The organism is Saprospira grandis str. Lewin, from assembly GCF_000250635.1.
Taxonomy (GTDB): domain Bacteria; phylum Bacteroidota; class Bacteroidia; order Chitinophagales; family Saprospiraceae; genus Saprospira; species Saprospira grandis.
Genome location: NC_016940.1, coordinates 3,602,228 through 3,659,898 on the forward strand (window position 1 = coordinate 3,602,228; position 57,671 = coordinate 3,659,898).

A 57,671-nucleotide genomic window follows, 5' to 3' on the forward strand; every position below is an offset into this window, starting at 1 on the left:
AACTTGGGCGCTTAGGCTCAGGGTACAACCATTGGCATCGCTAGCCGTAAGGCTATAGTTTCCAGCGCTAAGGTTAGAGAGAACAGCCGTACTGCCACCATTGGACCAACTATAATTGTAGTCGCCATTGGCCAAGGGCGTACCCCCACTAATAATAGCCGTGAGCTGGCCCGATGCCCCATTTTGGCAAAGCGCATCTTGTACATTGATATAGCCCACTAAGCCGCTAGCTGGCTCATCAACAACCACCTGGCCCTGAATGCTACAGCCATTGGCATCGGTTACGGTAAGTTGGTAGTTTCCTGCCGCCAAGCCTGTTACTTGCTGCGTTTGAGCCCCATTGGACCAAAGGAAGCTGTAGGGAAGGGTTCCGCCTTGTACGCTAGCGGTTGCTTCTCCATCTGCTCCCTGCAAACAGCCCGCCGCTTGGCTACTTAAGCTGAGCTGTAGGGCGGCGGGAGCCAAAAGTTCGAAACTATCGACCAGTTGACAGCCGCCAGCATCGCTAACTGTCAGGCTATACCAGCCTGCCGCCAAGTTATTGGCATTGGCGGTACTGCTGCCATTGGACCAGTTATATTGATAGGGGGCTGTTCCGCCAACCACTACCGCTTCTAGTTCCCCATCGGCTGCATTATGGCAGCTAGGCGCCTGCAGTTGGTTAATGGCTAGGCCTAAGCCTGTGGGTTGGCTCAATTGAACGCTCGCATTTTGCTGACAACCCTTAGCATCCGTCACAATCAATTGATAGCTGCCTGCGGCAAGGTTAGTCGCCGTAGCTGTCGTTTGTCCATCGGACCAAAGGTAAGTGTAGGGGGCTGTTCCTCCAGTAGCGACCACTGTGGCCGTTCCAGAGTTTTGTCCCTGACAGTTGGGATTGCTACTCTGCAATTGAATTTGCAAGGGGCTAGGCTCTTCTACTGTAGTACTTGCGGTAAACTGGCAGCCTTGGGCATCGCTAATTGTCAGTTGGTAGTTCCCTGCGGTCAAGCCTCGGGCTTGTCGGCCCATTTGGCCATCGGACCAAAGGTAAGTATAGGGGGCTGTTCCTCCAGTTGCAATCGCTAAAATAGCCCCATCGCTACTGCCCGCACAACTGGTCGAATCTACTTGGAAGTTAATGGCTAGGGGAGAAGGGCTATGCAAGCTAGTTGTTTGGGCCAAAATACAGCCATTGGCATCCGTTAGGCTTAGGCTATAACTTCCTGCGGATAAGTTAGTGGCCGTAGCTGTTGTTTGTCCATCGGACCAAAGGTAAGTATAGGGGGCTGTTCCTCCTGTGGCCAAAGCCGTTAGGCTTCCATCGTTGCCATTAAAGCAACTAGGATCATTTTGGCTAAGCTGTAGCTGTAGGGGAGCAGGCGCCGTAATCTCTATGCTGTCTTGAATTTGGCAACCGTTGCCATCTCTCAACTGAACAACATACCAGCCTGCGCAGAGGTTGCTCCAGTTGTTGTTGGGACCAAAGAGCTGACCGTTTTGGCCGGGGCCCAAAAGGCGGTATTCATAGCCATTTTGGCCTAGGGTTCCCGTGCCAGCTACCGCTTGATAGACAATCTGTCCATCGCAGCTATTGGCACAGCTAGCGGCACTAACTGTTTGCTGGGCTGCAAGGGGCAAGGGGGCCGTAAGTTCTATACTATCAACAGCGGTACAGCCATTGGCATCGCTAAAGCTAACCGTATACCAGCCCGCAGAGAGGTTCTGAATTAGGGCCGTATTTTCCCCAGTAGACCAACTGATGAGGTAAGGGGCGGTTCCGCCCTGAGCTTGGGCCGTAAGGGCTCCATCACTAGCGCCTGCACAGCTAATGCTGGCCCCATGATAATTACTATATACACTAATACTGGGCTGTATAGCCGAGGGGGCTATCAGCTGTATGCTTGTTGTGGCCTGACAGCCCCGAGCATCGGTAGCGGTAAGGCTATAGCTCCCTGCTGCCAGTTGTTGGAGATCCTCTGTTGTATCTCCTGTAGACCAAAGGAAGCTGTAGTTGGGGGTTCCTCCTTGGGCATCAGCATCAATCCAACCATCTGTTCCTTGATTGCAGCTTGGGTTTTGGCTGCTCAATACATTGGCAATAACGGCATTGGCTGGCTCTTGTACAAGGGCCGAAGCAACAATACTACAGCCATAGGCATCGGTGACCGTAAGTTGGTAGGGGCCTGCTGCTAGGTTGTTGATATTGCTACTGCTCTGTCCATTGGACCAAAGGTAGCTATAAGGCGCAATGCCTCCACTTAGTAGGGCAGAGATACTTCCATCGGCTCCGCCATTACAGCGCACAGAATCGGCATCTAGTTGTAGGACCAAGGGCGTGGGCTCTGTAATTGTCCAACTGCCTAGCCAGTTACAGCCGTTGGCATCGGTGACTGTCAGTTGGTAGTTTCCTGCCGCCAAATTACTAATATTGCTGCTCGTTTGACCATTGGACCAAAGATAGCTATAGGGAGGCAAACCACCTTGCATAAAGATGCTCAACTCCCCATTCTGTTGACCTGCACAGATGATGTTTTGTTGTTGTACACTATCTAGTAGTAGAGTGTCGGGGGCAGTGAGTAAAACACAACTACTCGCCTGACAGCCATTGATATCCGTCACGCTAAAGCAATGATTGCCCGCAGCTAGGCTGTTTTGTAGGGCTTGGCTACTGCCGTTGCTCCATTGGCCCTGAAGGCTACCCCATCCGCCACTATAACTGGCTTCTAGTTGGCCGTCTGTAGCTGAGGCACAAGATACTGTATAGCCATTATAGAAGCTAAGGGTATCTATATTTAACTGAATAGAATCTGGTGTTTGCAGGCTAATGCTACTACTGTCTTGGCAGCCATTCTGGTCGCTAACCGTAAGGCTATAACTCCCTGCGGCCAATCCGTTCAGGCTATTGCTGCTTGCTCCTGTGCTCCAGTTGTAGTTATAGTTGGCCGTTCCCCCTGTTGCTGTTGCACTAAGGGCAGCATCAGCGGCTCCAAAGCAAGAAATGGGACTGCCATTATAATCTTGGTCGATACTAATGCCAGCGCTTAAGGGCGTTGGTTCTTGAATACTGACTGAAATCGTATCTGTACAGCCTACATCATCAATCACCTGGACCAAATAGTTGCCTGCGGCTAAGGCCGAGAACTGTCCCGTTTGATTGCTATCTCCAGCCATGATATAGGTATAGGGCGCTTGTCCCCCCGCAGCCGTTAAGCTAAAGCTGCCAGAGCTATCACCTGCACAACTAAGGTCCTGACTAGCCAGTAAACTGATTTGTATAGGACTAGGCGGTACGGGAATATTTAGCTGTAGGGTATCATAACAACCATTACGGTCGCTAATAGTCACGCTATAATTGCCTGCACAAAGATTAGTGACCAAGGAGGTACTATCTCCATGAGACCATTGGTAGTAGTAGTCGGTAGAAATGTTGCCGCCAGTAGCCGTGATGGCTGCAGAGCCATCGCAAAGGCCGGGGCATTGTGGCAGGCTTCCATTGACCAAGCTAGCTTGTACAGGGTTGGGGCTACCAATTTGGACCGTTATGCTATCCTGACAGCCATTGTTACTACTTACGGTAACGCTGTAGTTCCCTGCACAAAGGCCTGTGGCCGTGGCCGTCGTTTGACTGCCTGCGGCCGCATCCCATAAGTAGTTGTAGTTAATGGCCAAACCAGAAAGTGGCAAAACCGTGGCAGAGCCATCGCAGCTTCCCAAGCAGCTTTCATCCCTTTGCGAGGCAAGCTGAAGCCCTAAGGCATTAGTGCTATCTACAAAAACACTATCAATAGCAGAGCAACCTCCAGGTCCAGAAGAAGTGACTGTAACGGTATACCAGCCTGGGCTCAGGTTGGTAATGATAGAGTCTACAGCTCCATTAGACCATTGAAAACTGAAGGGAGGGGTTCCCCCCACCGTAGTTGCCGTGGCCGTACCATTATTGCTGCCACAACCCGAAGGGGTAGAGGTTGGCATGGGCACAGGGCTAGTGGTCGTCTGAATCATGAAGGTCCCATTATTACTTCCACCAAGGAAGTTAAAGCCCCCATCAATTTGGACAATATAAGGGGTATTGGGCTGTAGGTTATTATAAGTAAAGGACCAGTTGATGGGCTGGGTCATACAGCTATTAAAGCTCTGGCAATCTACCAGCACATCGGGGTTGTTATCACAAGGGCTGCTATCCTGAAAGAAAGAGATATTAAAGCCATCCCCAGGAACGGTGCCCCCGATACAGTTTCCACTAGAGGTGGCATTGATAATACTTAAGGTTACTGCACTTCCATTACAGTCGGATACAAAGTAGTAGTAGAGAGAGTGCTCTGGATCATCGCCTTCTCCACATTCAAAGTAGCCCGGAGCGCCGCCTGCAACCCCTTCTCCAGTGGCAGAAGCTGTATTGAAGCAGTAGGGAACATTCGGTTGAATAGGGTAGGCAATAGCATTGAGGCAGTTGTCGGCTCCACAGCCTTCTGATACACAAAGCTCAAAGTTTTCATTATCGTCATCTCCGCCATCATTAAAGACTTGGAGGAGGACCTGGCTACCTGGAGGGGCCGCAATCTCAAAGCCGACATCTCCTCCAAGGCCACCTGTACCGCAGGCCAGTTGTTGGAGGTTGCCGCAGCCGCCAGCATAGGCTACCACCACAAGGTCCGAGAAGTCGCCAATAGGAGAGGAGGAGCTAATGCCATCATCATTTCCTTCTACCAAAGCCACTCCACTACTGGGCATAGTAAAGCTGTACCAAGTTTCTCCACAGTTTTGGCCACAGTTAGTTGGCTGGCTAGCGGTAGGAACGCCATAGTTGTAGCTGTTCCAGCTGCCTGTGCCATTGGTGCAAGATTCTGATTGAACAGGAATACTAATCGCATTTTGGCAGTAGTTATTGACGGGCTCGGGGTCATTGGGTTGTCCTGTGCCAAAGAGGGGCTCCATATCCCTAATTCGAATAGTAAATTCTCCTTCTCGATTGAGGCCTTCTCCATCTACTTGGATGAAATAGATGTTGCCAGGGGTCAAGCAGGTCGCCTCGACATTTTCGGTGATAATCGCAGTGGGTAGGTTCGATCCATCGCTTAGACTGAGCTGGCCTGTACAACTATTCGTTGAAGAGCCAAAGATATAGACCTCGGGGTCAATGCCAAAGATAGGATCATTACTTTCTACCTCAACTTCTACCCGGCCCGAAGGCGGAGCTGTAAACTGGTACCAGACGGTATGCTCAGCATAGCCGCCCAAACCAGGCTCTCCCAATTCTACATTAGCACATTCATTGGTCTCATTGCCTAAAGTAGCAAAGCTGCCCGTGGGGAGACCAAAGTCATAGGCATCGCAGATATTATTATTATAGGGGAAGGTCGTGCTTCCTCCATCATCTTCAATTTCTATAGTAAAGTAGCCTTCTTCTACCCCAAAGTAATCCTCTTGTCCATCTACTTGTAGATAGTAGGTGGCCCCCGGAACCAAGCAGGTAATGCTCATCGATTCATCATTGAGCAGGGGATCGTAATCACTGCCCATTTCTAGCCAAGGTCCAGCACAGGTTCCGCCCGGACTATACCAGAGCGCAAGCTGTAAGTTGGGGTTATCGCCTAAGTTGGCGGGGTCTGACTCTAAGCTGATGCTGATGTTCCCAGAAGTTGGGGCCTCAAAGCTAAACCAAACGGTTTCATCGGCAGCAAAGGCCGAAGGGTTAGGCTCATTGGGCTCTACCGTAGCACAGTAGTTATTGTAACTGACATTATTGTTGATGCTGCCCCCATTGGGTACCGCCCCCAAAGGTGTGGCATTGCAGATGTTGTCGTTGGCAGGGAAGGCGCCAGCCCCATCATCTATAATTTCTATGGTAAAATAGCCTTCTACATCAATCAAAGAGCCATCTACTTGGACCCAATAGGTCTCTCCCGGGAGCAAACAAGTTAAATTAACTTCCGCATCAAAGCTAAGGGTGGGATTGTCTACCCCCTCTTCCAAAAGTTGTAGGTTGCCCGTACAGCTGCCATTAGAAGAACGGTAAACGGCTAGTTGTAAGTCGACCCCATTACCTTGGTTGTTGGGATCAGACTCTAGCCGAATACTGACCTCCGAAGAGGTACTGGCCCCCGCATGTGCAGGCGCCTGAAAGCTAAACCAAACTGTCTGCTCAATATTAAAGGGAGAGGGCTCTCCGGGCTCTGTTTCTGCACAGAAGTTAGCGTAGTTGATGTTGTTATTGATGCTGCCCCCAATAGGTACGGCCCCCAAGGCTTCTGCATTACAAATGAGGTCGTTGGTTGGAATGGGGACAGAGGGCGCCTGACTAATCGTCAAGTCAAAGTAACCCTGCACATCCAAAAAGGAACCATCTACCATGATGAAGTAGGTCTTGCCTGCGTCCAGACATTGTACGTCCATGTCTTCATCAAAGAAGCCGGGGTCATAGTCACTTTCTACCTCAGTGAGAATACCGGTACAGCTGTTATTAGAGGATTCAAAAACGGCTAGCTGAATATCAATGGCATCTTGAGAGCTAAAAGGAGTAGAGGTGGTGGCCGAAATGTCTACTGCATAAGGTCCTCCTGTGGCCGGAGTGGTAAAGCTGTACCATACGGTTTGGTCCGCATCAAAGTCATCTGGATTGGGGTCGCCAATGGCATCAGCACAAAGGTTGTGTTGGTTCGTGATGCTTTGTGGCCCGTTCGTAAAGGGATCTCCTAAGGGAATGGCATTACAGATGAGGTTGTTAGGCGCTACGGGAATAGGCGGTATTTCTGTAATGGTAATATCAAAATAGCCTTCTTCAGGGTCCAAGATGGCCAAATCTGCCCCATTGACTTGCACATAATAGATTTGCCCTGGGTTTAAGCAATAGACCTCTAGGTCCAAATCAAAGACAACCAAATCGTCGCCACTGTTCATTTCTCGCCAACTGCCCGTACAACTAGCCGCTTCCCAAACGGCGACTTGCAGATCAATAGGGTCTACGCCATTAAGAGGATCGTCTGAGCTGAGTTCTATTTCTACATTACCACTAGCGGGGGCCGTAAAGGTATACCAAACGGTCTGATTGGGGTTGAATGCCCCCGGATTGGGCTCTCCAGCTCCTGTTGCACAGAAGTTGTTTTGGCTGCCATGTTGTGGGCCTGGACTTGTTCCAATTTGTCCTCCTGTTGGATCGCCCAAATAGATGGCATTACAAGGATCGTCATTTGTTGCAGGAGGATCACGAGGATCGCCATAAACCTCTAGGTCAAAGATGCCTTCTTGAAGGTCGGGGTCAAAAAGGGCGCCCTCTCCATCTACCATCAAAAAGTAGGTTCTGCCTGGAGTAAGGCATTCTACTTCCATATCTTCATCCCAGAGCACTCCAATCCCTTCATGCTCACTCTGTATTTCGGTCAAGGGGTCGGTACAACTTTGGTTAGCGGCATCAAAGACAGCCAATTGTAGATCAATTTGGTCAGAGCCGAATAGACTTTGGTTCTCTGCCCGAATTTCTACCTTACCCGAAGGCGGGGCCACAAAGGTGTACCAAACCCCACGGTCATTTCCCCAGTTGTTGGGGATGGGCTCAAAGAGGTTGTCTGCACAGTAGTTGTTCTGATCGGTGAGTCCAACAGTGCCGCCAGGAGCAGGGGCCCCCAGGGCAATGGCATTACAAATTTCATCATTGGGCGCAGGCGGAATCCCGCCATCTCTTACTTCTAGGTCAAAGATACCATCTACATTTAGGGTAGAGCCATCTACCATGATATAGTAGATGCGACCAGCTTCTAGGCAGCGCACATCTAGTTCTTCTCCAAATCCCGTTGGATCATAATCGCTATCTATTTCGCTGAGGCTTCCTGTACAGTTGTTGGTCGAGCTGCTATAAAGGGCCAACTGAAGGTCTACCGCATCGGTCCCAAAAGGGGCGGGTTGGTCACTATTGGCCTCAATGATAACATGTCCAGAGGCGGGGGCTTCAAAGGAGAACCAAACACCCTGCTCATTGCTCCAGTTACCCGGAATGGGCTCGTTGGCATTGCTCGCACAGAGGTTTGATTGGCTGAGGGCGTTGGTTTGTACTTGCCCCCCAGTAGGAACGGGCCCCAGATGAGTGGCCGCACAAATGCTATCGGCTGATTGCTGTACGCCAAGGTCAAAGATTTCTAGGCCAAAGTAGCCTTGGCCGCCATCGGTAAAGGGGATGCCGCTATCTTCGCCATCTACCAAAAGGAAGTAGGTGGTATTGGGTTGTAGACATTCTACGCTCATTTCTTCATCATAGAGGGCACCTGCCCCCTGATAGTCTTCGGCCACTAGGCTAAGGGCGCCATTACAACTGCCATTAGAACTTTCATAAAGGGCCAATTGCAGGTCGATGCCATCCCCTAGGTTTTGGGGATCCGAGATGGCCTCAAAGCGGAGACTAGCACTGGGGTTGGGGCCGGTGGTAAACTGAAACCAAACGCCTTGTTCATTGGCATTGCCCCAGGGACTAGGTTCTAAGGTATTTGTTGCACAGAAGTTCCCGTAGTTGCTCAGTCCATTGTCTCCAATAGAGCTATTGCTATTGAGGGTCCCCAAATTGATGGCATTACAAATTTGGTCATAGGCTTGGCCCGCATTCACAAAGCTTCCCCTTGCCCGAATCGTAAAATCTACCTGCCCCCAACTGCTATTCCCACAACAGTTTGGAATGCTTAGGGTATAATTGAGGGAGCTACCCGGCGCTGGGGTAGCAAAGTTCTGACAAATCTGGGCCAAACAAGTTTGGTCCACCACACAGGCCGCCCCATCATCCTCAAAAGCTCTAAAACAGAGCTGAATATTGGCCGGATAGTCTGTTGCACAAATAAATTCTTCATCGTATTGGGTATTGGGGGCGTCGGTAAAGCAAGGGCCCGATTGGGGGTAGGTGGTCCACCCTTGGCTTTCTATATTGACGCGCCATTGGGGGTCTGGACTACCACCAAAAATCCCATCTGTACAACTGGTCCCAGCCGTTCCGGAGTTGATGATCACTTCTAGACGAACTTGGGCCTGCAAGCTACAGCTGTAGAGGAACAGAAGGCCAAATAGATAGATATGTCGCATATAGCTGTTTTTTGTCCAACAAAATTGAAGGCTAAAAATAAGAAATCCTTAGCAGTTCTTCACTAAACGTTTGTTTCCTGCCTGCTTGTTGCCAAGGACCCTGTTTTTTTGGGGCCTCCTGCCTGCGGCAGGCGCTACGTTTCGCAGCTCGCTGTTCGCTCGGCCCTGCGGCCTGACGGCCTTGGTCTGCGGCTTTGCCGCACTGCTGCACATCGCTAGGCCAAATGGAAGTCCTGCGCTTCGGCCATCCTTTGATAAAAATTTGAGGCTAGTCCAGGCATTTTTTAAAGGCATAGCTGTAGCTATGGCTGAGAAAAATAACGCAGAATAGCAGGAAATTAAAGCAAAGGATAGAAGTGGCAGGGCTTTCATTTGGCCTTTGCCGTTTGGCCTTCGGCCATGGCGGCTTCGCCGCTACCTGCAGCCTAAAGGCCGCAGCCATTCTTGTTGGGCCTTGGTCTTTCTTGCCGCAGCGGCTTAAAAGCCCCTGCTTTGTTTATGGAAAGGAGGTATTTTGTTTTCAGGTCCTGCGGCTTTTAAGCTGCAGCCAATGGCCGATGAATGGCAAAACTCCTTCTTAGTCGTCCTGAACTCTACGATATAGGTTGTCAAAGTCATTGAATACAGTCACTAAACTGTTCGTTATAGGTTCCTCTACTGCATAAGAGTCGTCCTGAACTCCATGCTATAGGTTGTAGAAGTGTATAATATACGTTAGCTAAGTGCATGATATACGTTAGGGAACTGTACAGTATAGGTTGTGGAACTACATAATATAGGTTGTAGGACCCCAAAATAGACGTCCTAGGACGTCTATTTTGGGGTATAGGAAGGTACCCAATGGGGTTAGGGGACGTACCTCATGGAGTTCGGAACGTCTCCTCTGGGGTTAGAGGACGTATCTCATGGAGTTCGGGACGTCCCTTATGGGGTTGGAGGACGTACCTCATGGAGTTCGGAACGTCTCTTATGGGGTTGGGGGACGTATCTCATGGAGTTCGGAACGTCCCTTATGGGGTTTTTGGACCTATACAATGCAGTTCCAGACGTCTATCAAGCAGTAGGAGCGCCCTAATTTGGGGTGCTAGACCGAGAGCTTAAGCTAAATAAGCAGCCTCTTCTGCTTTCTAAGCTAAAAAATGCGGTAGAGAACTGCTATTTTGGGGTTCTTGGACCTAATTTATACCTTAGAGAACCCCTATTTTGGGCTTGTGCAACCCCATCGCCCTAGTTTATTAGTCCCTCAACTTTTTCTTGGGGGTTTTGAAAAAGGAGAGGTAAAGAAAGGGTCTTTTAGTGGCTGGGTAGTTTTGCGCCCATGGGCTAAAGCCCATGGTTGTAGACTGAGCAAAGAGCGGGCTAAAGCCCTTCTTTGCTATAAATGATATGGGCCGATGGTTTCAACCTTCGGCCATGGCGGCTTTGCCGCTATCTGCAGCCTAAAGGCCGCAGCCATTCTTGTTGGGCCATCATCTTTCTTGCCGCAGCGGCTTAAAAGCCCCTGCTTTGTTTATGGAAAGAAGGTATTATGTTTTCAGGTCCTGCGGCTTTTAAGCTGCAGGCCAATTGTTGGTCAGGAGCGGGCTCTGCTGTACCTAAATTGGCTGCTGGTTTCAACCTGCAGCCACGGCTAGCAGGCGGCGAAGCCGCCGCAAAGGAGCGAAGCGACTTGGCCTAGGGGCCTGAAAGGGTGGCCGCAGGCCAGACCGAGCCGCTGAAAGCGGCGAAGGGCCGAGCAGACCTGCGAGCCCTGAAAGGGCCCGGCCGCCGCAGGCGGCAGGCCCCAAAAAATCTAAACTCTAAGTAGGAAGAAGAAGGAAAAACACAAATAAAATGATGAAGAAATTAACAGGAATAGCGCTCTCAATAATGTTCCTTTGGGGCTGTGAAAATAGTCCGTTAAAGGATACGAAAAGCGCAAGCTCTTTAGATGAAGAGCAAAGATTGCCAAAGGAGTTGGAGGAAAATATGCTAAAGGTTGGAGAACTAATTCCATTAAGCGAAAAAGACTATGCAGATAGTATTGTGTATCGAGAAGGGATTCGCCTAAAAGAATATGCTTATATTATAGAGTCAACGGTCTTAAAAGATAGTGTGTTGGATGATCAGGATTTTATTCCGCCAGTAGTAGGACAAAGAGCTATTATTATGTATAAGGATAGTGTTTTAGGCATTAAGTATTCTCCTTCAATTATGAAAGAAGTAGAGTTGAAAACGGGCAAAGGTTTAATGTTGGATGCAGTGATTCATGTTATAGGTATTTTTCCAGGAGAAAAGGGAACTTTGTTTTATGCTTCAGGTGGTGGTACTCGATTGTGCAGAGATTGTAATCAATTGCGTCTCATCTATTCTTTAGAGGGGGAAGAGATCTATTGCCTTTATCAGGGGCCTTATGAGGATACCGCAATTATTCGTAAAGGTAATTATGAAGCTATTATAGACAGTTATCAAGTTGATAATAATTATGAAAGAGACGATGTCTATCTGAATAAAATATTTGATATTCCACTGGTTGATTTAAAATAGTTTATAGTTATAGGCCTCCTGCCTTTTTTTTGGGGGCTTTCTTCTTCGGCGGTTAATCTTATAACTCTTTAGGAGTCATCTTTAAAATTTTGCTTATCAGAGAGTTGTGTGAGCAGGCCTGCAGGAGCAGTAAAAGATAAATAATATGAAATTTAGAAGATGGGGCCAAAATAGTAGCTCATTCTGGAGCGTTTTAATTTGCCTTTTAAGTGTTATGTTTTTTTTCGCCTCTTTTAGAGGGAATGAAGGGAAAAAGGTAATCCGTCTAGAGGGTTTTAGTTATAGATATATTCCATATTCCATCCATGTGGATACAAAAAGTAAATTAGATATTGTTGCTGATTCTACTTTTTATTGGATTGGGAAGAAAAGAACAGCAGAAAATGTAAGTTACATCCCTTTTCATCTAAAAGGATATGGGGTTCAACGCAAGAAATTAAGGATAGAGGATTCTGATTTTGCTTTTGAATTATCTCTACGGCCAAAAGATCCAGCTGTCACACTTTCTGTTCTCGGGAAAAAATCTGGGGATGAAGTAAAAAGAGATGATTTGCTTATTGATAAGGCAGATCTTGATGCAGCGCTTATAAATTACAATATTGATCTTCGTTTCAAAGTTCTTGGATTTGACCTTGCTATTGTGAATGAAAATGAGCAAATTTTGCTCCCTTCTAAAGGAGCAAAATTTAGTGAAGCACAGAAAAAGGCACTTAAAGAGTTGAATCAGAGCACATTTATTCTGCTAAAGAATATTCAGGTACAAGCACCTACTGGTCATCCTTTTACAGTAAGTCCTTTTTCTCTATTTGTATCATTATGAATTAGGTGTTCGCTTGTTTATGATAGCTCATTTTTGTTGCTCTGGGTTTTCGCCTAGATATATACTGGTGCAGTTGTCTTCTTTAGGTATTACTAGATAGTGGAGTCGAGCTCCACGCACTGTAACCTTATTCTACATTCTACCTTTTAAAGGAGTCTAGTTATCTTAGCGGCCCCTCTTGGGGGCAAACATATTTGTATTGACATCTTGAGGTAAAGATTATATCAAGATGAAAAATTATCGGCATGTTGAAAATCAGGTTGTTAGTAATGGGGCTTTTTGTAATATTTTCTTGTAAAACAAGGCAAGTGGATCAATATGATAGTTTGAAAAAGGATAAAATAAAATTAGAGTGTTATAGGTTGCTTTATAAATACTACGAATTTGATAAAAAAGACAGAGCGTATAAGTTTTGTGGTATAGATAAAAGCATGAAAAACTCTAGTTTAAATAATCTTAGTGATGATTTACCCCCATGCGACTGTGTAGAATCAGTATTGGAATGTGATATTGAAATAGAGGATTTTGACAAAAATGCAACTGAACATGGGTTCCTAAGTGAAGACATCAAATATGCTACATTTAGAGTGAAAATGGGGAATAAAGAGGTCGTCTTAGCAGATCAGAATGGAAGAGTAAAACCAGATGTTTATTTTTATGGAATTATTTACTCTTTTGATAATGAGGAGATTATTGTTAAGGGGATGCTTCTTGACCGGGTTGTATCTGACCCCTTTGATTATTCTGAGAGGTTTAATGATGAATTTAAAAAAGCAATGAATATTAAGTCAGCTAGCTAGGGTATTCATCTTCAGGCCAGTAGCCCTATCTATATTGATTTGTTCTTGGGGCCTCCCGCCTTTGGCGGGCGGTTACTCCCTTTGGTCGTCGAAGACGGACTAAAGGGTGTAGCCTGCCCAAAAAAGCAACCATTAGTTATAGAAAATAATTATCTTAAAGAACAAAAACTAAAAGGATGCGAAAAAGTAAATTCACGGAAAAGCAGAAGTTATCAATTTTAGCTGAGCACGACAGCGGCCTTAGCGTGGCAGATTTGTGTAGAAAGCACCAAATAAGCCCAGCCACTTTCTATAAATGGAAAAGATCCAAAGAGCAAGAAGTTGACGATAAAGAGCGTTTAATCAAGGAATTAGAGGCCCAAAATACTCGTTTAAAAAAGATGTATGCAGACTTAAGCATGAATTATGAAATTTTAGAAGAGGGCTATGTAATGGCAAAAAAGCACTTAACCCCAAAAGACAAGAAAGAGTCATAGACGAGCTGTCCAAGAAGTACAGTGTGCGTCGAATCTGTGTCGTTTTGGGGTTTCGTCGTCAAACATACTATAAACGAAAGTCAGGTCATCGGCCAGAAGTAGTCGATGATCAAATCGCTAAATTACTGCATGAAGTCACGAAATAATATTTAGCTTGGGGCTTTTGGAAGGTTTTTCATTACATTAGAAATCAAGGTGTTATCTTCAATCATAAGAAGGTGTATAGAATCTGGAAGAGAGAAAAATTAATACTTAAGACAGCGCCCAAAGCGTCAGCGTATTCGCCGAAAATTTGAACCTATCTCTTTGCCCAAGGAGGTAAATAAGGGTTGGTCTATGGATTTTTTAAGCGATTGGGTCATGAGCTCAGATAAGAAATCGGTCCGAATTATCAACATTATGGATGAGACCTCAAGGCGAGCTTTGTGGACAGAAGCCCATCAAAGTATCTCTGCAAAAAAGCTTACTGATGTACTTGATAAAGTACTGGATTACAGAGGTAAACCTGACTATATTCGTTGCGATAATGGGCCAGAATTCATCTCTAAAAAGTTAGCTGCTTGGGCCCAAAAACATGATATTGAATTAAAGTTCATCCAGCCAGGAAAACCTACCCAAAATGCATTTATTGAGCGATTAAATAAAACTTTGAGAACAGAGTGTTTAAACTTATCTTGGTTCCACTCTTTAGAAGAACTAAATGAGGAAATTCAAAATTGGTTTCAGCACTACAATTTTAATCGTCCCCACCAAAGTCTGGGAAATATTAGCCCATATGACTTTGAAAGGACGATGTTAGATGTATAGTATTTTTTGGTTGCACCTTACGGGTAGGCTACAAGGGCTTGTTGTGGCCGTTTGGCCTTCGGCCATGGCGGCTTTGCCGCCCGTTATTCATCGCCTAGGGACAAGCCCCTAGGCTAACCTAATGGAGTCAGCCCTAAAGGGCCTCAAATGATGATTTACGGCTTTGCTCTGTTGTGATTGCAGAGAAGGGCCACATCCAAAGGCCCTCGCAGAGGGCTGTCTGAAAAAACTAGCCTAGGGGCTTGTCCCTAGGCGCAGGAAAGGGCAGACACAAGATTTTAATATTAGTCCCTCAACTTTTTCTTGGGGGTGGAAAAGGAGAGATAAAGAAAGGGTCTTTTAGTGGTTGGGCAGTTTTGGCCCCATGGGCTGAAGCCCATGCTTGTAGACTGAGCAAACTGGCGGGCTAAAGCCCTTGTTTGCTATAAAAATGGAAAAATTAGCTTCAAGAAAAACAACAACCGTCCAACCACAACCGCAAAGAAAAATCCCCTCGAATGAGGGGATGACAATTTTTTCAATAGCCTAGGGCCTTGGCCCTAGGGGTGGCCGAAGGCCAAATTGGCCTAGGGGCCTGCAAGGGGGCCGCGCAGCGGCAGACCAAGGGCGAAGCCCGCAGGGCCGAGCAGACCTGCGAGCCCTGCAAGGGCCCGGCCGCCGCAGGTGGCAGGCCCCAAAAAAAGAATAAAGATATTTACTGATACCGCACAGCTATTTTGAGAAAATAGAAGTTGGAACTATGAATTTAGATATGAAATCAATGTTTATGTATTATGCTATAATAATTATATTTATCTTGGCAGCGAGTAATTTATATGCTCAAGAAGATAGCTGTTTTATCGAAAATTACAAGAAAAATCCTGAACATGCAGAGATGTTTGGGTTTGAGAACAGGGCTGTTTTTATCCTTGAATTAGGCCATCTGCTTAAGTGCGATAAAAAAGTTAAAAAGGAGTTGAGTGAAGACTTAAAGGGGGGAATTAGGTTAAAAGTTTTTTTAAATAAGTCCTTAACAGAAGTAGATTCTGTGCAAGTTCATGGTCTAAGACTTAGCCCTAAAAAGTTAAGGCGCTTATTGAGACGAATGCGGAAAAAAGCAAAAATTATAAGGACTTGTTTGGCTGTTAATTATTATGCAACAGAAGCAAATCCGCCATCTATGAATATCACAACAACCAAAAGTATTGTTCTCGTTTTTGCGAAATAGCTATTAGGTACTGCAGCGGCTGAAGGCAGCTGATATTTAGGGACTAAAAGATATGTTATGAAGCTTGTTTACTTGTTGGCAGGAGTTTTTATTTTTAATTCATGTCAATTATTGAGGTTAGAGAAAAGAGAGGCAACAGCAGAGCCCGTGGAGCAGTTCTATTTTCCGTCTGGTGACGGAAAATGGGGGGTATATGGGTTCCCAGATATAGAGAATTGTTATTCTTTTGAGATAAATGAAGAAGATAGCTTTAGGTTCGTAGTAGATAGTCTTCTATTCAAAGGGCAAAGGTCTGGATCTAAAATCCACTTTGAATTGGGTGACTCTTTAGCTAGTTATTATATCAAGGGGCAGTTTCAGATTCCTACTGAATATGTACTAAAACCTCAAAAAAATAAGACTGGAGAGCGAAGCAATAGCTGGATTATCGAAAGAATTCCATTGCGTATAGGGCATTGGTACTATAGTCGTGATGGAGAAAGATCTTTGGGTTACTATCATAGCACTAAGGTATCGGCAGATTCACTTGCAAAGGATGAGCATTATATTAACTTAGTCGGAAAGTTAGAAAAAACAGCATTATTAGGACTACCAGTAAAATTTAAATCGCCTCATAGATCCCATCTACAAATTGTGGAGGGAGATAGCTTTAATTTAAAAGTGGATACATTTGCTTTTCAAGGTTTCTTGCAAGCTGATACTTTATACTTCGAATTTGGGGAAGAAAACCAAGATGGATACATAAAAGGACAGTTTTGTATATCGTCAAAAAGTTATCCTGCACCAAACTATAGGATACTAGATCCAGGTAAAGACTTAGAATTTGATTTAGCAATTCCAGAACCTAAAAATAAATTTTATTGGAATCCTAAAAAATCAATAAACTATCATATTAGTTATGCTTGTCAAAAAGAAAAATGGGCGTTAAGAGTTGGTAAATGGGAGTATTTGGAAAAGGGAGAACGGATTTTTATTGACTATCCAGCTCTGCAGTGATCTTAAGTTGCAGCCATTATAAAATGCTAGTAGTGGCCTAAGTTGAACTGTTTTTAGGTCTATTTAATCAAAAGCAGCGAGTATGATTCTATTTATAGAAATAGTTACCTTACTTATTTTACTTGCAGGGAATATCCTTTACCTTAAGCGAGGTCGAGCTAGAAGTACGCCCAAAGTCGTATTTTGGGGCATAGAAATAGAAAGAATAGATGCATTGGGTTTTCTAATAATGTCACTGTTGCAATTAGACTTTTTAAATCAATTTTTGGATTTATTGATTCTACTTGCCGTTTTATTTTTTGTAGTTACCCATCTGCGGATAAAGCAAGTAATTAAAAACAAAGAAGGAAGCTGATGAGAGGATATTGGCTATTTATTGTTTTCGTCTGCAGCCTGGCTTGTCAATCGAGACAGCCTAATGAAAAGGCAAGCGAAAAAGCTTTTTCCTACCGCTCTATTTCAGAAGGAAATCTGATTATCTATATGGTAGAGGAGGCCAACAATATTTCTATAGCAGCTATTTTAGATCGCATCGAAAGAGAGAGTGGAATCTCTGAAGTGGAAGCGGATAGTCGTTTTTTAAGAGCGTTTGATCTGGCCAATATGGGAGCTGTTGAGCTCTATGAGTTGAATCTGAAGCAAGAAGGAAGGCCTCGCATAGCGCCTACTAAGTATTATTGTCTACGGTCTAAGCGGCTAAATAAGCTCTTTTATATCCCTCTAGAGAAATATTTTCTGCTTAAACTTAATCCCTCAACAGATACTTATGTATTTAGCGGCATAGACCAAGGAGGTAAAAGAGCCTACTATACTATATTCGGCTTTGATGCTATTTCTGGGATGCCTAAACTCAAATGGTCCTCCCTTAGACATTGTGAAATACCTGTTTTTATACGGACTCCAGACAGCTACTGCCAGCGTTATCTAAATGATAGCTTAGCCTTTAAAAATGAGGATGTTAATGGCGATGGGTATTTAGATGTGGTATTTGAGGGGCTCAGGAAGAGTAGCTGTATGGACAAAAATAGGAAGGAACAAGAGATTAAGTTTAGTATTCTAATGAAGCCAGATCTCGAAAAATTAGAGTTGATTTTATCGGATGAAAGCATCTGTGATATGGATTGGAATATGAACTAGTTCTTGGGGCCTCCCGCCTTTGGCGGGCGGTTACTCCCGTTGGTCGTCGAACTGCGAACTTTGGCGGGCGGTTACTCCCGTTGGTCGTCGAACTGCGAACTAAAGTTCTTGTTGTCGTTCGGCAGCTCGCTGCTCGCTCGGCCCTGCGCAAAAAACAAGTTTTTGCTTGGTCTGCGGCTTTGCCGCACTGCCTACCATCGCTAGGCCGCTCAACTGTCTTTTTTCTTTTAGCTTTCTTCTTTGGCAGCTGGGCGGTTTTGGCCCCATGGGCTGAAGCCCATGGTTCTGGGTCTGAGCAAACTGGCGGGCTAAAGCCCTTGTTTGCTATAAAAATGGAAAAATTAGCTTCAAGAAAAACAACAACCGTCCAACCACAACCGCAAAGAAAAATCCCCTCGAATGAGGGGATGACAATTTTTTCAATAGCCTAGGGCCTTGGCCCTAGGGGTGGCCGAAGGCCAAATTGGCCTAGGGGCCTGAAAGGGGGCCGCGCAGCGGCAGACCAAGGGCGAAGCCCGCAGGGCCGAGCAAACCTGCGAGCCCTGCAAGGGCCCGGCCGCCGCAGGCGGCAGGCCCCAAAAAAATATATCTAGGCTCTTTTTGAGAAGGAGTCTTGTCGCATTATTTTTTGAGGATAAGCAGGCGCCAAAGGGGGAGCGTTTATCATCTAGGGGGAAAAGGGGGCGCTCTGGGAAATTCAGAATACTATAAAATAGATGAATGTTTAGAACTGTTATTGGGCTGTTATTTTTAGCCATAACCCTTAATGCTCAAGATTTAAGCACTAAAACTTTTTCGGAACAGTTGTCGGATTTAAAGTTAAGCAATATTAAGTCTGGACTTTTAATGACTGCTAGTCGAAATGACACGCTTTCTGCCTTATTTTACAACTCAACATTTAATGAGTTGCATAAGGTTGATTTGGCCTCTTTAGTCAATCCTGAGCAGAATATGTTTTATGTAACTTCAGGCCAAGCTTACTTAAATATGAGGGCTGGTTTCCTGAGCTCAAAGCTGCTCACTACTTATGAATTAGGAGATACTGGGGAGCTCATATACCTTATTATGCAAAAACAATATCATTACCACGATAGTCAGGAGAATGCTTGTGAATTGAGTAGGATTTTATATTACTCGGATCGTCGTGGAGTATTTAAAATAGAAGATTTAGAAACAAAAAATATAGAAGATTGCAAGGCATTAAAATGGTTGTATTTAGCTGGAGATTTTCACAGCAGGCTTTAATGCGAGTTTTAGCACTACTTACTTTTTTCGTTTTGCCTTTTTGGGCAAAAGGGCAGGGGGGAGATAGTTTATTGATGCAAGCTAAATTATTAACGGTTTCTGCATATCGTCAGCTTCCAAAAGATAGTCTTTTAGCGTTGTTGCAGCAGCAGCCTGCGGAGATTTATAAGGCGAAGAAATTAAAGGGCTTTTATTTGATTAAAATTAATTCGAAGCAAGCGGCGGATAGTTATAATTCCTGTGTTTTTTATTTGGTGTATGAAGAGCGGCGGCGGCAATTTTATCGAATAGCAGGTTTTGATCAGCGAGAATATTTAGCCTTTAGAAGGCGAGTTCGAGGGCGGCGTTTATTTTGGGGCGAGAAAGCGATTCGTAGAGATTTTTCGGGGCATTTTCCAAGAAGGCAGAGCCGGAGGGTAAATTGTGCGGAGGAGATGGAAAAAGAAATAAAAGTATATTAGTTATGTGGAGATTTGTGATTTACTTTTTCTTTTTGTGGCCAGCCGCTTTATTGGCTCAGGATAGTTTGTCTAATACGTACTTTAAGGCCAAATTACTTTGCTTGGGCTCTACTGCTTATGCCTCTTATGCAGATGGCATTGCGGCATTAGATGCTGCTAATATGCAGTGCTTGAGGGGCCCTAAATTTCCCTCTTTTTTGTTGTTTCGCATTCAATTGCAAGACGCTGCAGCTCCTCATTATGTAGCCTATGACAAAAAACGAGATCTCTTTTTGAAAGTAGCAGGATTTAAGAAAAATCAGGGAATTGTTTTCTTTAAAGTTTTGGAAAGAGATCAGCCTATTATGTTAGAAATAAAGGCATTGGAAACTTATTTTGGCCTAACTCAACAAGATTTTAGCGCCAAAGACTGGAGGTATTTGAGGCGAATAGGGTTTTCTGAAAAAGAACGTACTTTTGTTGAGCTTGATTTGGAGTAGTTGGGGGGCTAAAATCCTCAATCTGACCTACTAAAACGATAACCTAATGCAAAACACAATCAAAATTACAAGCTTGAACTCAACTGTTTTAGAAATTGAGTTATTAGATATATTGTCTAATATAGATACTCCTGAGAAGTATAAATGGTCTATTTTGTGGCTGGAAGCCATGGCAAAAGATGAAGATTTCCCTATGCTGGATTTTGAAAAGAAGGTTAATGAATCTAAAAATGGGCAGTTCACTTCATCGCAAAACCTTATTGAATTAGGAGAAGCATGCACACAAATTATAGAGATTTTGCTGATAGCCGATATGGACAGAAATAAATTGAAGAGATACGAAAGTGATTCTGAAATGAAAAAATCATGTCAATATTGTATTGAGTTGGTCGATTCATCTTTCTGGGAGATTACATCAAAAGACGAAAACTTCTTGCTTAAATTAAGGGCAAAGTTTGATTTAGTACGGAGCAGCTAGGCAAAACGATTAGGAAATTAAATTAAATATGAAAGATCTAGAACATCCATTATTAGCGCCCTTTGCTACTGATTTTAGCTTAGTGGAGGAGGCTAGAGGAAAGGGAATAATTGAATATTTCCACTTAGCTCAAATTAAAAATTATCAGGCTACCTCTTATCTAGGAAATATCGCTTGGGATACTTTTGAGACAGCCTACAACCTTGAATGGGATATACTAGATGTAGACGATATTACTGCTCGTTTGAAAAAATCGCTTTTGTCTGAACATGAGGAGGTATTTTTACAATTGAGATACGGTAAGCCTATCTTGAAAATATCCACAAGTTCATTTATAGCACATTGGGATGAGATATTATATCAGTCGCTAGAAGGATTTCCACTGGCTACAGCAGATGGAACACTGTTTTTAGAGTGGTTAAATAATCCTAAATCGATATACTCTAACTTCTTAATCTAATATGGGGCCTCCCGCCTTCGGCGGGCGGTTACTCCCTTTGGTCGTCGAACTGCGGCTTTCAGCCTTGTTGTGGCCAGTCGCTTCGCTCCTTCTAGCTGGGGGAATTTAGTACTTTAGCTTTTTCTTAGGAGGGAGGAGCTATAACAGGCTTAATATCATACTCTTGTCTTACAAGTACTCAAAAAAAAACCTATGCAAATTTTTTCAATTTGGTTAAAGTTGCTCTTAATGACTATATTGGTTTTTGCCTTTATTTTATTTGTGTCATTATTCATGAAGCCATCTTTTTCTCCAATTTATTCTTATTACTTAGGTGAGGAAGTATATGGAGTTGTGGTTTTAAAGGAGTTAGACAGTTTGCAACTAAGTTTTTCGATAGATAATGATCCATTTATTTATACAAAGAATGATTTAGGAGAGGATTGTCCACCACTTCAGCCAGGAGATGAAGTTTTAATGTACGTATCTACTGTGAATAAATCGCCTTATGTGCCAATATTGGGCGATTTTATTTATTTGAGAAGGTTTTGGATTAACGTTTTGGCAACTAGTTTTGCGCCAATGGTTTTATTTACAATATTTCTTTTTAGATCTCTGATATTAAATGCTTTAAATAAAGAAAAGGAGAACTAAAAGCCCTCTATATTTGACGAATTTTATGATTTTCTGGGGCCTCCCGCCTTCGGCGGGCGCTACGTTCGGCAGCTCGCTGCTCGCTCGGCCCTGCGCAGGCTTCGCCCGCTGGGTCTGGCCTTCGGCCACCCCTGCACATCGCTAGGCCTGCGGCCCTACGGGCCTGTAGGTTGAAACCTACAGCCAATTAACGAATGCATTTTTGTGTTCAATGGAGGGTTGAAACCCTCCAGAAATAAACATTTTTCAGTCCGTGCTTTATTCTTCAGCGGTTGGGCAGTTTTGGGCCCATGGGCTGAAGCCCATGGTTGCTGGGCTATGCAAACTGGCGGGCTAAAGCCCTTGTTTGCTGGAAAATGGAAAAAAATAGCTCCAAGAAAAAAATAACCCTTGTTCAAAGCGGTAGAGGATTTTAATCCTCTCCGCACTATAGATGTAGAATGGGGTTGTTGTATGGCTGCTGGTTTCAACCTGCAGCCACAGCTAGCAGGCGGCGAAGCCGCCGCAAAGGAGCGAAGCGACTTGGCCTAGGGGCCTGCAAGGGGGCCGCGCAGCGGCAGACCAAGGGCGAAGCCCGCAGGGCCGAGCAGACCTGCGAGCCCTGCAAGGGCCCGGCCGCCGCAGGCGGCAGGCCCCAAAAAAAAAGGTCCAAGACAGCAGTCTCGGACCAGATAGTTAGTGTAGTTAGGAAAGTTGTATGGCCTTAATCATTTTTGTGGATATGCACATCCATTTGAGGGTAAGGGATATTGAGGCCCTCTTCATTAAAGCGATTGTAGATCTTTTCATTCATATCAAAGGTTACGCCCCAGTAATCAGAAGATTTGACCCAAAGGCGAACCGTGAAATTGATCGAGCTATCGGCTAGTTCAGCTAGGGCGATAAAGGGGGGAGCGGGCTCTTGGAGGATGCGCTTATCTTGGGCGATAATATCGTTGAGGACGGCTCTAGTTTTTTGGGTGCTATCTCCATAGCCTACGCCTACGGTAAGGTCTACGCGGCGGTAAGGTTCTGTAGAGAAGTTGGTCATAGAGGCATTAGAGAGGCCGCCATTTGGGATGATAATTGTCTGGTTGTCAGGCGTTTTGAGGATCGTATTAAAGATTTGGATCTCTTTGACCACACCGGTAAAGCCTTGGGCTTGGATAACGTCTCCGACCTTAAAGGGTTTGATGATGAGGATAATTACCCCACCTGCAAAGTTTTGCAGGGTACCCGATAGGGCCATACCTACGGCAAGTCCAGCTGCACCGAGGATAGCGATAAAAGAGGTCATTTGGATGCCTAGTACATTAAAGATACTGAGGACCAAAAGCACCTTGAGGGTCATATTGGTGAGCGAGACGAGAAAAGGGCGTAGGGAGTCGTCGATTTTTTGTTTCTCTAGCATTTTGGCCAACATCTTGGTGGCCTTACCAATAATCCAGAAGCCTACAAAGGCGATTACTGCAGCTCCAAAAATCTTTGGGCTATAGGTAATTGCTAGTTCGGTAACTAGTTTGATAATTTCTTCAATATTCATCATGGAATTTAAAATTAAGAATAAAAGGGTTAGTAAATGGTGTAATTGGTTGCAAGATAAAATAATAAATTGGAGTAACTTTCCCAAAAGGCAAAATAGAGAGGGGCATCTTTGCCGTAGGTCACAGAAAAGCTTAAAAAAACTTTTAGACGGGCTTTTTTTGTAAGCCAGAGCTGATTCTCTATTTTAGCCGCATTGCTTACATGTTGAACAGAGCTTGCTTTGTTCTTATATAAAAACACAGCTAATATGGCCAATGCTTTTTTCAAGATTCCGACACCTAAGAATGAGCCGGTAAAAGCCTATCGCAAGGGCAGTCCGGAGCGGGCATCACTCAAAGCCGAACTGGCGAGATTGAAGGGGCAGGAATTAGAAATTCCTATGATTATAGGGGGAAAAGAGGTGCGCACCGGCAATTTGGTGAGCATTCATCCTCCGCATGAGCTTAAACATACATTGGGGCACTACCATAAGGGAGGGGCCAAAGAGGTAAATATGGCTATTGATGCGGCTTTGGCGGCAAGAAGTAGCTGGGAGAACACGCCCTGGCAAGAGCGGGCGGCGGTATTTCTTCGTGCGGCAGAATTGTTGGCGGGTCCTTATCGGGATCGGATGAATGCGGCTACGATGTTGGCGCAATCGAAGAATGTTTTTCAGGCAGAGATTGATGCAGCCTGCGAGATGGTAGACTTTTTCCGTTTTAATGCGGCTTATTTGGAGCAGGTATATAGCGACCAGCCCAATTCGGCTGCGGGGATTTGGAACCGTTTGGAGCATCGTCCTTTAGAGGGCTTTGTCTTTGCGGTCACGCCCTTTAACTTTACCTCTATTTGTGCCAACTTATGTGCAGCTCCTGCCCAGATGGGGAATGTAGTGGTTTGGAAACCTTCTGATACACAGATTTACTCGGCCAAAGTGATTATGGACCTCTTTATGGAGGCGGGACTTCCTGCTGGGGTGGTCAATATGGTCTTTGCCGATGGTCCTGTAGCGGGAGAGGTGTGCTTTAAGCATCCGGAGCTCTCTGGCTTACACTTTACGGGCAGCACCAAGACCTTTCAGTATATGTGGAAGACCATTGGGGAGAACATTCATAACTATCGTTCTTATCCTCGTATTGTTGGGGAGACCGGCGGAAAGGATTATGTTTTGGCCTATAAAGATGCCAAAGCCGATCAGGTGGCTACGGCCCTTTTGCGTGGTGCCTTTGAGTATCAGGGACAGAAGTGTTCGGCAGCATCGAGAGCGTATATTCCGCAGAGCTTGTGGCCTGCAGTAGAAGAGAAGCTAGTTGCTGATCTGAAGACTGTAAAAATGGGTACTGTAGAAGATTTCAGTAACTTTGTCAATGCTGTAATTGATGAGCGGGCCTATGATAAAATCACGGCTTATATTGAGCAAGCCAAAAAAGATGAGGGCGCAGAAATCATTGCTGGGGGCAATCATTCTAAGGAAGAAGGCTACTTTATTGAGCCTACCGTAATTGTGGTTAAAGATCCTCATTATGTGACCATGAAAGAAGAGCTTTTTGGTCCAGTAATGACTATCTTTGTCTATGAAGATGAGGAATTGGATGCCACTATTGAGGCCTTGGATACCGCTTCTCCTTATGCTTTGACTGGGGCTATCTTTGCTACAGATCGTTTGGTGATTAACGAATTAATTGAAAAGCTTCGCCACACAGCAGGTAATTTCTATGTAAATGACAAGCCCACAGGAGCCGTTGTTGGTCAGCAGCCCTTTGGCGGCGGTCGTGCATCGGGAACCAATGACAAGGCGGGTTCTTACCTCAACTTGTTGCGTTGGGTTTCTCCACGTACGATTAAAGAGACCTTTGTTTCTCCTACAGACTACCGTTATCCTTTCTTGGAAGAGTAGGCTAAAGGCTTAGCCAAATAAATTATGGCCCACTACAACGCTTTGTAGTGGGCCTTTTTTGTACGCAGACTGCTAAATTATAACTCTTGTTTTAGCTGATTTCATATATTAATAAGCTATACCTCAGTCTAAATTAAAATAGCTTCTGTATATTTGTTTCGCAAAATTTAACAGTAGCGAAAAAAAAGACAAATTAGCCTAATGAAAATCAAACTTTATATTGCTCAATCATTGGATGGTTATATTGCTGGCCCTAATGGGGAGTTAGACTGGTTGGAGGAGCTGCCTAACCCCAAGGGAGAAGATTTTGGCTATACGGACTTTTACGACAGCATTGACCTTTTATTGATGGGCCAAAACACCTATGCGGCTATTTGTTCGTTTGGGATAGACTGGCCTTATCAGGGGAAGCCAACCTTTGTATTTAGTCGGGCCGAGGAACTTTCTTCTGCTCAGCCAGACTGTCGACATTTAAATACCCTAGATGCTCCCACTATAGCTAGTTTGAAGCAGCTTAGTAAAAAGGGTATTTGGTTAGTGGGGGGCGGCGCCTTGATTCGAGAGTTTTTGCGTTTAGGCGCTATTGATGAAATGATCATTTCTATTATTCCTCGTTTGTTGGGGGAGGGGATTCCTTTATTTCCGGCTACTTATCCGGCTATGGACTGGCAGTTGGAGAAAACAGAAACTTTTGCCAATGGAATAGTCAACTTACACTACACTAAAGTGTAATTGATCACAGAAATATAGGCGCTATGGGGCCTATTTTTAATAAACAACTAATTTTTACTATTTAACTTAACTTTGAGTATGAAACAGCTTTTACCTCTGCTGCTTTTTTGCAGCCTGAGTTTTGGTTTATGGGCCAACAACCTACAGATTAGCAATGTGACCTTGACTAATGACTCCACTTTGACCTTCAGCATTAGCTGGGAGAATAGCTGGCGCTTGGATGGAACGCCTCCTTATAACCATGATGCCGTTTGGCTTTTTGTAAAGAAGCGAGACTGTGCTTCTAGTCAGTGGAGTCATGCCGATTTGAGTGCCACTGTAGGAGATCATAGTACTGGCAGTCCCTTAGAGGCCTATGTAGATGGCAAGGACAGCAGTTCGGTGGCCAAAGGAATTTTTGTTCGTCGCAAAACCGATGGCGTAGGCAACATTAGTAGTGTAAGTGTTTCTTTGCGCATGGTGGGCTTGGTTCCGGGGCAGTTTGATTTCCGTGTATTTGGTATTGAGATGGTCAATATTCCGGAGGGGGCCTTTTACCTAGGAGATGGGGGGAGTTCTGGTTCTTCTTTTAGAGAGGGAGCAGCGACAACACCTTATCAAGTGACATCTGAGGGGGCTATTGCTTATGGGAACACTGCGGGGAAGTTGTATGCTGCATCTAGAGCTTTAACTGCGACTATTGCGGCAGATTTTCCTAAAGGATTTGCAGAGGTATACTGCATGAAGTATGAGATTTCTCAGGGGCAGTATGTCGATTTTGTGAACTCTTTGCAGTCGGATCAAGGGAATACACGTCGAATTACAGGGACGGTAGCTAGCCGCAATAATATCACTGGTAACTGGCCCGTAATACAGGCGAATACCCCTCATAGAGCAATGGCTAATTTGGGTTGGGCAGATTTGTTGGCTTATTTGGATTGGGCGGCTTTGCGTCCCATGACTGAATTTGAGTATGAAAAAATTTGCCGTGGTCCTGTTACTCCTGTTGCTGGAGAATATGCTTGGGGAACGGCATTAGTTACCGATGCTAATACCTTAGTTACTGATGGAACGGCAACAGAAACAGCCTCTAATGCGGTAACTCCAGGGGCTGGCCTTTGTAATTATAATAATAACACGGTTCTAGGTCCTATGCGTTGTGGTTATGCCGCCAAGCCAGGTACTAGTCGTCAGCAGGCGGGAGCTACTTATTATGGCGTAATGGATATGTCGGGTAATGTTTGTGAGCAGGTAGTACACTCATATAGTGATGGAAAAGACTATAAGGGAGAGCCTGGTGATGGAGAAATTTCTACTACTCCTAATGCAGGACATGCCAATCAGGCCTCTTGGCCTCGTCCAGAGGCAGCTATATCTACAAGTTCGGCTCCTGGTCGAATGCTTCGCGGAGGTAGTTATTATATGACTCTTGTTTACTTGCGTGTTTCTGAGCGTTATTATGGAACTACTTATGCTGATGATGGTACTCGTGCAAATTATGTTGGAGGCCGTGGCGTCCGTTAAAAAACTTATTCCTTATGCGATATATTTATCTCTTTTTATGTTGCTTCCCTTTTGTGCTTTATGGGCAATTTGTTGGGGGCAGCGGTTCTGGGGTAGACAGTTCGGGAATAGGTGGATTTGCTTGTAGTAGTTTTACGAGTTCATCGGTAAATGGAGGTTCTGGGCATGCGCAGGCAATGCTGGCTGCGGCAATCAACTGTATTCAGTTTACAGGAGATAGTCTTTCTGGCCAATCCAATGCCTTTATGCCTGCTGCGGTCAACTGTTTACAATTTTCTGGTGAACGAGCTTCTGGAGCGCAGTATGCTTATTTGGACGATAGTTTATCTTGTCCTCAGTTTTTGGCCTCGGCCGCTGGGGGAAGTGGAACTTACAGTCGTTCTTATGCTGATGACCAAGGAGCTTGTGCGGTGATTACCTTACCTATTGAGGGATCTCCGCTTTATGCCGAGAAGGAGGGCCGAAAGGGCCGTTTGCATTGGCAAACCTTTGCCGAAATTGGTTGTGAGGGTTTTGAAATTCAGAAGAGCCGAGATGGCTTGAATTGGGAAGCTTTAGGCTGGGTAGCTGGACAAGGCTACAGCCAACAAACGACTTCCTATGAATTTTGGGACGAGCAATTGCAGCCCGGCATTCAATACTACCGCTACAAGCAAGAAGATTTTGATGGCAGCTTCTACTATTCTAACTTAGTCGCTATAGACTATCAGGAAGGTGCATTGAATCCGAATGTGTTTACGCTTTATCCCAATCCTAGTCGAACTGGATCTCAGATCAATATTGATGGCTGGCTGAATGAAGACTTAGCTATTGAATTGACTGCCGTAAATGTACTGGGCCAAAAAATCTGGTCCGAAAAGGTACCCTTTGCCCAAGGGCGATACACTTATAATTTACCCGCTGTTTTTGAGGCTGGAAATTATTGGTTGGTCCTTTCTGTCCCCGAAAAGGGTTTCCGAAAGGTGTTGCCCTTTGTGGTGATTCGATAATATGTAAAAGGCGCCCAATTGGGCGCCTTTTTTTGTACGTTGGTCCTTTTCTGCCTCTAGCAGGCCCGAAGGGCCGCAGGCTGAGGGGCTGGAGCAGGGCCGCCGCAGGCGGCAGACCAAAGCCCGCAGGGCTGCAGGGCCGAGCAGACTTGCGAGCTGCGCAATGGCCCGACCCGCCCAGAGGGCGGGGCAGCCCCCAAAAAAAGGGACCCCAAAACTGGCGTCCCTTATCTTAAGTTATTGGCTAATCGATCTATTTGTGATCAGGCAAATAGAGTTGGCCCTTTTCTACGAAACGGCCCAAAACGATGCGTTGCACCTCAGAGGTCCCTTCATAGATTTGTGTAATTTTAGCATCGCGCATGAGGCGTTCTACATGATATTCTTTAACGAAACCGTAGCCACCATGTACTTGAACGGCTTCAACAGAGATTTTCATAGCCGCTTCTGAGGCCGCGAGTTTGGCCATAGAGCTGGCCATATCGTAGTCCATGCCTTGGTCTTTGAGCCAAGCTGAGCGATAAACCAACATACGAGCCGCTTCTACCTGCATAGCCATATCGGCCAATTTGAAAGAAATACCTTGGTGTTTGATGATCGGCTTACCAAAAGCTTCTCTTTCTTTGGCATAAGCAGCAGCCAATTCATAAGAACCGGCGGCGATGCCGAGGGCTTGAGAAGCGATACCAATACGTCCACCAGAAAGCGTTTTCATGGCAAACTTAAAGCCGAAGCCATCCTCGCCCACACGGTTTTCTTTAGGTACTTTTACATCATTATACATGATGGTATGCGTATCAGAAGAGCGGATACCAAGCTTGTCTTCTTTGGCGCCAACAACAACGCCATCCCAAGAAGTTTCTACGATCAGGCAGTTGATTCCACGGTGACCCAATTCGGGATTGGTTTGGGCAATTACCAAATGGAGCTGAGAAGTACCGCCGTTGGTGATCCAGTTTTTGGTTCCGTTCAATACATAATGATCGCCCATATCTACAGCAGTAGTGCGCTGAGAAGTGGCATCAGAACCCGCTTCGGGCTCAGAAAGGCAAAAAGCGCCAATCCATTCGCCAGTAGCCAATTTGGGCAAATACTTTTGCTTTTGCTCCTCTGTGCCAAAGGTTTCTAATCCCCAGCATACCAAAGAGTTATTAACAGACATAGCCACTGAGCAAGAGTTGTCAATTTTAGAGAACTCTTCCATGGCAATGGCATAAGAGAGCGAATCCATTCCGCCTCCCCCGTATTTGGGGTCGACCATCATACCCAAAAAGCCCATTTCGCCCATCTTTTTCAAGATTTCTGTGGGGTGAGTCATATTGCTATCACGCTCAATAACACCGGGTAGACATTCTTGACGGGCAAAATCTCTAGCCGCCTCTCTTACAGCCAAATGCTGTTCGCTTAGTTCAAAATTCATATCTGTTGTTCAGTTTTATTTTTCGTTTCAAGACTTTTCTGTCCAATTTTCGCACAAATATAACTTCTACAGACAAGATGAACAAATAAAATTAGGACGGCTTGCCTTTCTTTGACTCATTCTAAATAAGCTTTATCGCATGACTTTGACATAAGTATGCAGCCAGCGGTCGTAGAACATTTGTTTGTCGGCTTCCTGGCTCCCATTTATCCAAAGGCCAAGGCTAAGGAGCAGCCAAAAGAAGAGAAAGGGCTGAAATTCATCAGAAATGTAGCTAATAAGAATATAAGGAAAAAAGAGCAGGCCCACTTTAAGGCTGTTGCGTTTTAGGCTAGTCCAAAAATCGAGCGGCTGGTTTTTTTCATCCACTACTCTTAATCCCAATAACCATTTGACGGGAGTGGCCCGCATGGCCGATTGCTCAAAAATGGTACAATAAGCCAAGGCCAAGGCTACTTTTAGGGGCAAGCCATTAATGACTTCCCGCCATAAATTAACAGGCGTACTCCTTACATAAGCCAGATGATCCCATTCTTCTTTGGCCAAATTTTCGGCTTGTAGGCGCCCCAACATGCCATAAAGGTAGTCGTTTTCTATGCTTCTCGCTAGCCAAAGCAGCAGAACAACAACCATAAAATCAATAATTAAGGCCAAGGTCCGCAGGGTGTAGCGTGCAGGATATAGTTGTGTTTTGCTCATAAATAATCAACTGTTTTGAGGCGGCAGTTATTCTTGCCTCTATGTTATAAAAAAGCGAGCAAGGACGATTAAATCCTTGGCTCGCTGACGTTATTGTCGGTTCCATATTATTTTTGCTTTTGCTTAAGCAATTATACATTCTAGGCTAACTAGCTTATAAACTTAATAAAAAAAAGGCAATTTTTGTTCTTTTTCTAAGATCTATTTTTTGGGGCCTGCCGCCTGCGGCGGCCGGGCCCTTTCAGGGCTCGCAGGTCTGCTCGGCCCTTCGCTTTTTTCGCTTTGCTCAAAAAGCTCGGTCTGCCGCTGCGCGGCCCCCTTGCAGGCCCCTAGGCCGTCGGCCGCTGCGCGCCCTCCTCTAAACGCAGAATTTTTTGGCTTAAACCCTTTCTCTTTTTTGCTGTTCAAAATCTGTTTAAAAAAATAACTTAGCTCTACTATGAAATATAGCATCTTTTGGCACCGCAGAGATCTTCGCCTAAATGATAATGCGGCTTTGTATCAAGCGCTCAAGGCGGGCGGCCCTGTTTTGTCTATCTTTATTTTCGACCAAAATATTCTAGAGGATTTAAACAATCGTCAAGATGCGCGAGTAGATTTTATTCATCAGGAGCTGCAGCGGCTGCAAAAGGAGCTGCGAGAACTTGGCAGCGATTTATTGGTCCTTTATGGCCGCCCTCAAGCGGTCTGGACCCAATTGCTGCAAGATTGGTCCATTGAGAAGGTTTATACCAACCGAGATTATGAACCCTACGCCAAAAAAAGAGATGCCGCCATCGCCGAACTTCTCCAAAAAGAAAATATTCCCTTGCTAACCAAAAAGGACCATGTCATTTTTGAAGAGCTAGAGGTAGAAAAGAAAACTTCTGGTCCTTATACCGTTTTTACCCCTTATAGCAAACAATGGAAGGCCAAGCTGGACAGCAAAAAAACAGCCGCAGGCGAATCCTTTTATCTGCAATCTTATCCCAATGAAAATTATCAGCAAAATTACGCCAGCCTCCCCGGCAATTTTGAGATCCCCAGCCTAGAAAGTATGGGCTTTGCGCCCAGCCAACTAAATTTCCCTAGCCGATTGCTCAAGCAAAAACGCATCAAAAAATATGAGGAAACCCGAAATTTTCCCGCTCTAGAAGAAGGGACTTCTCGTTTGGGCTTGCATTTCCGTTTTGGGACCATCTCGATCCGTGAAAAGGCCCGAAAAGCCCGAAAACTCAATGCTACTTACCTCAATGAATTGATCTGGCGAGATTTCTATGCGCAAATTTTAGCCAATTTTCCCAAAGTGGTCGGGCAGAGCTTCCGCCCCCAATACGACCAAATCGAATGGCGCAATAATGAGGAGGAGTTTGAGGCCTGGTGCCAAGGAAAAACTGGCTATCCCTTGGTCGATGCCGGAATGCGAGAGCTCAATGCTACAGGCTATATGCACAACCGAGTACGGATGCTGGTGGCCAGCTTTTTGTGCAAACATTTATTGATTGATTGGCGCTGGGGTGAAGCCTACTTTGCCGAAAAACTACTCGATTTTGATTTGGCCAGCAATAATGGCGGTTGGCAATGGGCCGCAGGCTCTGGCACCGATGCCGCCCCCTATTTCCGCATTTTTAGTCCCGAAAGCCAACTCAAAAAGTTTGATGCCGAGCTGAAATATGTCAAAAAATGGGTGAAAGAATATGGCAGCCGCCGCTATCCTCAGCCCATTGTAGAGCATAAATTTGCTCGGCAGCGTTGTTTGGCCACTTATAAATCTGCACTAAATCAAGATAATGCCTAAATCCTCTATATATCAACAGCCGCTTTATTGTTTGCCTGGCTTAGGAACCGATCATCGGATTTTTGAGCAGCTTTTGCCTTTGCTCCCCTTTGAAGATGTTCGCTTTTTAGATTATAAAGAAGAATATTGCCGTCCGGGTAAGGGCTGCGATGATTATCTGGCCCATTTGCTGCCTGAATTGCAAAGCGAATTAAAAGCGGGAGAGCAACCCAATTTTATGGGCCTTTCTTTAGGAGGATTATTAGCGACTCGCTTACAGCATCATTTTCCAGATAGCCAGTTGATTTTGGTCTCTACCATTAAAACTAATGATGAAGCGCCCTTTATTTTTTCTTTGGGCAAAATTTTACCGCTGTATTGGTTGGTTCCCGCCATTTTTAGTTGGGAGATGGTGCCCAGAATTAGTTATTGGGCGGGATTTATTTCTGATAAGAGCGGCTATGAGCTCTACAAAAAAATGTTGCGAACTTGGACCCCCAAAATGCTGCGCTGGGCCCGCGATGCCGCCGTTCATTGGTCCAATAGCAGCCCCGCTGGCCAAGTTTTGCATATTCATGGCAAAAAGGACCATGTTTTTCCCCCTAGTCGAGCCCAACCAACTTATTGGGTAGAAGATGCTACACATTATATGATTGTCTCTCATGCCAAAGAAGTAGCCCAACATATTAAGGCCCATTTTGGCTAAAGAAAAACAACCGCCACCTTTAAAGCTGGCGGCTCTTCTGTTCAACAACCAAAAGGCTAAAGAAAAATTAAGCCTTTAGGATGGATATATATACCTGTGGGTTGAAACCCACAGCAACAAAAGCGGCCATACTAAGTGCAATAAAAATGAGCCGACGGTTAAAACCATCGGCCCATAATGAGTTGTAATAAATAGCAAACAAGGGCTATAAGATGTTTATTTATGGAGGGTTTTAACCCTCCATGGAACATAAAATGCATTCGTTAATTGGCTGTAGGTTTCAACCTACAGCTATGGCCGAAGGCCAAACGGCCACAACAAGGCCTTCAGGCCGCAGTTCGACGACCAAAGGGAGTAACCGATGTGCAGCTATGGCCGAAGGCCAAACGGCCTAGCGATGTGCAGCAGTGGCCGAAGGCCAGACCCAGCGGGCGCAGCCCGCGCAGGGCCGAGCGAACAGCGAGCTGCGGAACGTAGCGCCCGCCGCAGGCGGGAGGCCCCAAAAAAACAGCTCCCTAATGCGCTTCCAACCAATTATCGCCTTCATCGATGCCGACCAAAATGGGCACCTGCAAATTGGGCAAAGCGGTTTTCATTTCTTCCTCCACCAATTGGCGAAGTTTGGCCAATTCTGATTTGGGCACATCAAAAAGGAGTTCATCATGCACCTGAAGGATCATTTTGCTCTGCAAGCCTTCGGCTTTGAGGCGATTTTGCACCTTAATCATGGCCAGTTTAATCATATCGGCAGCGGTGCCCTGAATGGGGCTATTGATGGCATTTCGCTCGGCATGTCCGCGTACCACCGCATTTTTTGATTTGATATCGCGCAGATAGCGGCGGCGGCCCAACAAGGTTTCCACATAACCTTTTTCCTTGGCTGTTTCTACCGTTTGCTCCATATATTTTTTGAGGCCAGGATACTGCTTAAAGTATTGCTCAATCAGCTCGGCGGCTTCCTTGCGCTTGATGTCCAAATTTTGCGAAAGATTAAAAGCCCCAGCGCCATAAATGATACTAAAGTTGACCGTTTTGGCATTGTAGCGCTGTTCTTTGGTCACTTCTTCAATATCCACCTCATAAATGCGGGCCGCCGTGGCCGAGTGAATATCTTGGCCCGCCTTAAATGCGGCCAACATGGCCTCATCGCCGCTAATTTCGGCAATTAGGCGCAACTCAATCTGCGAGTAATCCGCCGCCAACAAGCAATGATTTTCGTCTCTAGCGACAAATGCCTTGCGAATTTCTCGGCCTCTGGGCGTACGAATTGGAATGTTTTGCAAATTCGGATTATTAGAACTCAAACGGCCCGTTGTGGTCAGGGCTTGATTGAATGAGCTATGCAAACGGCCCGTAAATTTATTGACCAAGCGGGGCAGGGCCTCCACATAAGTCGAACGCAATTTGGCCAATTGGCGATACTCTAAAATCCAGGCAATAATTTCATATTTAGGGGCCAATTCGCTCAATTTTTCTTCATTGGTCGAATATTGGCCGGTTTTGGTTTTTCTCCAGCGGTAGGGGATTTCCAATTTATCAAAAAGCAATTCGCCCAACTGTTTAGGCGAGTCCAAATTGAGCAAGGGAGCCTCGGCCTTTTCTAAAATCTTTTTGACCAAAACATCGCTTTCTTGCTTGAGCTCTTCGGCATAATTGTTCAAAAAGTCGCTATCCAAAGCCACCCCTTCAAATTCCATATCCACCAAAACATAAATCAAAGGCGCTTCCATTTCATTATAGAGGGCCAATAATTCTTTAGACAATTGGGGGCGCAATTTTTCATAAAGTTGCCAGCTAATATCGGCATCTTCGGCGGCATATTCAATGACCTTTTCTAAAGGCACATCCCGCATACTGCGTTTTTTCTTGCGGCCTTTGCCCAAGAGGTTTTCGATGGGAATGGGCGAATAATTGAGGTAAGTTTCCGATAAATAATCCAGACTATGTTTTTTATCGGGCTCCAACAAATAGTGCATCAGCATGCTATCCCAAAGTTTGCCCGCCACTTTTATATCGTAAAAGCGGAGCATGAGCAGGTCAAATTTTAGGTTTTGGCCCACCTTGGCAATTTCGGGATCTTCAAAGATGGGGCGAAACTCTTCGAGCAGTGTTTTTGTAGCCGCCTGATCTTCGGGCAGGGCCAAATAATAGGCCTTATGGGCCTGCAGGGCAAAAGAAAGGCCCACAATTTCGGAGCCCAATTCTAGGCCCGTCGTCTCACTATCGAAGCAAAAAATGCCTGCTTTTTTGATCTCGGCAATCAGGGCCGCTCTTTTTTCGGCCGTATCCAGCAAAATATATTCATGCTGGGTATTGCTATGCGTATGATCGACCAATAATTCATTGGCGGCCTTGAGTTTTTTCTTGGGTGCTTCTTCGATGGGCTGCCCAAAAAGATCGACCTGTTGAGGGGCTTTGGCCGCAGCTTCTTGGCCCAAAATCCGTTTGCTCAGACTTCTAAATTCCAGCTCCTTAAAAATTTCGGATAGGGCTTCGCGATTAAATTCTTCCAGAGCATATTTTTCCGCATCAAATTGCACGGGCACATCCAACTTAATGGTCGCCAATTCCTTAGACAAAAGCGCCTGTTTTTTATTTTCCTCTACTCGTTCTTTTTGCTTGCCTTTGAGCTCATGCGTATGCTCCAACAAATTTTCGATGCTACCATATTTGGCCAATAATTTTTGGGCCGTTTTGGGACCAATACCCGGAATACCCGGAATATTATCCACCGCATCGCCTTGCAAGCCCAAAACATCAATCACCTGTTCTACCCGTTCAATTTTCCATTTTTCCAAGACTTCCGCCTTGCCCAAAACAGAAAACTTATTGCCAAAACGAGCGGGTTTATACAAAAAGATCTGATCTTCCACCAATTGCGCATAGTCCTTATCGGGCGTCATCATATAAACCGAAAAGCCTTCTCGGGCGGCCTGTTTGGCCAAGGTCCCAATCACATCATCGGCCTCATAATTGGGCACGGCCACCACCGGAATATTAAAGGCCTCAATAATTTGTTTAACATAGGGAATCGCCAAGCGAATATCCTCCGGTTGCTCCTCCCGATTCGCTTTATAGGGTTCATACATTTCATGTCGAAAGGTCCCGCCGGGCAAATCAAAAGCCACGGCAATATGCGTAGGTTTTTCTTTGCGCAATAATTCCCAAAGGGTAGAAGTAAAGCCATTCATGGCCGATACATTCAAACCTTTAGAGTTAATCAATGGGTTTTTGATAAAAGCAAAATGCGCCCGATAAATTAGGGCCATCGCATCGAGTAGGAATAATTTTTTTTGCATTGATCTTTTTTCTAATTCTAATTTTTTGGGGCTGCCCCTTCCGCCGGGTTGAAACCCAGCGCAAAGCGGCATCGCTTTGCGAAGCTATACAAAATGAGGGTTAAAACCCTCATGAATTATCGGTCGGGTCGGGCTGTGTCGCAGCTCGCTGTTCGCTCGGCCCTGCGCAAAAAAACAAGTTTTTTGCTTGCTCTGGCCTTCGGCCACTGCTGTCCATCCCTCAGCCGCGTCGCTGCGCTCCTTTGCGGCGGCTTCGCCGCCTGTCCCCTCCAAAAAAAAGGAGCGGAGTTTGGGCCAAAAGATAATGAATTTATTTTGAAGGGAGAGGATTTGTGGGGGAGGAGAGAACTTGCCCTTTCAATTAGCGGCTTTCAAATAGCAAAAGGCCGAAAAATCTGAGTGATTTTTCGGCCTGGGGGGTAGGGTAGGACATTTTAGTCATTTCCATAGTCGAATAACATGTCTAGGTCAAAATCTTCTGAGGAAAGATCTATTCCGTGATATTCTGCAGGATCATGGTAATCTGTTACACTGTACTGACCACCGTATTCAGCGACTTGTAGTTCATTATGGTTTGTTAACTTTAAGCCACAAGCAAAACAAGTAAAATTTGTTGGGAGTATATTTATTTTTTGGATAATTTCATCTTCAAATAATTTAGCATCTGTTACTGAAATAGGTTCTCCTTTAATCAGCGAGTCACTTTTACAAGATATACATTCTACTATTTTACTGTAAGGGGCATAAGTAGACTGAATTACTTTCTGCGCATGCTCAATATTTTGAGTTTGGTCTTCTGCACTCAAAGAAAAGAATTCTTTTCTTTGGTGTGCAATGCGGCTGTTCACTTCTGTTATAAGAGACTTGTCTGATTCGATAATCATTTTATTTGCAGCATCAGCTTCATCTCTCCCAAATAAATCTTCTAATTCTTTTTCTTGGAACTCTAGTAATATTTTACATACGTGATAATAATTGGATAACCAGATTCTTGTTGGATAATTTTCAAAAGCACCTTTACCACTATGCAATTCTTCATTTCTTCGATCAATCAATGCTAAACAATTGACAAACTCTTTCTTAGTAAAATTAGAGACAATTTTTTGGCATCGATCAAAAACAGATTTTGCAGGAATTGATTTTGGTGATGAATTGGAGTTTAGATACCCAAAAACATATAAGATATTTGAGCCATCTCTTGGATCTGCAAGAAGAACAGGATGAACCTTAGCTAAGGTAGCTCTTCCTAAAAACTCTAGGGTCAAAGTTGACCAAAATGGAAACATAATACCTTCCCTATCTTCTATTAACGATTTTTGGGCGTAAATTTTTGCTTTTTCCCATAAGGCATCATAGTCCCAAACTGATTTGAATTCACTCATAATATCATTATTCTTTGTAATATTCTATTTATTGAATTTTCACTAACTTCTGGTCTTGCATGTAAACATGCCCAATTATCAAGCAAAATAGTTTTTCCAGCTTCCCAAGTTATTTCAATGGGAGAAGTTCTTTTAATTATGTTTTTTATAATGCTTGTATTGTCGTCAAGCTTGCTGTAAGGTTGCATTATGTTTAAATCATACCTTAAAATGTTTTTATTGAGAATAGGTGAGTAAAAAGTGCCACCTCTACTTGAAACTTTCCATGTTCGGAAACCTAGTTCAAATAGCTCATCTTTTGTTGCAAATCTCATAACATCAACTATTTGAGTTGGAACTTGATTCTCGCCAACTTCTTTACACCTTAGTAAAATATATCGAGGAGGAATTTTAAAATAAGCCCCATCAGTATGATATGGAAGTCTACCTAAGCCAATTTTTTTTGAAATTGATTGAGGGTGGGCATCCTCTTTTCTTTTTGGCGTAATAATATCTATTATAGGACTATTTCTTCTTGATGAAATAGGTCTTCCTAGCGTTTGAGCTAATTTAAGAAATGAATTTTCTGATGTTTGGAATATTTTAACTCTATTACTCATTTTTTTGTTAAATAGCTTTTGACGCACTAGTGTCATTCTGTGAATGAAAACAAGATAACTTAGACGTCATCTTATTTAAGATGATATTTTAGTCAGATAATGAAATTTTATTTGCTAAATATTTTGATAAAGTTGCGGATAATTCAACTATTAACTGAGCTTCTGCATAGTCAGGATTTTGTCCTTCTTTTAGGTGTCTACCTTTTTCAGAAGAGTACCCCCATATGCCCAATGCTACTTTATCAAGTGGTTTGGGTAAAATATTAGGATGATCTTTTATTAACTTTCCAAGTGTAGAGTTTTTATCTCCTGTAATTTCACGAGCAACACATTCTAAGCATGCTACAGAATGCTGAATTGCACCAGTAATATCAGGGCTAGGACGCCTTGATAAATCTTTAATTGCTTCTTTGATTTCAGTCTGAGCTGTCTGTAATTCTTTGTTTTCCAGTGTGTCGGCGACATCGTTAATGACACTTTCAAAAGAAGGATCTCCACGAAATTCAATTTGTCCATCATGTAATTTCCAACCAATCCCATGATCTTCAAAATAATCATTTACTTCATTATAAAATGCGTCTATATTATCTTGGGTGTGGATTTCAGAGGCTAAAGACTCAATAATATCATAAATATAGACCCATTCACATTCTTTCATTAATTTATTGACTTCAGCGTAAATGTTTGGGTGCTCTGACCAGTTGTTTTCGTCTGGTAATCTCTTTAAAACTTGACAAACGATTTTGCGGAGAAAAGAAGGCTTATAGCCTAAACTGTAGACTATTTGAACGATGGCTTCTCTTAAGCATAGGGGCGCATCCTCACGTATATTGATTGGTATAGGGGGAGTTGAACGTCGAAATTTTTTAGAAAATTTTTTAGTCATGAATGATGTGTTTTATGGTTAATTTGTGCAAAGGAAGTATGTAAGCGCTTTGTATAGCTTTTCTTGTATTGACAAGAAAATAAATATGAAAAAATACAGTTGTATTCCAGCCTTTTTTGAGTTAACGCTTATTTGCTTTCTGGAGTGCATCAGTTATCTTTTTTAGACAACTTTTTGTATCAACGTTTTCGAGTACTAAGTCAGAAATAAATTCGTGAAATTTTTCATCGGATATGCCAATACTATTTAATTCTTTTAATAGATGTTTTAGTAATATCTTTCCACTAGGGTCTTTTCGTTCGTTGTTTTTATAATCACTAATTATAATGTCAATACTGTTCCTAGTAAATAATGAATCGCCAATTTTCTTTATTTGTTCTTGTTTAGGGTCTTTGATTAGATTTTTAAGAAGGTATTTCTCAAGGCTTTCAATGGGTAAAAAGGTAACATTTATATTTTTATGATCTCCTCTAACTTTTTCGTATAAATTTTTGATATCCCCGTCAAGAATCGTTACTATAGGAGTAGTAGAACCAAGCATATTGGATTTTATAATTTCCTGATGAAGAGATAACACATTTTGCCAACCTCCAACAGGTAATATGTGAATTAGCTTACTAGTTTTAGTTTTATTTCGCATCAATAATTTATTGATTAGTATTCTTGTTAATTCGTCTTCAACTAATATTAAACAATCATATCCATTGTGCTCAAATATATCTCTTGTTGCATATGCTGGGTAACAAGGGTTTGTTACTGCTACTGAATTATCTTCTTTTTTATTTAGAAAATAAATGTTGTCGGGCTTTATATTTCGAATGAGTTCAATAGAATGAGATGCGAAATAAACGACTATACCTAAATTCTTAACTTCTTTTCTTAGAACAGATAAAAGTCTTTTTAAGGCTGAGGGATGTAATCCAAATTCTATTTCATCAAGAAGAACTATGTAAGTATCTGTCGTACTAGCTCGTTGTCTAACATAGCGTTCTAAAGAATGTAATAAAGTAATGATTAGATTTTCACCTGTACTAAGGCTATATTGACTTATAAAGTCATCAAGTCCATACGAATTTTTTTCTTTGAAGAAATATACTACATGATTTACATCATATTTTTCTTTTCCAATATGATGAGGAAGGAAAAATAAGTCATTGTAATAGTTTGCATTGTCTCTTATAATGAATCCCAGGTTATTCTTGACAAATTCACTAGCAGCTATTAAATCATTAGTTTTATCTATATATTTGTCTTTACTGTAGATTATTTTCTCATTTATTCGAAATCTATTACCAAAAGCAACACTGCCCTCGTAAAAACCATTAATACGTAACATATCGTCATGAACTGAGGAGTAAGGTTTGTGGTATGTATGTATTGATGATTTAGATAGGTTAAAGATTGTTTCATTATTAATAGAAAAGTTTATATATGACTTTTCTTTTGTTAATAGCAGTTGTTTAACTATTCTTTTGTAAAATATGGATGCTATTGATGCCATTACAGTACTTTTTCCTGATGCATTCTCCCCTGTAATAACATATAAATCTGGAGTGAGGTTAATGTCAATAGACATTTCATGAATGCCTCTTATTCTGTGTAGCCTTAGTTGTAATGTGCTCATTTTTTAATTAGATTTTTATGTGTGCTGAGTGATTTTTCGGCCTTTTTTTTGGTCCAGCGCTCAAACTACTCCCCGCCAACAATTGCCTTTAAATTTTCAAAATGAAATTTTAGTCTACTGACAATGGTGTCTATGCTTATCTCTGTCTCTGTCTCTGTCTCTGGCGCAATTAGTTTTTCGACATCAAGATAGACTCTATTTTTGTGAGTAGTTCCTTCATCTAAAGGGCAGTTAGGATATTTTTCAAGGATGCGCTCCTCAAAAGTTTTCCAATTTTCCAAATCCCATGTGGTGATTTGTATGAGGTATTCTCCTAATGGATTTTCTTTTGTTTCCTTGTAGAGGGATTCAATTCCAATTTCGTACTTCTTAGCGGTGAATTTATTATATACTAAATAGAATGCTGTTTTCCCGTCGTGGATAAACCATTTGGGATCAGTTTGAGCTCCTATTTGCTTTTTGATCTTCCGTAAATTTTCATGTTGGAGATCTAGTCTAGATTTTTTGTAGGCTTCATATTGGCTGATTAGCTCGTCGATTTCATTGCTGTTCTCAAAGAAGAAATTAGAAATTTTTCGGTCTACAGAGTCATTTGTGGACATATTTTCAATGGTTTTTATAAAGTCTAGTAAATGTGTTAGATAGCGCTGATTACAGTCTGCGGAATAGTCGCCTAAATTTTTCTTGAGATAGAAGAAGAAGTCAGCATAAGTGAAGGCTTTAAAGTCGTTATCGGCTATTTTTTTCAACTCTTCTGCCTTAGTAATTTCGTAAACAGAAAGAACGAGATTAAAAGGCCACTCTTTACCGTAGGCATCAGTTCTAGCTTTGTATTTATCTAGAGGGTTGTAAAGACTAGCGGTAATTTTATTCTCTATACCAATGACAAAGTCTGAACCTGTGATGACAATATCTAATCTTTTGCCCTCTGCATAGTCTTCTGGAATTACTTGAATTTCATCCTCATAGAAGTTAATGTCCTCTGCCTTCAATAATTCAAAGAGAGAGCGTAGGAATAAATCCTGAAAGCCATGTTCTTCTTTGGGAGAGAAATAAAAGCATAAAATTCTACTGCAGACTTCTTCAAAGCGGCTAGCAGGGTACTTGCATATCTCAAGGAATGTTTTTTTCTTTTTTGGGAGGGCCTGAAATTCTTTGAGTAAGGAGTTGATGTCCATTGGGCCTTAAGGTTTTTAGGGTCGATGAAAAGTGATGTAGCGCTAAAAGCGGTACTCTACTTCCCCAAGTTAATATTTTAATATTAATTTAGAGCATGAAAAACTATTGGATCTGATTGTAATCCCTTTCAATTAGCGGCTTTCAATTAGGCAGTAGCTCAAAAAACGAGAGCATTTTTCTGCCGAAATAAAAAAAGCCCAGTTTAGACGGAGCAAATAAAAAACAGCGGCCAAAACTGCCGAAGAAAAAAGCCAAAAGAAAAAAAATAGATGAGCGGCTTAGGGATGGCAGCGGGTGGCCGTAGGCCAGACCAAGTTTTTTTGAGCGCAGCGAAAAAAACGCAGGGCCGAGCGAGCAGCGAGCCCGCGAACAGCCCGGCCCGGCCGAAGGGCGGGCAAGCCCCAGAAAAAAAAGAAAAGAAGAAATCACGCTTGCTCCTCCAAACTTTCTAAAAAGGCAAGGGGGGTTTAGAAAAACGAATGCTAGAGCAGGGAGACAAAGGCCATAAAAAAAGTAGCCAAGGATAAAAATCCTCAGCTACTCACTAAATTTTTATGGGCGGATAGTTTTTAGTCTTGGCTTATGCTACCCGCTTTATTTAGATACTTTAATCCTTAGAGTTCATTAAACAGAATCACTTTTATATTGGGAAATTGCTTGTTCAACTCTTTTTTTAAGCCAACAATATGAGATGCTCCAACAAATAATATATTTTTTCTGAATGTATTGGCTTCAATTTGTCGGCCAAGGTTATACGCAAAACGTTTATTTCGCTGCTTAAAGTAGTCTACGGCTTTTGCACAATCAGGCTGTTCCATGTCTGTATATTTTAGGCCACTTAAGCTATCTAGTAGCTCAAGATGTTTAGGTTTATTATTGACAATTCCGTATCGGCCAAAAATTGAGGGGAAAACTTCTCGCAGGACTATTTTTCGGATTATTTTTTTTTCTTTTCTTTTTACAGGGGTCTTGTCTATTGCTTTTTCGCAGGCTTGCCAGTGTTGATGAAATTCAGCATTGGTTTGTTGATCATCGGAGGCATATAATTTTTTATGTCCTAGTTTCAGCGCTAGTTTACGAGATAGTTCATAGTTTTCATGTCGTTTAGACTTTTTATGGCCCTCTGGGAAATAATCCTGAACATATCTATAGTAGTAAAAATTAGGGTAATCGAGTTGATAAGCAAATGAAAGGCAAATTTTTTTGAAATCGTCTTTAGTCATTTGCTGAAAATCTTTGCTCAACAGATGCTCTAGGGTGTCTTGATTAAAGTCAAACTCTTCTCTTACTTTTAGTGAATACTGATAAAAATTTTTGAGGCTCTCATTATGGCCATTTTTTAGGTAGGCCCAGCTCAAAGAGTCTTCCGGCCTAACAGTTTCAACAAAAATAGCTTCTGGTTGATAGGCTAAAGATTTTTTAAATAGGGGTTTATAGCTGTTTTTTAGGCGTTTAGGTAGCATGTGCATTGTTCCAACTAAAACAATTTCTTTTTGTTGGGCAAGCATTAGGGAAAAGTAGAATGTTAGGCTTAGACAGAGTAGGTATTTCATTATTTAATAGATTTTAAAGTGAGACTAACTACTTGAATAAGATACCTATTATTCAATTTTTTCTTGAAAAATCTATTAACTAGCTTAAATTTTTATCCAAGGATGGCGGTAATGATTCCTTTCAATAGCTTTTTGATGCAGACTGGAAAACAAAAAAGCCGAAGATCATCTCTTCGGCTTTTCTATTCTACTGAAACAGATCCTCAAAAAAATCTGGCTTTCAATTAGGCTGTAGCTCAAAAAACGACTGCATTTTTCTGCCAAAATAAAAAAAGCCCAAAGAAAAAAAAATAGATGAGCGGCTTAGGGATGCTAGCGGGTGGCCGCAGGCCAGACCAAGTTTTTTTGAGCGCAGCGAAAAAAACGCAGGGCCGAGCGAGCAGCGAGCCCGCGAACAGCCCGGCCCGGCCGAAGGGCGGGCAAGCCCCTAAAAAAAAGAAAAAAGAAATCACGCTTGCTCCTCCAAACTTTCTAAAAAGGCAAGGGGATTTTTTAAAAAGTGGTAAGCATTAGAGGCTTGAATACTATTTTTTATTTCCTGAAAGTCAGGAGGCATTAAGTTTCCTTTTCGGTCCATGAATAAATAGTCATTTTCTTGGCCTAAGCGAATCATATTTTTTAGGAAGTTGCAGCCCTCTTCTCTCAAATCTGCACGAAAAGAAAATTCACTGATTAGCAATGAATCTTCCGCCAAATAAAGATCTGCATCATTATCCGTTTTATCTGAGTAAGCTTTCCAGTGAAAGCTTGTTTTATTATCTCCCCAATTGGCTCGCTTAATCAAGGCATCAACTTTTGATACAATAGCTGTTGCTTCTATTGCCACTTCTTCCCAATAGATTTTTGCGTCAGATTCAAAATATCCGCTTGCTGTACTCACTGCAATTTTAGTTGGGATAGAATCATGCTTTTTTTCAACGCCTTGTTTGGGCAGAACTTCTAAATAGTATTGATAAATGGCCATTGTATTTTAGCTAAATGGGGGGGAATTATAATCGCTTAAATCTAACAAAAAAGCCGAAGATCATCTCTTCGGCTTTTCTATTCTACTGAAACAGATCCTCAAAAAGTTGCTCTACCTTAGAGAGCGGAACAATTTCTATATCGTAATTGGCGGGATCGATCCCTTTCATATTAAACTTAGACACATAAATTTTTTCAAAGCCGAGGCGATTGGCTTCTTGTATGCGTTGTTCGATGCGTTGGACCGAGCGAATTTCTCCAGACAAACCAATTTCTCCTGCAAAACAAACATTAGAGGGCATGGCCACATCTTCCAAAGAGGAGAGGAGGGCGGCCACCACGGCCATATCAATAGCGGGATCGCTCACTTTTAGTCCCCCGGCCACATTGAGAAAGACATCATTATTGCCAAACTGAAAACCGCAGCGTTTTTCCAAAACCGCCAACAACATACTCAATCGGCGGAGATCGAAACCCGTGGCCGAGCGTTGGGGCGAGCTAAAAACAGAAGTAGAAACCAAAGCCTGAATTTCGATCAGCATGGGGCGAATGCCCTCTACCGTGGCGGTAATTGCCGAACCGCTGAGGTCTTCTTCTTTTTGGGTGAGTAAAAGTTCTGAAGGATTAGAAACTTCTCGCAAACCGCGGCCCTGCATTTCATAAATACCGAGTTCGGCCGTAGAGCCAAAGCGGTTTTTGATGGTCCGCAAAATGCGGTGGGTATAATTTCGGTCGCCTTCAAATTGCAGCACCACATCCACAATATGCTCCAGCAATTTGGGTCCCGCAATCGCCCCATCTTTATTGATATGGCCAATCACAAAGACGGGAATATTGGTCTCTTTGGCAAAGCGTTGCAATTCAGAAGCGCATTCTCGCACCTGAGAAACGGAGCCCGGAGGCGATTCAACATATTGCGAGCTCAGGGTTTGAATCGAATCGACCACCAAAACATCGGGGCCCAAAGTGGCCGCCTGCATCAAAAGGTTAGTCAAATTGGTTTCGGCCATCAAAAAGCAGTCATTATCGCGCAGTCCAAGGCGTTCGGCTCGCATTTTAATCTGTTGTTCGCTTTCCTCGCCCGAAACATAAAGCACTTTTCCCGAAAAACTCAGGGCCAATTGCAGCATCAGGGTCGATTTTCCAACGCCGGGTTCTCCACCAATCAACACAATCGATCCACTCACGATACCGCCGCCCAAAACCCGGTTCAATTCTTCATCATCGGTGGGCGTTCGCACCGTTCCATCGCCCTGCACCTTAGTAATATGTGTGGGGCGGGCATGCTCTTGTTTTCGCCCTCTTTTTTGGGTCCAAGCGCCCTGCGTCGCCTTTTTGGCCTCCTGCTTGGCACTGCCCTTAACGGTGACCTCCTCTTGCAAGCTATTCCACTCGCCACAAGCACTACAGCGGCCCTCCCATTTTAGCGAAACATTGCCGCATTCGGTACATACAAAAGTTTTCTGAGTTTTGGCCATTCCTTTAATTTTAAAACAAATTAGTGTTGTTTTTTGAGTTATGCAACTATTTGTTGTTATTTTTTATTTTGGGGCCCGCGGCCGCCCTTTAATTTGGGGCGGCCGCCGCTATGGTTACTCCCTTCGGTCGTCGAACTGCGGACTAAAGTCCTTGTTGTCGCCGCTCGCAGGTCTGCTCGGCCCTGCGTTTTTTTTTCGCTTTGCTCAAAAAAACTGGGTCTGGCCTGCGGCCACGGCTGCGCAGCGCTGGGCCAACTGGCCCTTCGGGCCAAGCAGCTCGCTTCGCTCGCTGCTCTTTTTGGGCCTAATCTTCTTCTGGGGCTTGGAACTTATAGCCCACGCCACGGACCGAGAGAAAAAATTGGGGATTTTTGGGATCTTCTTCAAAATACTTGCGAAAAGAAAGGATAAAATTATCGATGGTGCGGGTAGAAGGGTAGACATCATAGCCCCAAACGGCCTGTAAAATCTGTTGTCGAGAAACGGCTTCTCCTGCTCGTTCTATGAGTAGCTTGAGGAGCATGCCTTCTTTTTTGGTCAGTTTAAAATCTTGGCCATCTTGGCCCTTGGCGTTTTGCTCTTGAAAATTGACATAATTTGGCCCAAAATGATACTCTTCTAGGGTATTGGCGCGGTGGTTTTGGCTTCTTTTGAGCAAAATCTGAATGCGGAGCAGCAGCTCCTCCAGCATAAAGGGTTTGGTAATATAATCATCGGCCCCTTTGCGTAGGCCTTGGATCTTATCGGCGCTACTATCTTTGGCGGTGAGGAAAATAATGGGGGTTTCGCTATCGTGCAGGCGAATTTGTTCGCAAACATCGAGGCCGTCCATTTCGGGCAACATAATATCGAGCAGAATGAGGTCAAAGTGTTGGCCCAAAAACTGGGGCAGCACGCTTTTGCCATCGGCAAGGGCCAAGACCTCATAGCCCTCTAGTTCTAGATTGAGGCTGAGCGTTTCGCGGATATTTTCTTCATCTTCTACCAAAAGGATTCGAGCAATATGGTCCATATATATAGTATAAGTTTAGTAAGCTGTTTTGGGCGGGCTGATTTATGGCCTAGCGATGTGTAGGGGTGGCCGCAGGCCAGACCAAGCAAAAAAGCTGCGCTTTTTTGCGAAGGGCCGAGCGAGTAGCGAGCCCCGGAACGTAGCGCCCGCCGAAGGCGGGAGGCCCCAAAAAAACAAAAAATTATTTAATCGGCAACTTGATCGAAAAAATGCTGCCTTGGGGTTGGTTCTCTCGGATTTGGATTTGGCCCTGATGGGCGGCCACCACTTTTTGGAGAATATAGAGGCCCAGGCCGGTGCCTTTACTTTTGCGGGTGCGTTCATCGCCGATGCGATAAAACTTTTGAAAAATGGCTTGGCGTTCGGTTTTGGGAATGCCGGGGCCTTGGTCCTTAAATTCGATCAGATAATGGTCTTTTTTTTGGCGCAGCTCCACGGATAAAAAGGGGCTTTGGCCAGCGTATTTGAGGGCGTTATCGAGCAAATTATGGAAGGCCGATTGCAGCATACTGCGGTCGCCTTGGGGCATACAATCCAGTTGATCATCATAGATAAATCGAATTTCCTTGGGGAAGCGGGGCTGCACCCATTGGATGACCTCTTGGAGCAATTGTTTGAGATCGAGGCATTCAAAAATATATTGGTGGCCGCCCTCTACCCGGGCGGCCAGCAAGAGATCTTGGACCAGCTTGTGGAGTCTTTGGTTATCTTGCAGGGCATTTTTGCTCAGCCGTTGGATTTGCTCGGGGCTAAGTTGGCGCTTTTGAAAAGTTTCTAGAATCAATTGGACCGAGGCGATGGGCGATTTGAGCTCATGTGTAATAGACAGCAAGAAATTTTGTTGTTGTTGGGCCAGCGCCCATTGTTTGCGTTGGCTTTGCACAATTTTATAAACGCCCAGCAGGAGGAGGGAGAGGAAAACCAGCCCTTCGCCCATAATCATCATGCGTTGGCGATAGTAATGGCTTTGGGCTGCCTGAAAACTAGGCAAAGCTTGCAACTGCTGCTTGCTAATATCGGGCTGGAGGGCTTGAATTTCTGCCTGTTGGGCGCTCCAAACGGCCTCCGTTTTCGTTTGTAACAAATAGGCCCACCAACTGCCTGCTAATAGGATATAGGCCATGACCAAATAGAGCAAAATATTGATAGAACGTTGATTCATTGGCTTTGTCGTTAGAATGTCCAGTTGGAAAAGTACTGCTTTTTGCAGTGAAGATAAATTTTATTGAGAAATTAGTTGCTGGGCCTAAAAGTTAAGTCCTTGCTAAAAAAAAAGGGATAAAAGGGAGAAGGCAGTGGCCTTTTCTCTTAAAAAATTCGTTTTTTTAGAGATCAGACTACCTAAGGTCTATAAAGCAAAACCACCTACAGATAAATGCCTTAAGGTGAAAGCAAGCTGTTCATAATAAGGGATTTTTGCCCGTTAAATTGTCATACACTATGAAGCAAACATTACTATTCTTTTTTGCCTTATTTATAATGGGGCCTGTTCTCTATGCCCAAGGAACAGTGACGATGAATAACATCAGTCATCCTGGGGCCATATTTGAGGTTTGTCCGGGAGATGCGGTGGTTTTTAATTATACCAACTTAATCTATTGGCCAGACTACTTTTATGTAGAGCATACCGATGGGACCAATTCGGCGGTGATTATTAGGGAGGGCGATATGTATCAGGACAATTTCTTTGCAACAGATAGTGAGGCAGAAGAAGATATTGACGATTTGACGGGAGATTTGGGAGGACCTACTGGCCAAACAAGAAGAGATGGGAGTGGAGATATAAATGCCCTTTTTGTTTCTGGAGCCACTCAAAGTGCGGCTATTCCAAAAAATGGAAGCATCCCCTTTACGATTCCCTCTGACATGAAGTCTTGTAAGATTGTCTTTTATGAGCATGGGGAGAATGTTGGAGGTGGAGGTGACATTGCTGATCCTATTGATAGTTTTTTTCTCATTGTGGTTCGGCCAGAGCTAGACATTGTGGGTTTGGCCAATACGGTATGTTCTCGAGACACTATCCCAATTCAGTTGAGTCCAAGTCCGAGTAGTGGTCTCCCTACGGGCACTTCACTAACGGTACAGGATGGAGGCGGAGTCTCTGTAACGGGCTCCTATTTGCAAAGTCCTTCAGCACAACCTGCTTATATTGGGGCTAGCTATGATTTTATTCCTGATGGATTGAATGCTACAACAACGCCACTTACACAGAACTTGGCTAGTCGAAATATGATATTGCGTTATACCTATACACCCTATATGGCCACTACAGCGGCCACTTGTAACGCAATTACCTATACGACTAGCACAAGAATTTACAACAACAGTATTGACTCTGTTCGTTTGGCTCCATTAACCAACAACTCGGATACCGTACCGATTAGCATTAGCTCAAGTGATCCTACCTATTTTGCGAGCTTGATTAACTCTAATCCTCCTATTCCGGTGAGTTATTCTGGTGTTTATGTATTAAACGATCGTTTTTTGGGGGCTACTGCAGATTCTGGTCGTCATGAAATTGGTATTTTATACAATAATAATGGTTGTACAGCCATGCTATCGGATACCGCAGAGATTCTAGATGTTCCTCCTCGTGTATTGCCAGAGACGCATTGTCGTTTGGACTCAGCCTTAGTTTTTGGTCGAGATACAACGACCTTTCCTTGGGATCCTAGCTGGGTTGGTTCCAACGCTAGCGCCTCAAATACACGGACCACACAGAGTCGAGAATACAAGATGACTGTTTCGGCCAACCCTTCCTCTGCTTTAACGACCCTAAACGGAACGGCAGGGCAGGAGGAGTACTCCTTGTCTCCTGCAGCGGGAATAGATAGTGTGACCGTGACCATTTCTTATTATCGAGAAACAAGATCTCAGACTTACAACTCTTCTACGAATAGCGTTTCTAGTACTTCTCCCGATCAGCAATTGGTTGTGCGCTATGAAGAGGTAGTTTATGCAGTAGACCCGCCCGAAGTGGCTATAGATTCTACAATTGCAGAAAATTACTGTAATTATGAAACCTTTGTCAATTTAGGTGGCTCTAGCCCCGCTAATGGAGTACATTATATTACCGCCAGAAACGGAAATGCAGCCAATACTTCCACTACGCTAGGGTCTATTTTTAACCCTAATGCAATTTATACGGCTAGCAATGAGACCACTGATGTTAACTACTACCTCATTTATGAGGCGGGACAAGGAAACTGTGCGGCTAGAGATACTGCTAATGTCCGCATCCTTGGAGATGTAGCCCTAGCCTTTTCTGGCCGAAACTCTAGCTCTTTGGGCAACCAAGGAAATCGCTATTGCACCAATGGGGGAGTAGATTTGCTTTCGGGGATACCTTCTCCCGCCTCCTATAATTCGCTAGATTCTTTGATTGCTTCTCAGGCCAACTTTAGCGGAGCTGGTATTGTTGGTAATGGACCACTTTTTAATCCTGCTGCCGCAGGAACAGGACCAAAAACAATTACCTTCACCTATATTAGCCAGTATGGTTGTGTTTCTTCTTTAGATTCTACCTTTACGGTGAATTTGGCGCCTATTGCTGGACTAGAAACCGATGAAGCCGATACCACCTATTGTGCCAATGATACAATTGGTATTTTAACGGGAACGCCCTCTGGCGGAAGCTATTCTGGCCCAACGATTTCTGGACCAACAGATGACCAGTTTAATCCCTCTGTGGTCTATAGTCCCATTTTACCGAATACACCCGGTTATGTCAATTATACTTATGTTTATCAAGATCCTACCACCCTTTGTAAGGATACAGTAGAAATTGAAGTGACGATCAATCCGCTACCAAGCGCCAACTTTAGTATGGCGAGCTATCATTTCTGCCAAGCCGATGAACCGCAAGAGCTCTTTGGCTTGCCCACAGGCGGACGCTATTTCTTTGGGGATACTTCTGCCACGGGAGGAATCATGCATGGGGCACTAATGAGTGGGCAATATTGGCCCAATTCTAACTACTCGGATACTAGCCGCTATACTGCTTTGGTTAAAGATACCATTATCTATGAAACGGAAGCGCTAAGTTGTACGGCCCGAGATACTCAAATTGTTCATGTTCATCCGCATCCAGATTACAGCTTCTTTGCCACTCATGACACTCAAGGTTTGCCCGCAGACTCTACCGCAGATGCTTGCTTTGGCCGAGATACGCTCTTTTTCTATCCCAATTTGCTCACAGGAAATGTCCTTAATTATAGCGGCCCCGGTGTGCTCTTTGAAAAAGAGTTTATGATTTCTAATATTGCAGGAGTGGGAACACATCAGATTCAGGCGGTTTTCCAAGATACTAGCAATGCCTTTGTCTCTTGTCTGGATACCGCTTGGGCTAGCTTTAATGTGCATAGTTTACCTAATGTAAAACTGAGCGCAGACAATAGCTGCTCTAGCGATTCCGTCCTCTTTGAGATAGATAATGATAGTATGAATTTGGTCGGAACAATCCCTGGAACGACCACTCTCTACGATTCTATTACTACGGCTGTTTGGGATATGGGCAATGGCAACAGCTTTGCCGCTAGTTATGATAACAATAACCAGTTTCCAACTTTTAATTATCAGTATAGTAGTCCAGGCATTTTTGAGGCCTCGCTCTTTGTCGAAAATAATAACTATTGCAGCGATTCGGATACTATTCGGGTGTTAGTTTTGCCCAATGAACAGCCTAATGCGCTAGTTCCCTATAGTGAAGACTTTGATGCTAGCGCCAATGGTTGGGTCGAAGAGGCCGAAGGCCAAGCCCAATCGAGTAACCTCTGGGAGTGGGGCCTGCCCGCCGATATAGATATTGCTCAGGACCATGGCCAAGTTTGGATCACCCGAACAGATAGTACTTATGGTCCAGATGAAAGTGGTTGGGTCTATAGCCCTTGTATCGACCTAACCGCCCTAGAACGTCCGATGCTCAAACTCGATTTCTTTAATGAAACCGATGAAGGAAATGACGGAACGGTGATCGAATATTTTGATCTCCAAACGGAGAAATGGTTGCCCTTAGGAAATGTCAACCGAGGGATCAATTGGTATAATCAGGCAGTAGTGGCTGGCCGTCCAGGTGTGCAAGATTTAGCCCCCAGAGGCTGGTCTGGCATAAGCAATGGCTGGCAAGATGCCCGCTATACCCTAGATGCTTTCCGCAATTATGATAATTTCCGCTTTAGAGTGGCCTTTGGCGCTATCGGGGCCTCACAAACGCCTCTTCGTGGCTTTGCTTTCGATAATGTTTGGATCGGGAACCGAGAACGCAATGTACTGCTCGAGCATTTCTCTAATGCTGGGGTGGTCAATATGGACCCCATTAACCAATATATTTATAATTTGGTCTATGGTACGCCTGCCGTTCGCGATGTGATTTTACTACAAATCAATAATGAAGCCCCTGCTTTTGACCCCATGAACAGCCTGAACCGAGACGATCCCTCGGCCAGGACCTCTATTTATGGTATTGATGGCGTAAGCGCTAAGGCGGTAGTCGATGGTCGCCGCTATAGCAACAACCCACCCAATTCTGCCGATTTGAGACAGGAGGATTTTGAAACTGATATGCTAGAAGATGCTCGTTTTGATATCCGCCTCGAGCCGATTGCCTTTATTGGTAATAATAATCTGCAAATCAATGCGACCCTAATTGCAAAAGATACCTTGGCCGCTGCAGATTATGATTTGCAGCTGGTGGTGACCGAAGATTCAGCCGTTTATTTTTCTAATGGCGTAAACTTCCATACGCACTCTTTGCTTCGCAAGATGCTGCCCAATGCTGCAGGAACTCGCTTTAGCCAATCTTGGTTGCCCGGTGATAGTATTCAGGTTTCGGAGGTCTGGCCCTACAACCCCAGCAATATCGATACGGCCCATTTGGAGGCCATTGCCTTTGTGCAGGAAGATGCCTCCACTAGCAGAACGATTTATCAGGCGGTGAGGACCCGAGACATTACGGAATATGTCAATGCCCTGAGCACTACTGAACTCGCCGAGGCGCAGGCCGAAGCTCATCAGATCAATACGGCTTTGCTTTCGCCAAATCCTGCGGTAAATTATACGCAGTTGTTGTTTGCGCAGCCGCTCAGCCAAGATTTCCAATGGTCCTTAATCGACTTGCAAGGAAGAGTATTGGCCCAAGGCCAGCTAGAGGCGGGCAGCCAAAGCGCTCGCTTCGATCTGCATGATTTACCCGCAGCTCCTTATTTCTTGCAAATTGGCAATGCCAATTTTAAAACCACCAAGAAGTTTACGGTAATTCGGCCCTAAAGCTGGACCAAAATGAAAACAGGCCCCAAGGCATTGCCTTGGGGCCTGTTTTTTTATCTACAGCAGCCTTTATTTGGCTTTCATCATCTCGACCAAATCTTTCTTAGAGAGTAAGTTATGTAGTCCTTCCTCTCGCCCAACCAAAGCTAAATGACTAAATAGTTTTCGCTTTTGGGGCAGCTTTACTTTTTCTAGAAACTCTTGATAAACATTTTGGTAGAGCTTCGTTTTTTCCCAATATTTTGCCCGAGGGTGCTGGCCCAAAAACAACCAACTCAGTCCAATGAGCTCGCTAAGTTGCTGGCTTGGATTGGCGGCATAAAGGGCTTGGCTGCTATCTTTTAGCAATTGAGCGGCCCGCAATGGAACAATCAGCTCAAATTGCTCGGAGCTGGGGGCAGCGCTTTGCAGTGGCGAAAAATCGAGGCCAAAATCGGGCTGTTGTTCTGCCTGAGCGGCTTTTTGGGCAATTTCGCAATAGTTGGCCCAATTGGCCCCCATAAGCTGCTGCTCCAAAATTTGCAAAGCGGCTTCTTTATAGCTACTTCTGGGCTCTCTAACGAGGCCATAACTGGCGGCCATAACAGCCAGTTCCACCTCATTTTCTTGCTGGGCCAATTGGGCCAATTGAATAAAATCACTGCCTGTGGCCTGAGGCAGCGCACAGATTTTTTCTAGGTACTTTTGCTGAGCTTTTTGGTCCTTTTCCAAACTGGCCAAATAAAAATAATTGCGCAAAAAAGCGATCTGCTCGCCTTGCAAACGAACGGCCTTATCGGTTAAGCGCTTGAGCTTTTTTGTCTCTTTTTGGTCAATGTACAAACTCGATAGCGACTGAAATGCAGAGGGCAGCAAACGCTCTCCCTTTTTGATCAGCGGCTTAAAGGCTTTTTCGGCCTTTTCATATTCTTTGAGGCGCAAATGACAATGCGCAATTTCTAGCTGAAAGAGGTCGCGATTTTCGACTTCTGCCTGCTTTTTCCCTTCCTGAAATTCATTGAGGGCGGCCCGATAATCGGCTTTGTAGAAGTAATCTTTGCCCAGTTTATAGTCCTTTTCGGCTTGTGGGCTAAGTTGGACCTGCCCGCTTAATCCGCAGCTTAGGGCCAAAAAAAGAGATAGAAAAATTGTTCTCATACTAAATGGTTTTTTCTTTAGATGCCGCTCTTTTGTTTTTTTGGCGTATCTAAAGTTTTCTTTTTGATTTGGGGCTGCCCCGCCCTGCGGGCGGGTCGGGCTGTACCGCAGCTCGCAGGTCTGCTCGGCCCTGCAGCGCTTCGCGCTTTGGTCTGGCCTTCGGCCACTGCTATCCATCCCTCAGCCGAGGGCCCGATGGGCCTTTTTGCGGGCCAAAAATGCTGGACCATCTAGCTTTATCTGGAAAAAGCCCAACCTCCCCAAGGGATTCCTTAGGGAATCCCGCAGAGGGGTGGGTGGGCGGGGACCTATTAACGGATGAGGAGCGAAGCGACGAATGCCGCTTTAAGGGAGGGCCAGGAGAGGGGACAAGACCGCCAAAACTGAAAAAGAAAGATGACTGGCCCAGCGCTGCGCAGCCGTGGCCGCAGGCCAGACCAAGGAGCAAAGCGACGCAGGGCCGAGCAGACTTGCGAGCGGCGCAGCATAGCGGCGGCCAGCTAGGCTTTGCCTAGCTGGCCGCGGGCCCCCAAAAAAGAATAAACTACTTATGGAGATGCTGCCCATTTTGGTCTAGGGCTTGGCCACAATAAGGACAAAATTTAAATTTTTGACCAAACTGATCACTACAATCATTGGCCGTTTGGGCCAAAACAGGAGCGGATTCAGGAGCAGGTTCTTCGCCATCATTTGGCTGCTCTAGGCTCATATTGGGATCGCGCTCTAGGCGCTCAATAAAGGCCGAAGAAAGAATACCCGCCGGCAGGGCCACAATACCAATGCCCAAAATAGCGATAATGCCCGAAAGCAACTTGCCTGCAGAAGTAATGGGAAAAACATCGCCATAGCCCACCGTGGTTAGGGTAGCAATAGCCCACCAGAAGGTGGCAATAATATTGGGAAAAGCCCTGGGTTGGACATTTCCTTCCACGTACCACATTAGGGTAGAAGAGACCAAGAGCATCACGAAAGTAACAAAGAGCGTAATGCCCAGCTCATTGCGCTTGTCGATAAAAACATCGCCCACAATAACAATAGATCGAGTGAGGGAGCTGAGTTTGAGCACCCGCAACAAACGAGAAATTTTGAGCGCCCGAAGAAAGCGGAAATCGACATGGGCCAACTGGAAAAGAAAGGGCGAAATGGCCAAAAAATCAATTAGGCCCCCACTAGATTTAAAAAAGCGCCAGGCCGCAGCGCGAAAAGATTTCTCTTCGGGATATTTAAAATCTGCCGTAAACAAACGAAGAAAAAACTCGGCCGTAAAAATGATCAAAGTCGTATTCTCAAAAAGCGAAAAATAGTGACTAATGATTGTGTTTTGCTGGCTTCTCTCGATCCAGTCTATGATATTTCCCTCATAGCGGTAGTTAATAAAAGACTCCGCAATAATGGCCAAAATACTCAGGATGATGAGAATGGTAATACTGGTCTCAAAGATCCTAGCGGGCAAACTCGACTCCTCTTGTTCGAGGTCAATAACATCAAAAATATGCCGCCTCAGGCTTTTTTTATTGGTAGCTACGCTCATAGTTGGTGTTGATTTGGGCAAAAATACAAACTTATCACTGTCTTAAAGCAATAAAGCGCACATAAGCCTTTGCTGGACTAGAAAGAGTAGCCAAAATCTAGCCCCAAAGTGGGAATATACAGCCTGTTGGGCATCCAGTTATTGCCTCCAGCATCCCGCATATAGAGGCCCGAAATATAGACCCTAAAGAAAAAGCCTTCAAAACGTTGAAGTCGATAGCCCAGCATAGGAGCCGTTATGTATATATTGTAGTAGCCATTTCCCGTATTGCGTTCGTTAATTGGAACGGCAAGGCCTGCGCCTAGCTCAAAAAACTGTGTTTTGGCCTTATTGAGGTGAAAATTAAAACTCAGATGCCCATTGATATTGGTTTGCTCCACCAAACTCCCAATGCCTAGGCGGCCCGAAAAATGATAATTTCGCTCTCGACCAATAATGCGATCGTAGGAAATGCCGAGCAAAACGGAGGTGCCGCCCAAAGAGATGGAGACCGCATTGTTGGCTAGCTTTTTAGTCGGTACAAAAAAATCATTGCGATAATCAAACTCAATTTTTGTTAGCTCTGTTTGAGCAATAGTATCAAGCTGTCGGGGAGGATCGGTATGCCTGAAATAGACAAAGTTGCTGTCTGCTCTCAAAACTCTAGCCCCCACTATTTTACCGTCTTTTTTATAAATTAAGTCTTGGGCTTGGCTGCTCACAGCCAGAAATAAACAGGCGAAGAAGAGGAAATAGCGCATCTTTTTAAAATTAGCTGGTGAATGGGATTACCTTTCTTGAACGATAACTAGCATAGTTTGGTGGGAAAATAGGCCGAAAACTATGGATTTTGCCTCTTTCGCCTCAAATTTTTTTCACGGGCTTTTTTGTATCTTGCCCCTAGCTAAAATTTTTGACTATGAACCGGAAAATGCTCTTTATCGATAATCAGTTTGGCAAAGGAAAAATCCCTAGCCCTATTGCTCAAGTTCTGGGTATTTTTGGCGTTGCGCTACTCATGATGTTGGCCGGCGGCTTTTCTGGCAGCGCCAACTGGAGCTGGATGGTGGCTGGCGCCATGCTGATGTTTTTTGCCCTAATTAACAGTGTACTCAGTATCTTTGCAGCCCAGCGCATGCGCTATTATCAGTTCTCTCTTTATGGAACAATGTTCCTGTTTATTGCGCTTGGCGGCCTGGCCCAATTGATTTCTGGCCAAAGTATCTTTGAAGGAGCAGCCGATAACCGCAGCATCTTTATTGTGCTGCTCTTGGCCTATTTTTCGCTGATGGGCTTAGCTTTTATGCTTCGTTCTCTGGCCGATTTTATGAAGGCCAAGGATGAGGAAATTCACAAGAACTAATTTGATTTATGCGCTATTTATCGCTCGCTTTTCTCTTTTTCTTGAGCTTGCAAAATTTGCAGGCCCAAGAGGATTATGTCATTTCTGAATTGCAATATACAGACTATATTTATCGCGATTTTGTGGCCTCCTGCCGCTTTTATCCCGATGATTCTGAGGTCGATTATCCCGTCGTCCAACTCGCTAGCCCCAATAAACTCATTTTAGAGTTTGATGACCTAGATGCCGATAATAAGGATTATAACTACAAAATTATCCATTGCAACCGCAACTGGGAACCCTCCGAGGATATCGATGCCCTAGACTATATTGATGGCTTTCAGGAAAATCGATTCTATGAAAGCCTGAGCTCTTTTGGCACCCGCACGGAGTATCTGCATTATCAGCTAGAACTCCCCAATGATGATGTCAAATGGACCAAATCTGGCAATTATTTGCTGCTGGTTTATCTCAATGATGATGAGGAAGACCTGGTCCTCAGTCGCCGCTTTCTGGTCTATGAACCTCAAATGAATGTGGAGGTGACCACCCGCCGCTCGGCCATTCCGCCCTATGGCCAAACGCATCAGGAACTGAGCTGCCAACTCCAACATGCAGGCATGAATGTGAGCAACCCCAACCAAGATATCAAACTGACGGTGGTCCAAAACTGG

At 44.2% G+C, this 57,671-nt stretch carries 45 protein-coding genes and 1 pseudogene (2 of these 46 running past the window's edge); 28 read left to right on the forward strand and 18 right to left on the reverse strand.

Annotated features, from left to right (window positions below):
- On the reverse strand, window positions 1-9,039 hold the 5' portion of the coding sequence (locus tag SGRA_RS15940; RefSeq protein WP_015693812.1) for a T9SS type B sorting domain-containing protein. Its footprint begins 1,479 nt before the window's first position; the window shows 9,039 of its 10,518 coding nt (coding positions 1-9,039); its start codon is at window positions 9,037-9,039; its stop codon lies beyond the left edge, outside the window.
- A 905-nt stretch (window positions 9,040-9,944) separates the two neighbouring features.
- On the opposite strand from SGRA_RS15940, the gene SGRA_RS23850 reads away from it, so the two are divergent.
- The 19 genes and pseudogenes from SGRA_RS23850 (at window position 9,945) to SGRA_RS23855 (ending at window position 22,095) form a co-directional block, all read left to right on the forward strand.
- Window positions 9,945-10,103: a hypothetical protein gene (locus tag SGRA_RS23850; protein ID WP_187288171.1), complete on the forward strand. Its 159-nt coding sequence runs from the start codon at window positions 9,945-9,947 to the stop codon at window positions 10,101-10,103.
- 769 nt (window positions 10,104-10,872) lie between these two features.
- The gene (locus SGRA_RS15960) at window positions 10,873-11,565 is read left to right on the forward strand and encodes a hypothetical protein (RefSeq protein WP_148268370.1); all 693 of its coding nucleotides are present in this window, start codon (window positions 10,873-10,875) and stop codon (window positions 11,563-11,565) included.
- Window positions 11,566-11,710: 145 nt separating this feature from the next.
- Window positions 11,711-12,385 carry a GldM family protein gene (locus SGRA_RS15965; protein WP_015693819.1) on the forward strand — a complete coding sequence of 225 codons (675 nt, stop codon included), beginning with the start codon at window positions 11,711-11,713 and terminating at the stop codon, window positions 12,383-12,385.
- A gap of 308 nt (window positions 12,386-12,693) precedes the next feature.
- A complete protein-coding gene (locus SGRA_RS15970) occupies window positions 12,694-13,185 on the forward strand; it encodes a hypothetical protein (protein ID WP_148268371.1) in 492 nt (163 codons plus the stop codon).
- Between the two features lie 176 nt (window positions 13,186-13,361).
- Complete coding sequence (gene tnpA, locus SGRA_RS15975) at window positions 13,362-13,661, forward strand: IS66 family insertion sequence element accessory protein TnpA (RefSeq protein WP_015691370.1); 300 nt, start codon at window positions 13,362-13,364, stop codon at window positions 13,659-13,661.
- A 23-nt stretch (window positions 13,662-13,684) separates the two neighbouring features.
- Window positions 13,685-13,807 (forward strand): hypothetical protein, encoded by a 123-nt coding sequence (locus tag SGRA_RS24280; protein ID WP_281045534.1) that lies wholly within the window; start codon window positions 13,685-13,687, stop codon window positions 13,805-13,807.
- Window positions 13,808-13,828: 21 nt separating this feature from the next.
- Window positions 13,829-13,957, forward strand: a pseudogene (locus SGRA_RS24340) (hypothetical protein); the annotation flags it as partial.
- A gap of 10 nt (window positions 13,958-13,967) precedes the next feature.
- A complete protein-coding gene (locus SGRA_RS19605) occupies window positions 13,968-14,468 on the forward strand; it encodes an integrase core domain-containing protein (protein WP_281045535.1) in 501 nt (166 codons plus the stop codon).
- 739 nt (window positions 14,469-15,207) lie between these two features.
- Window positions 15,208-15,675, forward strand: coding sequence for a hypothetical protein (locus SGRA_RS15985; RefSeq protein WP_015693825.1), 468 nt, complete (start codon window positions 15,208-15,210; stop codon window positions 15,673-15,675).
- A 57-nt stretch (window positions 15,676-15,732) separates the two neighbouring features.
- Window positions 15,733-16,671, forward strand: coding sequence for a hypothetical protein (locus SGRA_RS15990; RefSeq protein ID WP_015693826.1), 939 nt, complete (start codon window positions 15,733-15,735; stop codon window positions 16,669-16,671).
- An 82-nt stretch (window positions 16,672-16,753) separates the two neighbouring features.
- Window positions 16,754-17,026 (forward strand): hypothetical protein, encoded by a 273-nt coding sequence (locus tag SGRA_RS15995; protein ID WP_015693827.1) that lies wholly within the window; start codon window positions 16,754-16,756, stop codon window positions 17,024-17,026.
- On the forward strand, window positions 17,026-17,808 hold the full coding sequence (locus tag SGRA_RS16000) for a hypothetical protein (RefSeq protein ID WP_015693828.1): 783 nt from the start codon (window positions 17,026-17,028) through the stop codon (window positions 17,806-17,808). The genes SGRA_RS15995 and SGRA_RS16000 overlap by 1 nt, the downstream gene beginning before the upstream one ends.
- A gap of 720 nt (window positions 17,809-18,528) precedes the next feature.
- Window positions 18,529-19,053, forward strand: coding sequence for a hypothetical protein (locus tag SGRA_RS16010; protein ID WP_148268372.1), 525 nt, complete (start codon window positions 18,529-18,531; stop codon window positions 19,051-19,053).
- On the forward strand, window positions 18,999-19,514 hold the full coding sequence (locus tag SGRA_RS16015) for a hypothetical protein (RefSeq protein WP_148268373.1): 516 nt from the start codon (window positions 18,999-19,001) through the stop codon (window positions 19,512-19,514). The genes SGRA_RS16010 and SGRA_RS16015 overlap by 55 nt, the downstream gene beginning before the upstream one ends.
- A 2-nt stretch (window positions 19,515-19,516) precedes the next feature.
- Window positions 19,517-19,993 carry a hypothetical protein gene (locus SGRA_RS16020; RefSeq protein ID WP_015693833.1) on the forward strand — a complete coding sequence of 159 codons (477 nt, stop codon included), beginning with the start codon at window positions 19,517-19,519 and terminating at the stop codon, window positions 19,991-19,993.
- 46 nt (window positions 19,994-20,039) lie between these two features.
- A complete protein-coding gene (locus tag SGRA_RS16025; protein WP_015693834.1) occupies window positions 20,040-20,471 on the forward strand; it encodes a hypothetical protein in 432 nt (143 codons plus the stop codon).
- Window positions 20,472-20,499: 28 nt separating this feature from the next.
- Window positions 20,500-20,931 (forward strand): hypothetical protein, encoded by a 432-nt coding sequence (locus tag SGRA_RS16030; RefSeq protein WP_015693835.1) that lies wholly within the window; start codon window positions 20,500-20,502, stop codon window positions 20,929-20,931.
- A gap of 192 nt (window positions 20,932-21,123) precedes the next feature.
- On the forward strand, window positions 21,124-21,564 hold the full coding sequence (locus SGRA_RS16035) for a hypothetical protein (protein ID WP_015693836.1): 441 nt from the start codon (window positions 21,124-21,126) through the stop codon (window positions 21,562-21,564).
- A gap of 390 nt (window positions 21,565-21,954) precedes the next feature.
- On the forward strand, window positions 21,955-22,095 hold the full coding sequence (locus SGRA_RS23855) for a hypothetical protein (RefSeq protein ID WP_015693837.1): 141 nt from the start codon (window positions 21,955-21,957) through the stop codon (window positions 22,093-22,095).
- Window positions 22,096-22,267: 172 nt separating this feature from the next.
- Here the strand turns inward: SGRA_RS23855 and SGRA_RS16045 are convergent, their stop codons facing one another.
- The gene (locus tag SGRA_RS16045; protein ID WP_041329737.1) at window positions 22,268-23,089 is read right to left on the reverse strand and encodes a mechanosensitive ion channel family protein; all 822 of its coding nucleotides are present in this window, start codon (window positions 23,087-23,089) and stop codon (window positions 22,268-22,270) included.
- A gap of 246 nt (window positions 23,090-23,335) precedes the next feature.
- Between SGRA_RS16045 and pruA the strand changes: the two genes are divergently transcribed.
- From pruA to SGRA_RS16070, 4 genes are all read left to right on the forward strand, one after another.
- The gene (pruA, locus tag SGRA_RS16055) at window positions 23,336-24,964 is read left to right on the forward strand and encodes an L-glutamate gamma-semialdehyde dehydrogenase (protein WP_015693840.1); all 1,629 of its coding nucleotides are present in this window, start codon (window positions 23,336-23,338) and stop codon (window positions 24,962-24,964) included.
- 201 nt (window positions 24,965-25,165) lie between these two features.
- Window positions 25,166-25,696 carry a dihydrofolate reductase family protein gene (locus SGRA_RS16060; protein ID WP_015693841.1) on the forward strand — a complete coding sequence of 177 codons (531 nt, stop codon included), beginning with the start codon at window positions 25,166-25,168 and terminating at the stop codon, window positions 25,694-25,696.
- 78 nt (window positions 25,697-25,774) lie between these two features.
- Window positions 25,775-27,199, forward strand: a complete 1,425-nt coding sequence (locus tag SGRA_RS16065) for a formylglycine-generating enzyme family protein (RefSeq protein ID WP_015693842.1) — start codon at window positions 25,775-25,777, stop codon at window positions 27,197-27,199.
- Window positions 27,200-27,213: 14 nt separating this feature from the next.
- Complete coding sequence (locus SGRA_RS16070; protein ID WP_015693843.1) at window positions 27,214-28,188, forward strand: T9SS type A sorting domain-containing protein; 975 nt, start codon at window positions 27,214-27,216, stop codon at window positions 28,186-28,188.
- Between the two features lie 253 nt (window positions 28,189-28,441).
- Here SGRA_RS16070 and SGRA_RS16075 read toward each other — a convergent pair whose 3' ends face one another.
- Both SGRA_RS16075 and SGRA_RS16080 read right to left on the reverse strand, forming a co-directional pair.
- Window positions 28,442-29,608, reverse strand: a complete 1,167-nt coding sequence (locus tag SGRA_RS16075) for an acyl-CoA dehydrogenase family protein (RefSeq protein ID WP_015693844.1) — start codon at window positions 29,606-29,608, stop codon at window positions 28,442-28,444.
- A gap of 132 nt (window positions 29,609-29,740) precedes the next feature.
- Complete coding sequence (locus SGRA_RS16080) at window positions 29,741-30,307, reverse strand: RDD family protein (protein ID WP_015693845.1); 567 nt, start codon at window positions 30,305-30,307, stop codon at window positions 29,741-29,743.
- A gap of 439 nt (window positions 30,308-30,746) precedes the next feature.
- Between SGRA_RS16080 and SGRA_RS16090 the strand changes: the two genes are divergently transcribed.
- Window positions 30,747-32,084: a cryptochrome/photolyase family protein gene (locus SGRA_RS16090; RefSeq protein WP_015693847.1), complete on the forward strand. Its 1,338-nt coding sequence runs from the start codon at window positions 30,747-30,749 to the stop codon at window positions 32,082-32,084.
- Window positions 32,077-32,769, forward strand: a complete 693-nt coding sequence (locus SGRA_RS16095; RefSeq protein WP_015693848.1) for an alpha/beta fold hydrolase — start codon at window positions 32,077-32,079, stop codon at window positions 32,767-32,769. The genes SGRA_RS16090 and SGRA_RS16095 overlap by 8 nt, the downstream gene beginning before the upstream one ends.
- Before the next feature lie 515 nt (window positions 32,770-33,284).
- Here SGRA_RS16095 and polA read toward each other — a convergent pair.
- The 11 genes from polA to SGRA_RS16170 form a co-directional block, all read right to left on the reverse strand.
- Window positions 33,285-36,068 carry a DNA polymerase I gene (gene polA, locus SGRA_RS16100; protein WP_015693849.1) on the reverse strand — a complete coding sequence of 928 codons (2,784 nt, stop codon included), beginning with the start codon at window positions 36,066-36,068 and terminating at the stop codon, window positions 33,285-33,287.
- Between the two features lie 434 nt (window positions 36,069-36,502).
- Window positions 36,503-37,450 (reverse strand): hypothetical protein, encoded by a 948-nt coding sequence (locus SGRA_RS16110; protein ID WP_015693851.1) that lies wholly within the window; start codon window positions 37,448-37,450, stop codon window positions 36,503-36,505.
- Window positions 37,447-38,049, reverse strand: coding sequence for a Fe(II)-2OG oxygenase family protein (locus tag SGRA_RS16115; protein ID WP_015693852.1), 603 nt, complete (start codon window positions 38,047-38,049; stop codon window positions 37,447-37,449). The genes SGRA_RS16110 and SGRA_RS16115 overlap by 4 nt, the downstream gene beginning before the upstream one ends.
- Before the next feature lie 88 nt (window positions 38,050-38,137).
- Window positions 38,138-38,935: an AbiJ-NTD4 domain-containing protein gene (locus SGRA_RS16120; protein WP_015693853.1), complete on the reverse strand. Its 798-nt coding sequence runs from the start codon at window positions 38,933-38,935 to the stop codon at window positions 38,138-38,140.
- Between the two features lie 121 nt (window positions 38,936-39,056).
- A complete protein-coding gene (locus SGRA_RS16125) occupies window positions 39,057-40,559 on the reverse strand; it encodes an AAA family ATPase (RefSeq protein WP_015693854.1) in 1,503 nt (500 codons plus the stop codon).
- A gap of 65 nt (window positions 40,560-40,624) precedes the next feature.
- Window positions 40,625-41,737 (reverse strand): PD-(D/E)XK nuclease family protein, encoded by a 1,113-nt coding sequence (locus SGRA_RS16130; protein WP_015693855.1) that lies wholly within the window; start codon window positions 41,735-41,737, stop codon window positions 40,625-40,627.
- A gap of 615 nt (window positions 41,738-42,352) precedes the next feature.
- Window positions 42,353-43,291, reverse strand: coding sequence for a DUF5694 domain-containing protein (locus SGRA_RS16140; RefSeq protein ID WP_015693857.1), 939 nt, complete (start codon window positions 43,289-43,291; stop codon window positions 42,353-42,355).
- Window positions 43,292-43,739: 448 nt separating this feature from the next.
- Window positions 43,740-44,255 carry a hypothetical protein gene (locus SGRA_RS16150; protein WP_015693860.1) on the reverse strand — a complete coding sequence of 172 codons (516 nt, stop codon included), beginning with the start codon at window positions 44,253-44,255 and terminating at the stop codon, window positions 43,740-43,742.
- 82 nt (window positions 44,256-44,337) lie between these two features.
- Complete coding sequence (radA, locus tag SGRA_RS16155) at window positions 44,338-45,732, reverse strand: DNA repair protein RadA (protein WP_015693861.1); 1,395 nt, start codon at window positions 45,730-45,732, stop codon at window positions 44,338-44,340.
- Window positions 45,733-46,036: 304 nt separating this feature from the next.
- Complete coding sequence (locus tag SGRA_RS16165) at window positions 46,037-46,744, reverse strand: response regulator transcription factor (protein ID WP_015693863.1); 708 nt, start codon at window positions 46,742-46,744, stop codon at window positions 46,037-46,039.
- Between the two features lie 181 nt (window positions 46,745-46,925).
- A complete protein-coding gene (locus SGRA_RS16170; RefSeq protein WP_015693864.1) occupies window positions 46,926-47,906 on the reverse strand; it encodes a sensor histidine kinase in 981 nt (326 codons plus the stop codon).
- Window positions 47,907-48,184: 278 nt separating this feature from the next.
- On the opposite strand from SGRA_RS16170, the gene SGRA_RS16175 reads away from it, so the two are divergent.
- Window positions 48,185-53,008 carry a T9SS type A sorting domain-containing protein gene (locus SGRA_RS16175; RefSeq protein WP_015693865.1) on the forward strand — a complete coding sequence of 1,608 codons (4,824 nt, stop codon included), beginning with the start codon at window positions 48,185-48,187 and terminating at the stop codon, window positions 53,006-53,008.
- Between the two features lie 69 nt (window positions 53,009-53,077).
- Here SGRA_RS16175 and SGRA_RS16180 read toward each other — a convergent pair whose 3' ends face one another.
- From SGRA_RS16180 to SGRA_RS16200, 3 genes are all read right to left on the reverse strand, one after another.
- Window positions 53,078-54,145, reverse strand: coding sequence for a tetratricopeptide repeat protein (locus SGRA_RS16180; protein ID WP_015693866.1), 1,068 nt, complete (start codon window positions 54,143-54,145; stop codon window positions 53,078-53,080).
- Between the two features lie 544 nt (window positions 54,146-54,689).
- Window positions 54,690-55,676 (reverse strand): ion transporter, encoded by a 987-nt coding sequence (locus SGRA_RS16195; protein ID WP_015693869.1) that lies wholly within the window; start codon window positions 55,674-55,676, stop codon window positions 54,690-54,692.
- Window positions 55,677-55,753: 77 nt separating this feature from the next.
- Complete coding sequence (locus SGRA_RS16200; RefSeq protein WP_015693870.1) at window positions 55,754-56,416, reverse strand: hypothetical protein; 663 nt, start codon at window positions 56,414-56,416, stop codon at window positions 55,754-55,756.
- A 158-nt stretch (window positions 56,417-56,574) separates the two neighbouring features.
- Here SGRA_RS16200 and SGRA_RS16205 point away from each other — a divergent pair, with 158 nt between their 5' ends.
- Together SGRA_RS16205 and SGRA_RS16210 are read left to right on the forward strand one after the other, a co-directional pair.
- Window positions 56,575-57,018, forward strand: a complete 444-nt coding sequence (locus SGRA_RS16205; protein WP_041329739.1) for a hypothetical protein — start codon at window positions 56,575-56,577, stop codon at window positions 57,016-57,018.
- Window positions 57,019-57,026: 8 nt separating this feature from the next.
- On the forward strand, window positions 57,027-57,671 hold the 5' portion of the coding sequence (locus tag SGRA_RS16210) for a type IX secretion system plug protein (protein ID WP_015693873.1). 639 nt of this gene lie beyond the right edge of the window; only the first 645 of its 1,284 coding nucleotides appear in the window; its start codon is at window positions 57,027-57,029; its stop codon lies beyond the right edge, outside the window.

Bases quoted from the DNA above. Each gene is read 5' to 3' on its own strand.
- SGRA_RS23850 (WP_187288171.1), top strand. From the start codon at position 9,945: ATGGAGTTCGGGACGTCCCTTATGGGGTTGGAGGACGTACCTCATGGA.
- SGRA_RS15960 (WP_148268370.1), top strand. From the start codon at position 10,873: ATGATGAAGAAATTAACAGGAATAGCGCTCTCAATAATGTTCCTTTGG.
- SGRA_RS15965 (WP_015693819.1), top strand. From the start codon at position 11,711: ATGAAATTTAGAAGATGGGGCCAAAATAGTAGCTCATTCTGGAGCGTT.
- tnpA (WP_015691370.1), top strand. From the start codon at position 13,362: ATGCGAAAAAGTAAATTCACGGAAAAGCAGAAGTTATCAATTTTAGCT.
- SGRA_RS15985 (WP_015693825.1), top strand. From the start codon at position 15,208: ATGAATTTAGATATGAAATCAATGTTTATGTATTATGCTATAATAATT.
- SGRA_RS15990 (WP_015693826.1), top strand. From the start codon at position 15,733: ATGAAGCTTGTTTACTTGTTGGCAGGAGTTTTTATTTTTAATTCATGT.
- SGRA_RS15995 (WP_015693827.1), top strand. From the start codon at position 16,754: ATGATTCTATTTATAGAAATAGTTACCTTACTTATTTTACTTGCAGGG.
- SGRA_RS16000 (WP_015693828.1), top strand. From the start codon at position 17,026: ATGAGAGGATATTGGCTATTTATTGTTTTCGTCTGCAGCCTGGCTTGT.
- SGRA_RS16010 (WP_148268372.1), top strand. From the start codon at position 18,529: ATGTTTAGAACTGTTATTGGGCTGTTATTTTTAGCCATAACCCTTAAT.
- SGRA_RS16020 (WP_015693833.1), top strand. From the start codon at position 19,517: ATGTGGAGATTTGTGATTTACTTTTTCTTTTTGTGGCCAGCCGCTTTA.
- SGRA_RS16025 (WP_015693834.1), top strand. From the start codon at position 20,040: ATGCAAAACACAATCAAAATTACAAGCTTGAACTCAACTGTTTTAGAA.
- SGRA_RS16030 (WP_015693835.1), top strand. From the start codon at position 20,500: ATGAAAGATCTAGAACATCCATTATTAGCGCCCTTTGCTACTGATTTT.
- SGRA_RS16035 (WP_015693836.1), top strand. From the start codon at position 21,124: ATGCAAATTTTTTCAATTTGGTTAAAGTTGCTCTTAATGACTATATTG.
- SGRA_RS16045 (WP_041329737.1), bottom strand. From the start codon at position 23,089: ATGATGAATATTGAAGAAATTATCAAACTAGTTACCGAACTAGCAATT.
- pruA (WP_015693840.1), top strand. From the start codon at position 23,336: ATGGCCAATGCTTTTTTCAAGATTCCGACACCTAAGAATGAGCCGGTA.
- SGRA_RS16060 (WP_015693841.1), top strand. From the start codon at position 25,166: ATGAAAATCAAACTTTATATTGCTCAATCATTGGATGGTTATATTGCT.
- SGRA_RS16065 (WP_015693842.1), top strand. From the start codon at position 25,775: ATGAAACAGCTTTTACCTCTGCTGCTTTTTTGCAGCCTGAGTTTTGGT.
- SGRA_RS16070 (WP_015693843.1), top strand. From the start codon at position 27,214: ATGCGATATATTTATCTCTTTTTATGTTGCTTCCCTTTTGTGCTTTAT.
- SGRA_RS16075 (WP_015693844.1), bottom strand. From the start codon at position 29,608: ATGAATTTTGAACTAAGCGAACAGCATTTGGCTGTAAGAGAGGCGGCT.
- SGRA_RS16080 (WP_015693845.1), bottom strand. From the start codon at position 30,307: ATGAGCAAAACACAACTATATCCTGCACGCTACACCCTGCGGACCTTG.
- SGRA_RS16090 (WP_015693847.1), top strand. From the start codon at position 30,747: ATGAAATATAGCATCTTTTGGCACCGCAGAGATCTTCGCCTAAATGAT.
- SGRA_RS16095 (WP_015693848.1), top strand. From the start codon at position 32,077: ATGCCTAAATCCTCTATATATCAACAGCCGCTTTATTGTTTGCCTGGC.
- polA (WP_015693849.1), bottom strand. From the start codon at position 36,068: ATGCAAAAAAAATTATTCCTACTCGATGCGATGGCCCTAATTTATCGG.
- SGRA_RS16110 (WP_015693851.1), bottom strand. From the start codon at position 37,450: ATGAGTGAATTCAAATCAGTTTGGGACTATGATGCCTTATGGGAAAAA.
- SGRA_RS16115 (WP_015693852.1), bottom strand. From the start codon at position 38,049: ATGAGTAATAGAGTTAAAATATTCCAAACATCAGAAAATTCATTTCTT.
- SGRA_RS16120 (WP_015693853.1), bottom strand. From the start codon at position 38,935: ATGACTAAAAAATTTTCTAAAAAATTTCGACGTTCAACTCCCCCTATA.
- SGRA_RS16125 (WP_015693854.1), bottom strand. From the start codon at position 40,559: ATGAGCACATTACAACTAAGGCTACACAGAATAAGAGGCATTCATGAA.
- SGRA_RS16130 (WP_015693855.1), bottom strand. From the start codon at position 41,737: ATGGACATCAACTCCTTACTCAAAGAATTTCAGGCCCTCCCAAAAAAG.
- SGRA_RS16140 (WP_015693857.1), bottom strand. From the start codon at position 43,291: ATGAAATACCTACTCTGTCTAAGCCTAACATTCTACTTTTCCCTAATG.
- SGRA_RS16150 (WP_015693860.1), bottom strand. From the start codon at position 44,255: ATGGCCATTTATCAATACTATTTAGAAGTTCTGCCCAAACAAGGCGTT.
- radA (WP_015693861.1), bottom strand. From the start codon at position 45,732: ATGGCCAAAACTCAGAAAACTTTTGTATGTACCGAATGCGGCAATGTT.
- SGRA_RS16165 (WP_015693863.1), bottom strand. From the start codon at position 46,744: ATGGACCATATTGCTCGAATCCTTTTGGTAGAAGATGAAGAAAATATC.
- SGRA_RS16170 (WP_015693864.1), bottom strand. From the start codon at position 47,906: ATGAATCAACGTTCTATCAATATTTTGCTCTATTTGGTCATGGCCTAT.
- SGRA_RS16175 (WP_015693865.1), top strand. From the start codon at position 48,185: ATGAAGCAAACATTACTATTCTTTTTTGCCTTATTTATAATGGGGCCT.
- SGRA_RS16180 (WP_015693866.1), bottom strand. From the start codon at position 54,145: ATGAGAACAATTTTTCTATCTCTTTTTTTGGCCCTAAGCTGCGGATTA.
- SGRA_RS16195 (WP_015693869.1), bottom strand. From the start codon at position 55,676: ATGAGCGTAGCTACCAATAAAAAAAGCCTGAGGCGGCATATTTTTGAT.
- SGRA_RS16200 (WP_015693870.1), bottom strand. From the start codon at position 56,416: ATGCGCTATTTCCTCTTCTTCGCCTGTTTATTTCTGGCTGTGAGCAGC.
- SGRA_RS16205 (WP_041329739.1), top strand. From the start codon at position 56,575: ATGAACCGGAAAATGCTCTTTATCGATAATCAGTTTGGCAAAGGAAAA.